The 50,597-nt window shown below is 48.2% G+C and carries 47 protein-coding genes and 1 tRNA gene; 23 read left to right on the top strand and 25 right to left on the bottom strand.

Features of this window, described 5'->3' with window-relative positions:
* The 3 genes from IM638_17145 to IM638_17135 form a co-directional block, all read right to left on the bottom strand.
* Positions 1 to 2,385 (bottom strand): hypothetical protein (locus tag IM638_17145; protein ID MCA6364764.1); only part of this gene is annotated, 2,385 nt, incomplete at its 3' end.
* 57 nt (positions 2,386 to 2,442) lie between these two features.
* Positions 2,443 to 3,873 carry a hypothetical protein gene (locus IM638_17140; GenBank protein ID MCA6364763.1) on the bottom strand — a complete coding sequence of 477 codons (1,431 nt, stop codon included), beginning with the start codon at positions 3,871 to 3,873 and terminating at the stop codon, positions 2,443 to 2,445.
* A 33-nt stretch (positions 3,874 to 3,906) separates the two neighbouring features.
* Positions 3,907 to 5,340, bottom strand: a complete 1,434-nt coding sequence (locus IM638_17135; GenBank protein ID MCA6364762.1) for an ATP-binding protein — start codon at positions 5,338 to 5,340, stop codon at positions 3,907 to 3,909.
* 437 nt (positions 5,341 to 5,777) lie between these two features.
* Here IM638_17135 and IM638_17130 point away from each other — a divergent pair, with 437 nt between their 5' ends.
* From IM638_17130 to IM638_17095, 8 genes are read left to right on the top strand one after another with little or no spacing between them, the layout of a single operon-like run.
* Positions 5,778 to 6,575 carry a hypothetical protein gene (locus tag IM638_17130; GenBank protein MCA6364761.1) on the top strand — a complete coding sequence of 266 codons (798 nt, stop codon included), beginning with the start codon at positions 5,778 to 5,780 and terminating at the stop codon, positions 6,573 to 6,575.
* Positions 6,576 to 6,586: 11 nt separating this feature from the next.
* Positions 6,587 to 7,507 (top strand): class I SAM-dependent methyltransferase, encoded by a 921-nt coding sequence (locus IM638_17125; protein ID MCA6364760.1) that lies wholly within the window; start codon positions 6,587 to 6,589, stop codon positions 7,505 to 7,507.
* A gap of 30 nt (positions 7,508 to 7,537) precedes the next feature.
* The gene (locus IM638_17120) at positions 7,538 to 8,452 is read left to right on the top strand and encodes a glycosyltransferase family 2 protein (GenBank protein ID MCA6364759.1); all 915 of its coding nucleotides are present in this window, start codon (positions 7,538 to 7,540) and stop codon (positions 8,450 to 8,452) included.
* Positions 8,452 to 9,579, top strand: a complete 1,128-nt coding sequence (locus tag IM638_17115) for a glycosyltransferase family 4 protein (protein MCA6364758.1) — start codon at positions 8,452 to 8,454, stop codon at positions 9,577 to 9,579. The genes IM638_17120 and IM638_17115 overlap by 1 nt, the downstream gene beginning before the upstream one ends.
* Before the next feature lie 7 nt (positions 9,580 to 9,586).
* Positions 9,587 to 10,471: a glycosyltransferase gene (locus tag IM638_17110; GenBank protein MCA6364757.1), complete on the top strand. Its 885-nt coding sequence runs from the start codon at positions 9,587 to 9,589 to the stop codon at positions 10,469 to 10,471.
* Positions 10,471 to 11,685, top strand: coding sequence for a glycosyltransferase (locus tag IM638_17105; GenBank protein ID MCA6364756.1), 1,215 nt, complete (start codon positions 10,471 to 10,473; stop codon positions 11,683 to 11,685). Before IM638_17110 ends, IM638_17105 begins: the two co-directional genes overlap by 1 nt.
* Before the next feature lie 11 nt (positions 11,686 to 11,696).
* Positions 11,697 to 12,737 (top strand): UDP-glucose 4-epimerase GalE, encoded by a 1,041-nt coding sequence (galE, locus tag IM638_17100; protein MCA6364755.1) that lies wholly within the window; start codon positions 11,697 to 11,699, stop codon positions 12,735 to 12,737.
* Between the two features lie 35 nt (positions 12,738 to 12,772).
* Positions 12,773 to 13,642: a class I SAM-dependent methyltransferase gene (locus IM638_17095; protein MCA6364754.1), complete on the top strand. Its 870-nt coding sequence runs from the start codon at positions 12,773 to 12,775 to the stop codon at positions 13,640 to 13,642.
* Here the strand turns inward: IM638_17095 and IM638_17090 are convergent.
* Both IM638_17090 and rlmH read right to left on the bottom strand, forming a co-directional pair.
* Positions 13,611 to 15,032 (bottom strand): hypothetical protein, encoded by a 1,422-nt coding sequence (locus IM638_17090; protein ID MCA6364753.1) that lies wholly within the window; start codon positions 15,030 to 15,032, stop codon positions 13,611 to 13,613. The two genes, IM638_17095 and IM638_17090, sit on opposite strands and share 32 nt — an antisense overlap.
* A complete protein-coding gene (rlmH, locus tag IM638_17085; protein ID MCA6364752.1) occupies positions 15,032 to 15,505 on the bottom strand; it encodes a 23S rRNA (pseudouridine(1915)-N(3))-methyltransferase RlmH in 474 nt (157 codons plus the stop codon). Before rlmH ends, IM638_17090 begins: the two co-directional genes overlap by 1 nt.
* 167 nt (positions 15,506 to 15,672) lie before the next feature.
* Here rlmH and IM638_17080 point away from each other — a divergent pair, with 167 nt between their 5' ends.
* The 3 genes from IM638_17080 to IM638_17070 are packed head-to-tail and all read left to right on the top strand — an operon-like array spanning position 15,673 to position 17,916.
* A complete protein-coding gene (locus IM638_17080) occupies positions 15,673 to 16,056 on the top strand; it encodes a DUF4783 domain-containing protein (GenBank protein ID MCA6364751.1) in 384 nt (127 codons plus the stop codon).
* Complete coding sequence (gene nadC, locus IM638_17075) at positions 16,049 to 16,930, top strand: carboxylating nicotinate-nucleotide diphosphorylase (GenBank protein ID MCA6364750.1); 882 nt, start codon at positions 16,049 to 16,051, stop codon at positions 16,928 to 16,930. Before IM638_17080 ends, nadC begins: the two co-directional genes overlap by 8 nt.
* On the top strand, positions 16,927 to 17,916 hold the full coding sequence (locus IM638_17070; GenBank protein ID MCA6364749.1) for a YihY/virulence factor BrkB family protein: 990 nt from the start codon (positions 16,927 to 16,929) through the stop codon (positions 17,914 to 17,916). Before nadC ends, IM638_17070 begins: the two co-directional genes overlap by 4 nt.
* Before the next feature lie 448 nt (positions 17,917 to 18,364).
* Here the strand turns inward: IM638_17070 and IM638_17065 are convergent, their stop codons facing one another.
* Genes IM638_17065 through IM638_17055 form a run of 3 tightly spaced genes read right to left on the bottom strand, consistent with a single transcriptional unit; the run spans position 18,365 to position 20,691 of the window.
* A complete protein-coding gene (locus tag IM638_17065; GenBank protein MCA6364748.1) occupies positions 18,365 to 18,766 on the bottom strand; it encodes a hypothetical protein in 402 nt (133 codons plus the stop codon).
* Between the two features lie 3 nt (positions 18,767 to 18,769).
* Positions 18,770 to 19,813, bottom strand: a complete 1,044-nt coding sequence (locus IM638_17060) for a cytochrome-c peroxidase (GenBank protein MCA6364747.1) — start codon at positions 19,811 to 19,813, stop codon at positions 18,770 to 18,772.
* 53 nt (positions 19,814 to 19,866) lie between these two features.
* On the bottom strand, positions 19,867 to 20,691 hold the full coding sequence (locus tag IM638_17055) for a hypothetical protein (GenBank protein ID MCA6364746.1): 825 nt from the start codon (positions 20,689 to 20,691) through the stop codon (positions 19,867 to 19,869).
* Positions 20,692 to 20,843: 152 nt separating this feature from the next.
* Between IM638_17055 and IM638_17050 the strand changes: the two genes are divergently transcribed.
* Positions 20,844 to 21,749, top strand: coding sequence for a hypothetical protein (locus tag IM638_17050; GenBank protein ID MCA6364745.1), 906 nt, complete (start codon positions 20,844 to 20,846; stop codon positions 21,747 to 21,749).
* Between the two features lie 47 nt (positions 21,750 to 21,796).
* Here the strand turns inward: IM638_17050 and IM638_17045 are convergent, their stop codons facing one another.
* Both IM638_17045 and IM638_17040 read right to left on the bottom strand, forming a co-directional pair.
* Positions 21,797 to 21,946 carry a GIY-YIG nuclease family protein gene (locus IM638_17045; GenBank protein ID MCA6364744.1) on the bottom strand — a complete coding sequence of 50 codons (150 nt, stop codon included), beginning with the start codon at positions 21,944 to 21,946 and terminating at the stop codon, positions 21,797 to 21,799.
* A gap of 241 nt (positions 21,947 to 22,187) precedes the next feature.
* Positions 22,188 to 22,274, bottom strand: a tRNA-Ser gene (locus IM638_17040).
* A 166-nt stretch (positions 22,275 to 22,440) separates the two neighbouring features.
* Here IM638_17040 and IM638_17035 point away from each other — a divergent pair.
* The 5 genes from IM638_17035 to IM638_17015 all read left to right on the top strand — a co-directional run bounded on the left by IM638_17035 (position 22,441) and on the right by IM638_17015 (position 30,319).
* The gene (locus tag IM638_17035; protein MCA6364743.1) at positions 22,441 to 24,336 is read left to right on the top strand and encodes a hypothetical protein; all 1,896 of its coding nucleotides are present in this window, start codon (positions 22,441 to 22,443) and stop codon (positions 24,334 to 24,336) included.
* Positions 24,337 to 24,345: 9 nt separating this feature from the next.
* Positions 24,346 to 25,851 (top strand): ABC transporter permease, encoded by a 1,506-nt coding sequence (locus IM638_17030; protein MCA6364742.1) that lies wholly within the window; start codon positions 24,346 to 24,348, stop codon positions 25,849 to 25,851.
* Entirely contained in the window at positions 25,851 to 27,203 is a 1,353-nt protein-coding gene (locus tag IM638_17025; protein ID MCA6364741.1) for an ABC transporter permease, read from the top strand. The genes IM638_17030 and IM638_17025 overlap by 1 nt, the downstream gene beginning before the upstream one ends.
* A gap of 168 nt (positions 27,204 to 27,371) precedes the next feature.
* A complete protein-coding gene (locus tag IM638_17020) occupies positions 27,372 to 28,979 on the top strand; it encodes a nodulation protein NfeD (GenBank protein ID MCA6364740.1) in 1,608 nt (535 codons plus the stop codon).
* Between the two features lie 17 nt (positions 28,980 to 28,996).
* Positions 28,997 to 30,319 carry a carboxypeptidase-like regulatory domain-containing protein gene (locus IM638_17015; GenBank protein ID MCA6364739.1) on the top strand — a complete coding sequence of 441 codons (1,323 nt, stop codon included), beginning with the start codon at positions 28,997 to 28,999 and terminating at the stop codon, positions 30,317 to 30,319.
* Here the strand turns inward: IM638_17015 and IM638_17010 are convergent.
* From IM638_17010 to IM638_17000, 3 genes are all read right to left on the bottom strand, one after another.
* Entirely contained in the window at positions 30,316 to 30,750 is a 435-nt protein-coding gene (locus tag IM638_17010; protein ID MCA6364738.1) for a hypothetical protein, read from the bottom strand. The two genes, IM638_17015 and IM638_17010, sit on opposite strands and share 4 nt — an antisense overlap.
* Positions 30,751 to 30,840: 90 nt before the next feature.
* Positions 30,841 to 31,500, bottom strand: a complete 660-nt coding sequence (locus IM638_17005; protein MCA6364737.1) for a methyltransferase domain-containing protein — start codon at positions 31,498 to 31,500, stop codon at positions 30,841 to 30,843.
* Positions 31,488 to 31,829 (bottom strand): hypothetical protein, encoded by a 342-nt coding sequence (locus IM638_17000; GenBank protein MCA6364736.1) that lies wholly within the window; start codon positions 31,827 to 31,829, stop codon positions 31,488 to 31,490. The genes IM638_17005 and IM638_17000 overlap by 13 nt, the downstream gene beginning before the upstream one ends.
* Positions 31,830 to 32,000: 171 nt before the next feature.
* Here IM638_17000 and IM638_16995 point away from each other — a divergent pair, with 171 nt between their 5' ends.
* On the top strand, positions 32,001 to 32,726 hold the full coding sequence (locus tag IM638_16995) for a hypothetical protein (protein MCA6364735.1): 726 nt from the start codon (positions 32,001 to 32,003) through the stop codon (positions 32,724 to 32,726).
* Here IM638_16995 and IM638_16990 read toward each other — a convergent pair.
* From IM638_16990 to IM638_16945, 10 genes are all read right to left on the bottom strand, one after another.
* Positions 32,713 to 34,707, bottom strand: coding sequence for a glycosyltransferase (locus IM638_16990; protein ID MCA6364734.1), 1,995 nt, complete (start codon positions 34,705 to 34,707; stop codon positions 32,713 to 32,715). The two genes, IM638_16995 and IM638_16990, sit on opposite strands and share 14 nt — an antisense overlap.
* Entirely contained in the window at positions 34,697 to 35,890 is a 1,194-nt protein-coding gene (locus tag IM638_16985; protein MCA6364733.1) for a glycosyltransferase family 4 protein, read from the bottom strand. The genes IM638_16990 and IM638_16985 overlap by 11 nt, the downstream gene beginning before the upstream one ends.
* On the bottom strand, positions 35,875 to 36,759 hold the full coding sequence (locus IM638_16980; protein ID MCA6364732.1) for an alpha-1,2-fucosyltransferase: 885 nt from the start codon (positions 36,757 to 36,759) through the stop codon (positions 35,875 to 35,877). Before IM638_16980 ends, IM638_16985 begins: the two co-directional genes overlap by 16 nt.
* A 22-nt stretch (positions 36,760 to 36,781) precedes the next feature.
* Complete coding sequence (locus IM638_16975; protein MCA6364731.1) at positions 36,782 to 37,453, bottom strand: class I SAM-dependent methyltransferase; 672 nt, start codon at positions 37,451 to 37,453, stop codon at positions 36,782 to 36,784.
* A gap of 53 nt (positions 37,454 to 37,506) precedes the next feature.
* Positions 37,507 to 38,250: a class I SAM-dependent methyltransferase gene (locus tag IM638_16970; GenBank protein MCA6364730.1), complete on the bottom strand. Its 744-nt coding sequence runs from the start codon at positions 38,248 to 38,250 to the stop codon at positions 37,507 to 37,509.
* Positions 38,247 to 39,443: an ABC transporter ATP-binding protein gene (locus IM638_16965; protein ID MCA6364729.1), complete on the bottom strand. Its 1,197-nt coding sequence runs from the start codon at positions 39,441 to 39,443 to the stop codon at positions 38,247 to 38,249. The genes IM638_16970 and IM638_16965 overlap by 4 nt, the downstream gene beginning before the upstream one ends.
* 3 nt (positions 39,444 to 39,446) lie before the next feature.
* On the bottom strand, positions 39,447 to 40,286 hold the full coding sequence (locus IM638_16960) for an ABC transporter permease (GenBank protein MCA6364728.1): 840 nt from the start codon (positions 40,284 to 40,286) through the stop codon (positions 39,447 to 39,449).
* 12 nt (positions 40,287 to 40,298) lie between these two features.
* Entirely contained in the window at positions 40,299 to 41,843 is a 1,545-nt protein-coding gene (gene rny, locus IM638_16955) for a ribonuclease Y (protein ID MCA6364727.1), read from the bottom strand.
* Between the two features lie 117 nt (positions 41,844 to 41,960).
* The gene (locus tag IM638_16950) at positions 41,961 to 42,263 is read right to left on the bottom strand and encodes a cell division protein ZapA (GenBank protein MCA6364726.1); all 303 of its coding nucleotides are present in this window, start codon (positions 42,261 to 42,263) and stop codon (positions 41,961 to 41,963) included.
* A 54-nt stretch (positions 42,264 to 42,317) separates the two neighbouring features.
* Positions 42,318 to 42,608 carry a hypothetical protein gene (locus IM638_16945; GenBank protein MCA6364725.1) on the bottom strand — a complete coding sequence of 97 codons (291 nt, stop codon included), beginning with the start codon at positions 42,606 to 42,608 and terminating at the stop codon, positions 42,318 to 42,320.
* A 234-nt stretch (positions 42,609 to 42,842) separates the two neighbouring features.
* Between IM638_16945 and IM638_16940 the strand changes: the two genes are divergently transcribed.
* Genes IM638_16940 through IM638_16930 form a run of 3 tightly spaced genes read left to right on the top strand, consistent with a single transcriptional unit; the run spans position 42,843 to position 44,086 of the window.
* Complete coding sequence (locus IM638_16940; GenBank protein ID MCA6364724.1) at positions 42,843 to 43,163, top strand: winged helix-turn-helix transcriptional regulator; 321 nt, start codon at positions 42,843 to 42,845, stop codon at positions 43,161 to 43,163.
* The gene (locus IM638_16935) at positions 43,160 to 43,666 is read left to right on the top strand and encodes an SRPBCC domain-containing protein (protein ID MCA6364723.1); all 507 of its coding nucleotides are present in this window, start codon (positions 43,160 to 43,162) and stop codon (positions 43,664 to 43,666) included. Before IM638_16940 ends, IM638_16935 begins: the two co-directional genes overlap by 4 nt.
* 6 nt (positions 43,667 to 43,672) lie before the next feature.
* Positions 43,673 to 44,086 (top strand): SRPBCC domain-containing protein, encoded by a 414-nt coding sequence (locus IM638_16930; GenBank protein MCA6364722.1) that lies wholly within the window; start codon positions 43,673 to 43,675, stop codon positions 44,084 to 44,086.
* 87 nt (positions 44,087 to 44,173) lie between these two features.
* Here the strand turns inward: IM638_16930 and IM638_16925 are convergent, their stop codons facing one another.
* Positions 44,174 to 44,659, bottom strand: a complete 486-nt coding sequence (locus IM638_16925) for a hypothetical protein (GenBank protein ID MCA6364721.1) — start codon at positions 44,657 to 44,659, stop codon at positions 44,174 to 44,176.
* A 405-nt stretch (positions 44,660 to 45,064) separates the two neighbouring features.
* Between IM638_16925 and IM638_16920 the strand changes: the two genes are divergently transcribed.
* Positions 45,065 to 46,660: a T9SS type A sorting domain-containing protein gene (locus IM638_16920; protein ID MCA6364720.1), complete on the top strand. Its 1,596-nt coding sequence runs from the start codon at positions 45,065 to 45,067 to the stop codon at positions 46,658 to 46,660.
* 92 nt (positions 46,661 to 46,752) lie between these two features.
* On the opposite strand, the gene IM638_16915 is transcribed toward IM638_16920, so the two are convergent.
* The gene (locus IM638_16915) at positions 46,753 to 48,489 is read right to left on the bottom strand and encodes a TonB family protein (GenBank protein ID MCA6364719.1); all 1,737 of its coding nucleotides are present in this window, start codon (positions 48,487 to 48,489) and stop codon (positions 46,753 to 46,755) included.
* A gap of 167 nt (positions 48,490 to 48,656) precedes the next feature.
* Here IM638_16915 and IM638_16910 point away from each other — a divergent pair, with 167 nt between their 5' ends.
* Positions 48,657 to 50,390, top strand: coding sequence for a M23 family metallopeptidase (locus IM638_16910; protein ID MCA6364718.1), 1,734 nt, complete (start codon positions 48,657 to 48,659; stop codon positions 50,388 to 50,390).
* Positions 50,391 to 50,597: the final 207 nt, after the last annotated feature.

Below are 50,597 nucleotides of genomic sequence, written 5' to 3'. Positions count from 1 at the left end.
GCAGATGCCAATGTCGCCGGTTTTGTCCACTTTTATAGTGTGGCCGTCGGGCGTGGTGGCTTTGGCTACAATATTACGTTCAATTTCGGGTGCATCAAGGTGAGAAGCCTGATTGGGCGGATCGGTTTGAATGTAGCTTTTGCGACGGCCCTGTTTGAAAGCGTTTTCTGCGATCACTTCTTCCTGACCCGTTTGCAGGTTGGTGCGTGTGTAGGTGGTATTGCCGTTACTGTCAGTGGTGCGGCTTACTTTGTAACTACCGGCTTCCTTACCACCGGCAGCTTGAAACTGTGCTTTGGAAATTGGAAGTTGTTCGCCACTGTCGGAATAACGTTTAATGTAATTACCTTGCCCGTCTGTGTGTACAGTATAGTTGCGTTGATTGACAGATGATTGTAAGTCAGGTTTTTTAATTCGGTTGATTTCTTCAAGCGAGCCATCAGGTTTTACGCGGTAGTGACGACCGTTTTCGTATTCACGGGTGGTAATTCCGTTAATCGTTTCGTTTCGGTAACGAATGCCATTGGTATCTACATGCGGGAACTTTTTGGCAAGGTCGTCAGTATCACCTTTAGCCGCAAGAATAATTAATGCACCGGAAAAGAGTGCCTGCATAAATATTCGTCTGCGCATTTCCGAGGCCTGACCCTCATCGATCACCCCTTCGGCCACTTGTTTGTCAATATCGGCAAACTGATCAATTATTTCCTGCGTGAGTGAAATGGCGTTTGCAGAAATGACTGCAAGATCAACCGCAGCTGCAAATTTTAATGTGTTATATGTTCCGGCAAGTTTTTCAAATTTCGCAAACCGCGAGCTCATTTTGGTGAATGTACCAATTCGGGCAAGCGCATTTATGCCCGGAAGCATTGCGGCTACTATATTTCCAGATTCGAGAAGAATATCTTTTTTAGTAAGCTGACCTACGGCATTGCGTTCGTAAAGCAAACAGGCGGATGAAGCCACACCTGCAAATGCCGCACCAGCAATAAACAATGAGGAACCGCCGGTAGGAATGGCAGCGAGCAGAGCAAGCCCCATTCCAATATATCCGAATACATCAGAAGCATGTAAATGACCTTCAATACGCTGCGAATAACGATAGGAGGCCGCCCAGGCGCTTGTGGCATAAGGATCGTAAAAATAGATCGTTCCGTCTGGCAGCTGTTCTTGATAATCGGCCAATGTGGCCATGCAATCAACTATGCTTGACCCTTCTACGGTCAGATTATCTTCTTGCTCATTGCTCAAAAGCAAATACAACGTAAAATCGTTTGCCGCATGCTGCTCAATAAACATTTCAAGCGGATAAACACTGGCATTGGGTTTACCCGAAGAAGGATTAAACAACTCCGCTTTATCTGCTGCTTCATTTGATTCAAAAACAGCCTTTACACTTTTCAGCGATTTTCCAGAAGATTTCAAAAGTTTGTTACGCCGTTCATGTTTGTTCTGCTTGTCTTCATACTCAGCCAATGCCGCTTTTCGTGCTTCATTTTTTGATAGTGTTGATTGAGCAAGTTGTTTTTTGAAATCTGATATAAGATATACACCAGCCTGAATTAATTCATCTGCTGTTTCAGCGTAGGAGTGTATTTGACCAGAAATTTCTATGGGCTGGTAGTAAGGTTGCTGCCTGTTAATTGTTGACTGAGCAAGAATTTTTGAAATGTCCTGACTATCCTTCTTTTTTCTCCAATCGATAACTGGTTTAAGTAATGGATCTACTGTGTTGGCTTTCTTTTCGCCGTTTATTCCCATTTGGGGCACTTCCACTTCAAAAAAAGTGTTACAGGCTTTTTGCCAATTCTGATATTCTTCAGATTGAGCTATTGAGGTTAATCCGGCCGAAGTGTCTTTTTCATCGGTCTGTGGAATGAGTTGTTTTATTAATTGATTTTGCTCTCCAAGCATCAGATAGTGATTGGTAAAATTGGAAAGCGATTGTTCAGCAAGGTCATACTGCGGACTATCAGCTATTTGCTGTTTCTGTTTTCTTAACTCATTGTATGTATAAGTAATAAGAATAGCGTTATTATTAGTTATACTATTGTTACCACTTTTTTGTGAAAAATATTCGTCAGGAATTTTCGCTAATAAACTTAGCGGAAAAGGCTGGTCGATTGATGTACGTGGGTACAGTAGAATTAGTTTATTAAGAACCTCCTGATCGATTGTAAAGGGGAGTTGATTGGTTTGAATATGGTAGCTTTCAGTTTCAAATTTCAGTTTACCAGCAAATGTATTTCTCAAACTTTGAATTCTGTCACTTCCAACAGAATAGTTATTGGAAGATTCAGGAAAGTACTCTTTATCTAAATTTGTATAATAATTTCCTCTTGAGGCGTCATTTAGAGCTTTGTTTTTAGCATAACGACGAGCCAACCGCTCCGCGTAAGCATCAAAACCATCTCTTTTCGTTTGGGCTGTCCACCATTCAAGCTAATAAACAGTTTCGGGACCAAGCATTCCATCGCAACTTGTTTCTGACTTGTCGTAGAAAAGTACTTCCTGAGCTGATTTAACAAGCAAAACAAATGCTTCGCCGGTATTTTTTTCTGCTAATGCGTTTTGATAAAGGGTTAAACTTCCAGAAGCATGATATAGTTTTTCTATCCATTCTTTGCGCAGGCTTTGATCCACATGTCTTTTATTATACACTACTTCCTTTGAACCATAGTAAATAGTTTTGAGGTTTGTTTTGCCGGTAGCTCTGTCTTTCCAGTAGTAAGACTGAAATTCTTTAAGCATGATTTGTTTTACAGCAATGTTGAAGGCTTCATTGGCAGTAGGCGATTCAATAATTGCCGTACCATCCGACATATAACTTACCGTACTTACATTTAATACTGGTGGAGTTTTTCCGGGGCGCCACCCATAGCTGATGATTGAGGTTTTGATCCATTGATCGAGCCTGTCTTGCTTGACATAATTAATTTTCGTGAATTCAATTCTTGCCTGTTCTAATGTGTAACCGTCCTGCAATTCGTGGAGAATTTGCGGCAACTTCATTTTTTTCCAGCGCAAAAGTTGCTCATTTGTCGTAATTGTAACAGCTTCTTCGGTATAAGCATATTCTTCATTAACTACGTCAGGCAACACTTCCACCTCTGCATCTCCCTCCATCTCCATTTCCCATTCATTCAGCAAAGGCGAAGCAGTTGGCTCTACATAATCAGGATTAACAGGCGACAGCCATAAATTATCTGCCGCAGCCATTCCCTTGCTGTTTTGCGCTGTCGAAATCGAATTTGCTTGTGTCTCTTGCTTAGGTACACCAATTTTCGAATGTGGAGGAAACCTCAGTATTTCTCCCGGATACAATTCTTTGCCATGTCGCGCCAGAATCTGTTTATTGAAGCGAAAAAAATCTGTTGAATAGAGTCCGCTTCGTTCTCCTACTTCAATCAGTATATCTCCGGGCTGAACAGTATAATACAATTCGCCCGGAATTGCAGGTTCTTCAACGATATCGGTACTTGAAGGCGGTGCTTTTATCGTTATCGGTTTATCTTGGTCTGTAAGTGAACTTGTGACCTCTCCCGATAGCTTTGTTGCGGTCTTGCTTACTGTTTCCTGCCATGTATCTTCCACCACACTATCAGCCCCAAACCCGCCTCCCGGCTGGGTTTTCACATACGCCCGCACCTCCCGTTTCTGCTCTTCGGTGCCCCACTGCATTATTTGCTGATACAACGGAAACTCAATCCGATAGCCGTTTTTCATTCTCAACTGTATTACAGGCCATTCAAGCACACTCAGCCACCAGCGCGTGGTTCGGGCCTGTTTCTCGTATCCGTCGTCTGCATCTTTGCGGCGCAAACCGGGGTTGTGTAAATCGTCTTCTTCGTGGGCAAAAAGGTAACGGCGCATGGGGTAAACAGTTATATGGTAAAGCAGAAATGACTATTTAATATGCTCGGTTGATTTCAGCGTGCGGCTTTCCTTCATGAGTTCAAGCGCCATAAACTGTACGATTTCGGCGTTCTTCAATACGGTTCGTCCGTCGGCTTCGGCGGCAAGGCAGGCGTGGTTGAGCACGTTGGCAATGTTGGCACCGGTTAAATCCTGCACGCGGAGTTTGCGGAAGTCGAGCTCATCAAACTGGTAGCCATCGGGCAGCAGCGTTTTCCAGAGTTGCTCGCGGAGTTCTTCGGTGGGGCGGGGGAAATGAATGGTGTACTGGAAACGACGGAGCATGGCGGCATCTATGTTTTCGCGCAGGTTGGTGGCGAGGATGCAGAGTCCGTCGTACTCTTCAATGCGTTGCAGGAGGTAACTTGTTTCGAGGTTGGCCCATTTATCGTGCGAGTCGCTTACCTGTGTGCGTTTGCTGAACAACGAATCGGCCTCATCGAAAAACAGAATCCAGTCTTTTCCCTGTGCGCGGTCAAACAGGCGTGCAAGATTCTTTTCGGTTTCGCCAATGTATTTGCTCACCATCATGGAGAGGTCGATGCGGAACACGAGTTTGCCGAATTGTTTGCCGATGAGTTTTGCCGTGAGCGATTTGCCGGTGCCGGGAGGGCCGGAGAAGAGAATGGGAAAACTTTTGCTCACTTTACCGCCTGCACGCTCGGTAAACCGGCGGCCGTGGCTTATCCACTGCATGGCCCACGCCACCTCATCGCGCGTGGCTTTTTGCACTACAAGGTGATGCCAGTCGAGATTGGTGCTCACCAGTTTGGCCGGGAAGTTATCGCCAAAATCAGGACGGGGAGGCTGGCCGTGCAAAAGGAAAGCGGCATACTCTTCGGCAAGGCGCGGAATGCGGTCGGCAGGAATAAGCGTAGCACTTTTCTCGGTGTATTCCTGCGGCTCAATGATTTGCTGCCTGAGCAAGGGCGAATCGTGAAGCAGGAGACGTTCGGTTTGTAATTTCTTCGCGCTGTTGTGTCCCGACCATAAATGAATAACCGTGCCGAATGTACCCACGAAATGACTGGTTTCCTGTTTCATGAAACCTGCCGTGCATAACATCACTTCACGATCTCCTGTTATCAGGGCATTGTGCAGCAGAATCAACACCCGCCTGTCAAGCCGTGGGGCGAGTGTAAAAATTAGCAGCAAACGCTCGGCCGCATTCAGATTGTAGTATTGAATAAGCGCGCTGTAAGGCCCGCGCGCATCCTTTACCTCAGGAGGAGCCGGTAAATCTATATCGTCACCGTTAAACTCATAGTTGCCATTGGTTACAGAAAAGCGGAGCCGGATAATATCATTCAGCCAGCGGAGTTCACTGTTCACCACGGCTGCATTATGAATTAAACCTTCTTCGTTTAAACGCCCTTCGGCCTCATATAAAAAAGGCGAATTAGAGAAATGCTCTTGTACGTACATTGTTCAGCTTGTTTAGTAACAGGGTTATTAATTACCATCAAATCTGTTTTCGTGCATCCGGCACACACAGCGTTTGCGAATTCAATAAAGTTCGTACTGTACAATGCGGTTGTCAATAGAAAAATGCGCAGAAATTCACAGACCTTTTGCCCATTTTAAAAACACCAAACAGCTGATTTTCAAAAATATAAGTGTTTTAAATACGCCCTTTTTTTACAGATCACCAATCTGTTTATATCATCGTAATTAATTTACACATTTTACGTAAAACATAAAATCCATTCCCCCGAAATTGAATTCACTATGAAATTGCGGTATCAATATTTGTTATCCATCTCAGATATCAATATCCCAACCGGCAATAAACCATATAAATATTTTAATAAATAGATTAACATCAACAACTTCCGCCAATTTCCTGATATTTGTAGCTGTAAATGGCTACCACGCTGCTCTCCTATTCTACTCCCAATTTCCGCCTCAGCCAGCGGTTGCTGTGCCTGTCGGCCAGATTTTGCGGGGTTAAGCACTGCATCAGCAAAACGCGGCGAGATTTGGAGCAGACAGAATTTTACCGGCAATACCGCCACATTCTCGATCAGCCACGCGGAGGCGGTTACTGGCTTTGGAAACCTTACTACATTCTGGAAACACTCCGGCAACTTAAGCAGGGTGATATGCTGATTTATGCCGACTCTGCCGTGCTGCTTTGGAAAAAGCCCGATGTGCTGATTGAGGAAGTGCGTAAAAATGGCGGCCTGGGCTTGTTTTACAACGCCAAAAAAGTAAGCGAATACACCAAGCGCGATATGCTGGTGGCCATGCAGTGCGATGAACAGCGCGTGTATGATGCGCCGCAGATTCATGCCAACTTTATGATTTTTGAGCGTAACCCGCTCACGCTGGCGTATATGGAAGAAGTATTGCATTTTGCCACCAATGGCGAACTCATTACCGATGCGCCCAATACGGCCGGCAAACCCAATTTGCCCGATTTTATCGATCACCGACATGATCAGTCGGTATTTTCGCTGGCGATGCACAAAAACAAGTACACCATTCTGGCCGATGCCACGCAGTTCAGGGTAAAAGCGGCACATTTTAATATTGAGCAGGGCGATATTTTCCCTGCACAGCTTGCCTACCGCTCGGTGGCTTTTGTGCACCGCTACAAAAACACACAGCTTTGGAGGCTCGCTGGCGATATTTTGCGTAAGTTCATGCGCCTCCGTTAATGACACACACCATGCCTGCATGTCCGATATGCCGCTCGGCTTCGACTCCCGTGTACAGCCTGAGCCGCGAAAAAATAGTTGACGGCCTGAACCGTTTTTTTAATACCCGCTTTGATCCGGCCATCATTACCGCAGATTATACTATGCTGCGCTGCACAAACTGCACGCTCCAATTTCCCGATCCGATGCTGCCGGGCAACGATGCGTTTTACCACGCCCTGGTAAAACAAACCGGCTATTACAGTGATTACCGGCCCGAATACGATGTGGTGGCCGACCTGATTGGTACGCCGGAGCAAGACAAACACATACTCGACATTGGCTGCGGCGAAGGCGATTTTCTGGTGCTGATGCGCAAACGCGGGCACACACAACTTGCAGGCATAGACACCACCGAAGCCAGTGTAGCCTGCGGCCGTGAAAAAGGCCTTTCAATCACAAACAGCCGCATTGAAAACTTTAACGGCGGCCCTTTTCAGGCCATTACCGCTTTTCATTGCCTGGAGCATGTGGATGATCCGCTGGCTTTTATTCGTTATGCCATGCAAAAACTGGCACCCGGAGGGAAATTATTCATTGCCACACCTTATTCCCCGCAGGTAAGTGAAATGTACTGGTATCATCCGCTCAACAACCCGCCCCACCACATGCTGCGACTCAACGCAAAAGCATACCACCAGCTGGCTGCCGAAACCGGCACAAAAGTGGAACTCATCAATTTCCAGACAGCCACTTTCACCAGCATGATACGCAGTGCATTTTCGTTTGCTGTGTATGGCGAAAACAAAAAAGGCAGCAGCCTGAGCATGATGGCCCGTATGTTCATCAGGCCGCTTACCGCCGTGAAAGTGATCAACCACATGCTGAAACGCGAAAAAATTAACGGCCGCACAGCCGGGTCGGATATTCTTGCTGTTTTTACAGCAGCGTAAACAGCCAGTAAGTATATTTACACACACTTTGTGAGCGTCACTATTGTCATACCCTCCCGCAACCGTGCTGCCAAACTCAGTACGAGCCTTGCCGCATTGGAAAAACAAACCGTGAGCGGATTTAAAGTGATTGTGGTTGATGATGGTTCAACAACCGAAGAACAACAGCAATACGACCTGATTGTCTCACGCTCTCCGCTTCACATACAACTCATTCATCAAACCAACAAAGGAATTGCAGGTGCTACAAATGCAGGCATTGCACTGGCTCAGTCCGGACTGATTATTCTGCTTGATGATGATATTGTGACGCGCCAAAACCATGTAGCCCTGCATATTGCCCACCACAGCAAATATCCGGGCAGCCTTGTATCAGGCACTGCCGAAACTGTTATTCACGAACATTCGGCGAAGCTGGATACCTACAAGGTATATATGGAGGAAAACTGGAGCCGCAATGCTTTCGGCAATCGTGAAGGCTTAATCAGGCTTGCGCCCGAAAACTTCACCATTACGGCCGCAAACATGTCGTTCAGTGCCGATACATTTCAAAAACTCGGTCCGTTTGATGAATCGCTTCGCGACTGTCAGGATTTTGAAATGGGACTTCGTGCATTACGCAAAGAAATTCCGGTATATTTCGACAAACAAATACGTGCCATACATAACGACGGCTTTACGCTGGAGTATTTTGCCCGCCGTCAGCGTTCATACCAGTTAAACACGCTTAAAGTGCTTGAAAAATATCCTGAATATCAGTCGTACTTTAACATACAAAAACCGCCTGCGGCTTCGCAATGGTTTAAACGTATGGTGTATGCACTGCTGCGTAAAAAACAAGTAGTGAAATTTGTGGAGCATTCGAAACTGTTTGGCGCATTGCCGCAGAAACTGCGTTACCGCGTTTACGGTTCCACACTGGCCGCATTAAGCTTTTCTGAATAATGCCCCTCAAAGTCTGCTATATCATTTCGCTCGTACATAAAGCCAACATTTTCGAATGGGTGGCCGAAGAACTTTCACCCGCACATTTTGAACAGGTATATATTCTCCTGCATCATCAGGATACTGAATTTGAGCAAAACCTGCGCAGCAAAGGACTGAAAGTGTATCGTGTGGGCTACCGCAGCAAAAAAAATATGCCGGCGGCCATTTTATCAATGGTAAAACTGCTTCGCCGCGAAAAACCGGATATTGTACACACCCACCTTTTTGAAGCCGGCGTGGCCGGACAGATTGCGGCAAAACTGGCTTTTGTAAAACGGCGCATACATACCCGGCATGATGCCACGGTGCATCACGACTATTATCCCAACGGAGTAAAGTACGATAAACTCACCAACCGTCTTGCTACTGATGTAATTGCCATTACCGACTCGGTGAAGAAAATTCTGTTGGAGCTTGAGCAGGTGCCTGAGAAAAAAATTACCGTGCTTCATCATGGTTTCAGGCTCAAACAGTTTGCAAAGGTTGATGATGCGGCAGTGAATGAACTTTCACAACACTATTTCCCCAACGGAAAACCGGAAAAGGTAGTGGGGGTAATTTCGCGCTACATGCACTGGAAAGGCATCGAATACACCATTAATGCCTTTGCACAACTGCTCGGCGATTTTCCTCAGGCACACCTTATACTTGCCAATGCCGACGGGCCTTACTGGAAAGAATTAAAAGCGCTGCTTAATAAACTTCCTTCAGGCAGTTACACCGAAATTAAGTTCGAAAGCCGAATCTTTGCCCTCTATCGTTTGTTCGATGTATTTGTACATGTGCCTATCGACGGACGCTCGGAAGCATTCGGGCAAATTTATGTGGAAGCAATGGCAGCGGGCGTGCCCTGTGTGGTAACACTTTCGGGCATCGCGCATGATTATATCAGCGATGAAGTAAATGCACTTGTAGTACCTTACAAAAGCAGTGATGCCATTGCAGAAAAAATAAAACGGCTTTTTGAAGATAAGTCGCTGTGCAATCGTTTAACCGCACAGGCATCCGTTGACGTGGATCCGGCTTTTACGATTGATACGCATGTAAAGGGGCTTGAAGCACTTTACCTGCGTGGTAAAAAATAATTGTACAATGCAGCAGGAGGAGGCCAATTCGAAAAGCACGCTGGTGTCGGTAATCATTCCGGCATACAATGCGGCAGCCTTTCTGGCCGAAACCATTGAATCCGTGCTGGGGCAAACGTACACCAATTTCGAGCTGATTGTGGTAAACGACGGCTCAACGGATGATACATTGCAGATTGCTGAACGCTATATGTACGATGCACGGGTACGCTGTATAAGTACAGCAAACGCCGGTGTTTCGGCTGCACGTAACGCCGGATTTGCAAAAAGTTACGGCAGCCTTGTGGCGTTTCTGGATGCCGATGATGTTTGGCTGCCGGATAATCTGTTGTGTAAGGTAAATCTGCTGGCGCAACATCCGCAAGCCGTGCTTGCACATGCGCCGGTTGAAAATATCGAAGCCGATTCAACGCGCACCGGAGTAGTGAATGCAGGAAAAGAGGGTAATGTACTGCACGAATTACTCAGCTGGTCACATACCGTGGTGCCCGGCCCCAGCAGCATACTGGTGCGCAGAAAGGCTGTTGAACAGATAAACGGCTTTGATGAAGCACTGAGTACGGCTGCCGATCAGGACCTGTTTTTCAGGCTTGCCGGAATTGGTTCGTTTGTAATGTGCCGCAACGTACTCAGCCTTTACCGTTTGCATCCGCACAACATGCACCGCAACATCGCGCGCATGGAAAGCGATCACCTGCAAGTCTATCGCAAAGCGGCAATACGCAATGCGTTTGGCAATGCCGCTTTTAAGCGACGCTGCTTTTCGAACCTGTATTTAATTCTTGCCGGAAGCTGGTGGAAAAACGGCGGCAATAAACCACGTGCGCTCTGGTTTGTATTGCGTTCGGCACTTACACACCCGTCGGCATTGTGGCGTAAATTTACACGGTAATGAAAGGTAATTTGCTCGTACTCACTTACTGGAGTTACCGTGATGCGCTGGTGCAAACCTACACGCTGCCTTACCTACGCGTGATGAAACAATACTGTTCGGGAAAAATTTACCTCGTTACCCTCGAACAGCCGCAACTCGCGCTCAGCCATGCCGAACGCGAAACCATTACGGCGCAGCTTGCCACCGAAGGCATTGTGCCTGTATTTCTCACCTACCAGCCTTTTGGCACTGCTGCTGCTGCCGGCTGGGCACTGAAACTAGCCAGACTTTGGTGGCTGATTATCACGCGAGGCATAAAAGGCATACACACCTGGTGTACTCCGGCGGGAATGATTGGGGTAATTCTGGCCCGCCTCACAGACCGCAAGCTGGTGGCCGACAGCTTTGAACCACATGCCGAACCGATGGTGGAAACCGGTGAATGGCTGCCCCACAGCCGCGCATTCCGAACCCTCTTTACGTGGGAAAAAAAACTGGCGCACCGGGCACGCGCCATCATTGCACTCACCCAAAGCATGAAAGCCTATGCCGTTGAAAAATACGGCATGCCCGAAAAACCTTACTACGTAAAGCCTGCCCTGATTGATTTCGACAAGCTGCCTTCGTTTACGAGCGAAGCACGTGAAGAATTCCGACGCAAAAACCAGTTGCAGGAAAAAGTAGTGTGCGTAATGGCTGGCAAAACAGGCGGACTTTATTACGAAGAAGAAGTATTTGCATTTTTTGCTTCGTGTGCCGGGCACTGGGGCAAAAAATTTCATGCCGTACTGCTTTCGCCCGTGCCCGAAAGCCGCCTGCGCGAACTGGCACAAAAAGCCGGTTTTGATACCGCACAAATGACTGTGCGCTTTGTGCCGCATCATGACGTATATACATGGATGAATGCAGCCGATTTTGCATACAATCCTTGCAAACCCGTACCCTCACGCAGACATGGCACATCCATAAAAAACAGTGAATACTGGGCGTGCGGACTTCCGATTGTACTGGCACAGGATATTTCGGACGACTCGGAACTGATTGCGGAGCAACAAATGGGGGCCGTACTCAGGGAAATGAATGATGCGCAATACCGGCAGGCAATTCAACTAATTTCACAACTTCTGGAACAACCCGAAGTGCTTCGGTTACGTATAAAAGACTTTGCATTGAATACGCGGAATATGACTTTAGCGCATACAATTTACCGCGATATTTATGCGAACCATTAATTTTGCAGTGCATGCTCAACACACCTGCTATTTTAGTTACCGGAGGCACCGGGTACATCGGTTCACATACTGTGGCCGCGCTGCTGAGTTCAACGAACTACCGGATTATTTCGGTGGACAACTATTCCAATTCCACACCCGATACCTATACACGTATTGAAGAAGCTACCGGCAAACGCCCTGAATTTGAAGAGGCTGACCTGTCTGATGAAGCGCAGGTAAATGCGCTCTTTGAAAAGTACCCGGGTATTTCAGGCATTATTCACTTTGCAGCCTACAAATCGGTGCCCGAGTCAGTGAGTAAGCCACTTGAATACTACCGAAACAACATGAACTCGCTGCTCAATGTACTTGAGGCTGGCAAGAAACATGGGGTAAAAGAATTTATCTTTTCCTCTTCATGTTCCATATACGGCAACATCAGTACCTTGCCGGTAAACGAAGAAACACAGGCTGCAGAAGCCGAATCACCTTATGCCTATACCAAAGTACTTGGCGAACGTATTTTGCGTGATTTTGCGGCTTCGGGAACATCAATGAAAATTGTAGCACTGCGCTACTTCAATCCGGTAGGTGCATGGCCGGGCGGTATTCTTGGCGAACTGCCCAACCAGCGGCCTAACAACCTTGTGCCCGTGATTACACAAACCGCCATCGGCAAACAAACGCAGATGAAGGTTTTTGGTAATGATTATCCCACGCGAGACGGTACCTGCATACGCGATTACATACATGTATGCGACATTGCCGAAGCACATGTGCTGGCTCTTAACTACCTGATTGAAAACTCACAGGCTCCTGCTTATGATGTATTTAATCTGGGCAGCGGCAACGGAGTAAGCGTACTCGAAGCCATTGACACATTCGAAAAAATAAGCAATTGTAAACTCAGCTATACAATTGCTCCTCGCCGGGCGGGCGATGTAACTGCAATTTATTCCGACAGTAGTAAAGCACTGAACGTGTTGCGCTGGAAACCGATGCGCAACATCGAAGAAATGATGTACAGTGCATGGCAATGGGAATGCCGGCTGGCCGGAAAAACGCTGTAATTTTTTCCAAGACCCTCCCTTTAATTTAAGCTGAATTGTCTGACCGTTTTACACTATGTCCACTTTGTCACAGCAAGCATATTGCTGAACTTGGCAAATCATATGCCCATGCTTCGCTGTATCGTTGTGCAGATTGCCGGTTTGTTTTTTCTGCATCCATTCCGTCGGCGGCCGAATTACAAGCTCACTACAGCAGTTACCGACGTAACAACCATTTCTCCGGAATTACGCGCAAACGCTACCTGGAACTGCTTGAAACGCTGGAGCCCTACCGCAAACACAACCGCATACTGGATGTAGGTTGTGGTGACGGCTACTTTCTTGAAACGGCTAAAGCCAGAGGATGGGAAGTATATGGCACCGAATTTACAACCGATGCTGTTGAAATTTGTCGCAATAAAGGCATCACCATGTTTCAGGGAACCATTCTGGATGTGCCGCAGGAACTGGAATTTGATGTGGTGACCACTTTTGAGGTAATCGAACACATGAATAACGGGGCCGAATTTGCTGCGCGCACACATGCCCTGTTGCGTCACGGCGGACTGTTTTACTTTACTACTCCGAATTTTAATTCAATCAGCCGGCGAAAGCTCAAAGGGAATTGGCGTGTTATTGATTATCCTGAACACCTCAGCTACTACACCCCTTCTACAATTACCCGCTTACTCCGGTCTAATGGCTTTACCAAAATCAGGCTCATTACCTCCGGAGTAAGCCTGCAGTCGCAAACTACTTACCGGCAGGCCATCGAATCAGGCAATCTGGCTCCGGATGAAACCCTGCGCGAAAAAATTGAAAACAGGTTCTATATGCGCTGGATAAAAAAGGTGGTAAACGGACTCCTTTCCTTAACCGGCACCGGCGATACACTTAAGGGCTTTTTTGTAAAACCGTATCACTGAGTTTTTCCTCACTGCGTAAACGCATCCTTTCATTTTTACTCACCGTGAGCACATGTTCAAGCGCAAACAGCACGCACGTAAATGTGGGCAGGAAAGGAATTTTAAACCGGACCAGCGCCCCGAAGTTTGAGGTTGAAAGTCCTACAATGGCCGCAAAAAACAAGGTGTAGGAAAGCATAAATACAAGCAACGGATGCCCGAAAAGGGTGCGGAAAAACCGTTTGGGGGCCACAATAAGATGCCGTAAAATGAGCAATGTAAACAAAAGATAAAGCGTACTCTCAAGCGCCGAAAACAACATCACCGCGTTGTTGGCCTCCCACAAAAAAGGCTGATACAGACCAGCCACAATGGCTCGCGGCGCTTTTGCGGCTACACCGGTAAGCGAAGCATCATACTCACCAATATCAAATGAATTGCCCTGATAATAGCTTTGCTTTAAATCGCGCTGTGTAACAGATGCGGTTTCGAGCACGCGATCAATGGCAAATTTCCCCATCGAATCGCCGGCAAGGCTGAGTACGCCCCCGCCCAACCCGAATGCGGCCATAAAAATAAGCGGAATGGCCGAATAGCGAAGTATTCGGATACGCATGCGAATAATACGGTTGTAAAAAATCCACACAATCCCCCCCGGAAGCAGCGCAATAAGAATATATGGCTTGATGGAGAGCAGCAGGTAACTACTGATGAGTAAAACAAGCAATGCCCTGATGCGTACTTTTTTCTCGATAAAGAAGAAATTAAACGATACAATAAACCAGCATGCCGCTGCCAGAGTAAATGTATCTTTTAAAATTCCCGACCCCCAGAACAAGGCCGAGGGAATGTAAAGCGCGGCAATAGCCATACGCTTTTCGGCGTTGGGAAAATAACGCACAAACATTTTAAACAACTGCCATATCCCTGTATATGTAATCCAGGCCAGCACCACACTTGATACCAGATAGCTTTTAAATGATACCATAAGAATGGGTACCAGCAATTTGGCAACCATACAGGTTTTGGCATCATAAAACATATAGGGCCAAGGAAAACCCGTTCTGTCGTCGAAAAGCATGTACGTGGTAATGGAGCCCTTACTGAACAGCATCTGAAAAAAATCGTCGGGACGGGCGTAAAGCAGGTTGGTCATTGCCCGTGAAGTTTCATAATATGAAACCGTGTCGCCGCCGTGGTAGTAATAAATGTAAACCATGCAAAACACCACCGAACTGCCCAGTTTGGCCGCCATTCCGCCCAGATAGTATTTGTAAATCGGTTCACGTCTGATTCTGAAATACTGAATGCCAAAACTGATTGCCAGTATGACCAGCAAATACAGCCCCAGCATCAGCCATTCAAATGGCAGTATGGTTTTGATGTAAGAGAGGGTTTCTATTTCAAACATCAGGAGTGGTGGTATTTTTCGCCGCGCAAAATGGTGAAACCGCGGTAAAGCTGTTCTGTAAAAAAAATGCGCACCATCTGATGCGAGAATGTCATTTGTGAAAGCGCAATTTTTTCGTTTGCTCTTTCATAAACGGCACCCGAAAAACCGAAAGGGCCGCCAATTACAAAAACAAGGTGTTTGGTGCCTGCCGTTTGCTGCTTACCAATCCATGCGGCAAACTTTTCGGAAGTAAACTCCTTCCCTTTCTCATCAAGAAGCACAAGATAATCGGACGGTTGAAGGCGTTTGAGGATGATTTTGCCTTCTTCCTCTTTCTGCTGCTCCCCGGTTATTTTCCCGGCCAGTTTCAGCGCAGGAATTTCCACCATTTCAAAGGTGCTGTAGTGCTTCAGCCTGCCCGCATAAATGCCGGTGGCCTCGCGTATCCACGCCTCATCTGTTTTACCAATTTGCAAAAGGGTGATTTTCATGCCGTAACCGGGGTAAAGTTAACCGATAATTCAGTTGGAGAGAATGGTAGCGCGAAACCCGGCAATGTTTATCTTTGGTTGCAATAAACCAGAGCCACGCCCGAATTTACGTTTTTACCGGTTTGGCCTGATCCTTGCAAGTTGTTCATCAAACAACAGTAAAACACATGAAAACCTGTCTGGCAATTTTAATGATGCTTCTTCCCGGCTTTGCAATGGCTGATGTGGTGGATGATATTGCGGCGGCCCTGCGAAGCGGAAATGCACACAGCGTATCGGTTTACTTTGCCGATAAGGTGGATCTGAAAGTGCTGGAACAGGAAAATGTGTACAGCAAGGCGCAGGCAGAACTTATTTTAAAAGATTTCTTTGCCAAACACCCGGTAAAAGGCTTTACGGTTGTACACAAAAGCGGCCTTAAAAACGATTCGCAGTTTGCCATCGGCACACTCGAAACCGGTGCCGGCAAATACCGTGTACACTACCTGATAAAGCTTGCAGGCGGTAAAATGACGGTCACTCAGCTCCGCATCGAACCTTCTGATGGCTAATACAACCGGCTACCGGCCCGAAACACCCGACTTTTCGCTTATCAAGGAATTTATCGCCGCCGCCCTGCACGAAGATGTGCGCGGCGGCGATCATACTTCGCTTTCTACCATTCCTGAAGCCGCCCAAAACAGCGCCCGCCTGCTCGTAAAAGACAACGGTATTCTGGCCGGAATGGATGTGGCCGAACTGATTTTTGAACAGGTTGACAGCCGCCTTACCATGCACCGCCTGCTGGCTGATGGCTTGGAAGTGAAAAAAGGCGATATCGCTTTTACTGTTGACGGTCCGGCACGCTCCATTCTCACCGCCGAGCGACTGGTACTCAACACCATGCAACGCATGAGCGGCTGCGCTACCACCACCTGGCAACTGGCCCGGCTTGTAAGCGATTTGCCCGTGCGCCTGCTCGATACGCGCAAAACCACGCCCAATTTCCGCTACTTCGAAAAATGGGCCGTGCGCATTGGCGGCGGCCACAACCATCGTTTCGGGCTGTTCGACATGATTATGATAAAGGATAATCATGTGGACTATGCCGGCGGAATTACCAAAGCCATCCGGGCCGCGCAGCAATATCTCGCTGAAAAACAGCTTCCGCTGGCCATTGAGGTAGAAGTGCGCAATTTCAACGAACTCCGCGAAGCGCTCGATGCCGGCGGTATTCAGCGCATCATGCTCGATAATTTCGGCGTTGACGATTTGCGCCGGGGCGTGGAAATAGTGAACAAAGCCGTGGAAACAGAAGCCTCGGGCGGCATTACGGCTGATACGCTCCGTGCTTATGCCGAAACCGGCGTTGACTTTATTTCCGTAGGCGCACTCACACACAGCTACCGCAGCCTCGATTTAAGCCTAAAAGCCGAACGCAAATGATTCGCCCCATTGTGCGCAAACTCCGACGTACGGCAATCGCCAAAAGCATTCACCGCTTTGCCGAGCGCGTGAGCCTGCCCGGTTTCGACGGACTTTCGCTCTATGAGGTGTCTATGTTTTTTTTCAGCGGAATTAACCGCGGCGGACTTAAAACGCGTGCGGCTTCCATGGCCTACCATTTCTTTCTGGCCATTTTTCCATCCATCATTTTCCTTTTTACACTCATCCCCTACATCCCGATAGAAAATTTTCAGGACAGGCTTTTCGAACTCATCCAGCAACTGCTTCCCGAAAATTCATTCAAAGCCATGCACGACACCATCGAAGGCATTATCCACCGGCAAAACTCCGGCCTGCTTTCGTTTGGTTTTGTAGCCGCCCTCTACTTCTCTACAGGTGGCATGACGGCCATGATGGGCGCTTTTAATCGAAGCATTCACATCCGCCAGCGCCGCCCGGCATGGAAACAGCAACTTATTGCACTGGCGCTTGTGCTTATTTTAACCGGACTCATTGTAGCGGTAGTAAGCCTTATTGTGGGCAGTGAAATCCTGCTCAAAAAATTTGTTGCACAAGACACACTCATCCGCAACCTCATTATTTTCGGACGCTGGTTTATGATCGGTCTGTTTTTCATCGGCGTAATCGGCACTTACTACCGCTACGGCCCTTCACAGCGCATGCACAAGCATCTGGTAAGTCCCGGAACCATTTTAGCCACCGTGCTTATCATTACCACCTCCGTACTTTTTGGCTGGTTTATCGACAATTTCGGCCGCTACAATGCGCTTTATGGTTCCATCGGCTCCATTATTGTGTTTCTGCTGTTTATCTTCTATAATTCAATGATGCTGCTTGTAGGGTTTGAGCTTGATGCAGGAATTTCCGAAGCGCGTTTCAAACGTAAATCGCTGCTGGAAGTGGAAGAAGCCAAACATTTGCGCGAACAGGAAGAGGAAGATGGCGAAGAAGTGATGAAGCATTAACACTGACTTTATCTTAACTCTTCTTCATAAAAGAAAATGTGTTGTATCGTATCCAGATATCCTCTGCAATCTTCATTCATACTTTTTTCCAGAAAGTACCGGTATCCATCGTGCGTTCGATACCAGACTCCCTGATTATATCCGTTAGTTAACCGGCAGTTTTCACACCAATATACCGAGTCAAAAGCCTGTGCATTATAATTTTGAGATGACTGAATAAGGGCTGTAAACTGACGACAGGCGTGCTGTGAAAACTTGATATTGCACTTTACCGAATAATCAGTTATTCCACCCTGATATTCATCAATAAGCACGATATAATCAGGAGGCAGATTTATCTTACAGTTCTTCTCAATCCGCTCAGGCCCGGGCATTCGTCCATAATCGCCACAGGATTCAAAAATGAACAGCAGGGTGATGAAATAAATGAAAAATTTCATCCGGCCTCCTACTCACTCACAGGCACAAGCACATTCACCAGCGAATCAAAACCGGGGCGTGTGTATAAATTCAATAATTGATAACCCCATACGGGCGTGGTTTGGGTAGAATCCCAGTTCGGATCAATGCCGGTCACATAGAGCACCATATCACGCTGTCCGTTGCCAATATTAGCAAGGGTAAGTTTTCCCTGTGCATCGGTTACGTAGCGTGTATCGTAAAGGCTTGTATCGCGTCCGGGAAAGATAAATGTGCCGTTTTTGCGAAACACTACTGCATTCGGAATCGGAATGTTGTGGTGTTTTACAGCTATCTGCAACGTTACATCGCCCGGGGGCAATATGTCGGTTTCTTTCGCGCAGGAGCCCCACATAAGCAATGGTAATATGTAGCAGATGAGGCGCCGCATGGTTTATTGACCTTCTTTGAACTTCGGATCGGCAATAAACGTGTTATCGGTAAGTGTAGCGAGGAAAGCGAGCAGATCTGCCTTTTCCTGTGCGGTGAGCGGAATACCGGAAGGCCCGATAAGCGGATCGAGCGTAGGGCTGTTTACTACGCCCGAAGTGTAATGATCGAGACATTCCTGCAGTGTACTGAAACGGCCATCGTGCATGTAAGGGAAAGTGAGCGAAACGTTTCGCAGCGAGGGCGTTTTAAAGGTGTACATATCAGCCGGCAGGCCGGTAATGTGCGCGCGGCCGCTGTCGTTAAGTACGGGATCAATGGCGAGGCCGTTGTTGTGGAAACCATTGTCCATAAAGAGCGGCTCGGTATGGCAGGACGCACATTTGCTGCGGAATGTGGCCAGACCGGCAGTTTCCTGTGGCGTAAATGTAGCCGTGCCTGCGCGGTAACGATCGTATTTCGAATCGGCCGAAATCATAAGCCCCATAAACTGCACAATGGCCTGCGACATACGCTGGGTGGTGATGCTGTCGCTGCCAAAGGCTTCGGCAAACATGCTGCGGTACACGGGGCGCGCCTGCAGCTTTTGAAGCACGTTGGCAATGGTTTCGTCCATTTCAACCGGGTTGGTAATTGGCGCAATGGGCTGCGACTCGATGTGGTTGATACCGCCATCGTGCATAAATGTGGTATGCCAAACCAGGTTGAAAAGCCCCGGTGAATTGCGCGTACCCAGCAGTCCGTCGATACCATGACTGAAATCATGCTCAAAATGCGCGAAAGCGGCAAATTGCTGGTGGCAGCTACCGCAGGAAATTGAGTTATCGCGGGAGAGCGCCGGATCGTAAAACAATTTCCGGCCAAGTTCAAAGCGTGCTTTGGAAACCGGGTTGTTTGAGAAATCGTAAGCCGGCTGCGGAAATCCGGGCGGAACCACAAAGCGGATGTTATCATCCACCTCGGCAGCCAGTTGCGGATCTTTTGAGCAACTGTGCACAAAAACGGCCAGCAGCGGAAGTGAAACTGCTACAAAATGAAGCGGACGAATGCGTTTGAGCAATTGCATAGCGATTATTCTATTGCCGGTAAAGGCAAACTGAATTACTGAATGCTAAGTACTGAAAACATGCTGGAGTAATTGTTGGCAATAGCCACCGAGTTTGCACCGGGATTCATAATGTTATTTACGGTAGCAAAGTTAATGGTAGAGCTGCCGGCAAACCACCGGAGCGCATCACTCTTCATGTTAATCTGTGCGCCGGAAGTGCCCGTAACCACAGCCTGAGCGGCTCCAAATGTGGGTGTAGCCCAGCGCAAACCGCTGTTGGCGCCGGAAAAGCCGCCGATATGAAACACAATGTTATCGCCGGCAGCAGGTGAATTTGGTGCTTTACCTTCGAGCTTAGCCATAATGTAACCCGAGCTCCAGGTCCAGAACATACCGTTGGCCGGATCAAGTGCCCCGGTTTGCGATCCCGACACATTGCGCGCACTGTCCACACCAATCAAAAACGTCATGCTTACATACGTGCCTGTAGGTACGTTGGCAAGATCAAAAGTGTGTGAGGAAGCTACAGCCGCATCTACAAAATGGTAGCTGTTAGGCTCGGCCCATACGTTTCCGTTGTTGTCGGTGAGCTTGATGTTGCTGATATAATATTTGTACATGCGGATGGAAAAGGAATCACCGGCTGCATTCTGATAGCGCAGCGGCGAATTGCCAAGAATCATTGAATCGGCACCCACCATGTGCTTCATGCTGATGCGCACGGTATTGGGGCCCACCGGACTATTATTGTTGTTGTTATTATTATTGCCACCACCGTTGTTCGTGGTATTATCCGGATCGGGAACAGTATCTTTTTTACAGGCTGTGAAACCCACTGCTATTGAAAAGGCAAGTGCTAAAATAAACGGTGCTTTCATCTTTTTGATTTTTAGTAAGTTGTTGAGCATAGTAAAGATAAGCAAATCCTTAGTTGAAGATTCACTAACGGAAATTAATTCTGATCACAATCAGTTTTTGATTTTCCGGACATCCCCCATCGGTTGAACCTAAATTAACCGATATTTAGCAGATGTCTCAATCTGTACTTCTGCTCGTAAATCCGTTTTCGGGGAATAAAAAAGGAGCTCAAACAGCTGTATATGTGTCTGAAAAGCTTGCAAAGCAAGGCTATTCATGCCAAACATACACGAGCAGAACCATCAGCGAACTAAACCAGCTTATAAAATCAAAAGATTTAACCACCTATGCCTTTGTTGGCATCATTGGCGGCGATGGCAGCATGCATGAATTTATTAATGCCGCTTTAAATTTCCACCCGATTCTGCCGGTTCCGGTTGCATTATTTCCCTGCGGCACCGGCAATGCGTTTAATTTCGACATTGGCTGTGCCACAGTGGATGAAACACTGCGCTGCATTTTCGATCAAAGCATTTCCAGCATTGATCTGGCCGAGGTAAATTATACGAACAGAAAGCTGTGGTCATTCAATATACTTGGCTGCGGACTTGTAGCCGAAATCAATGCACTGGCTGAGAAAATGCGCTTTCTGGGCGGAAGCCGATATACTGTAGCCTCCGTAATTAAACTTTTTGCCAATCCGGTACAGCACTATAAAATCACCACCGACGGCGTTATACGTGAAGGCCGTTACTCCTTTATTCTGGCCTGCAACACCCGCTACACCGGTAAAGGCATGATGATGGCCCCAAAAGCCGTGCTGAACGATGGAAAATTTGATGTCATTCTTGTAAAAGCGTGTCCGTTCTGGAAACTGCTCCTGCTTTTTCCGAAAATTTTCAAAGGACAGCATATTGATGCCGATGTGCTGGAGTATGTGCAAGCCTCGTCGCTGGATGTAAAATCAATATCCGGAAACGGCTTCACCAATATCGACGGTGAAATTAAAGGTGAATTACCTTTTACATTTACCGTGAATACCGCAATGGTAAAATGTTTTGTGCGTACAGAAAAATAATGAGTAAGTATTAAAATGTGCCGTAGTTTGGTTAGTTCCAACGTTGTTTAAGCGAATGAAACCAAACCCTTGCCCCACGGTAATTTGCGCGAAGTGTAAATTGAACGCCCCTCGTTATGAAACACTAAACGACGTTCATAATCTTCCGTAAAGCCTTTGTAATAACTATTGTCTTTCAGGCTGCGGATAATGTACACATAATATTAGTTTTGGCGTAGCGGTTTGGGGGGGGGAGGCTTCAAAGCATAAACTTTAAAGTAACTGTTAGGAAAAATTGCAAAAAATGGTCTTTCCTGAAGGGGTTGTTTATGATCGTAAAATGTGGCGTCCCGAACTCCAAAAATAAATTCTGTAATCGCTGAAATCGCCGGTCTATCGGGCAATTTTCTTCTAAATGAAAAAGGACTGAACCTTTTTTATCAGGCCAGTCCTTTTGTGCGGTGAGGGAGGGATTCGAACCCTCGGTACGGTTACCCGTACGCATGTTTAGCAAACATGTCCTTTCGGCCTCTCAGGCACCTCACCGTTTAGGAGGTGCAAAGATAAAAAAGTTTTTTTGATAACTGCTAACGGAAAATGATATTTTCGAATGCGTTTTTTATTGCAAAAATCAGTTGGTAAAGGTTGTGGAAGTTATATTTGCAATCGAACCTGCAATTAAACTTCTGCATTCATACAAAACCTTCAAAAAATGCTGCTCATTCAGTCGAAAAAAATATTCACTCCGCTTTCCTTCCTGGCATTTGCAGCCTGTGCGGGGCTTACAGCCTGTGGCGATTCGCCGGAAGGGAAGTTTAAGGACGACAGTAAAAAGGACGACAATACCGCGCTGGCCGGTGTAACCTATATTCACCACGACCCTACCATGTGGCAGAAGGACTGGTCCACACAAAATACGGTGGTGTATCACTGGCGCGGCGAGCCGGACAACCTTCATCCCACAAACGGAAAATCAGGTGCGCGCCGTACTATTATTGATTATACCCAGCGGTTTCTCATTGGCACCGATCTTGAGCGGCTCGACCTGCGGCCTGATCTGATAAAACAACTCCCCTCAGCCTCGGCCGATGAGTTGCAATATACGTATGAATTGCGCGAAGAGCCGATCTGGGACAATGGCGAAAAGCTTACCGCTGAAGATGTGCTGTTTACGCTCAAAGCCTCGCTTTGCCAGTACACCAACAACGGCTTTGCCAAACCTTACTTTGAATATATCCGCGATATGCAAATAGATCCGGCCAACAACCGGAAATTTACCATTACCATGTCGCAGAAATACATTCAGAACGTAGCTGTATTCTCTGATATGGCAATTATGCAGCGCAGTTTTCACGATAAGGGAAACCTGTTTGCAAAATATTCCATTGCCGACCTGATCAGCCCTGATTTCAGCAAAACACCACATGCTGACCTCGAAGCCTGGGCGAAGGAATTCAACGACAATAAATACGGCCGCGATATCAACTTCCTCAACGGTCTTGGCCCCTATAAGGTAACTGTGTGGCAAGACAAGCAGATGATTGAACTTACCCGCAAGCCCAATCACTGGACCTCAAAACTTACATCGCCCACGATGTATGAACGTGCTTATCCCGAAAAAATCATTTTCCAGATTATTGCCGATGAAACGGCTGTAGGTCTTGCCTTCCAGAAGCAGGAAATTGATGCCTCATACTGGGTAAGCACTACCGGACTTGTTGAACTCCGCAAAAAAGACGATTTCAACCGCAACTACGCCTCTGAATTTATGCCCAATTACAACTATCAGTACCTGGGTATGAACATGAAGCCCAAATCGGTAAACCGCAAGCCGTACTTTGTAGATAAAAAGGTTCGTCAGGCCATGGCCAAACTGATTCCGGTTGAGAAAATCAACAACACGTTTTTTGAAGGTAAGGCCAACCGCATGACCACCATGGTATCTCCGCTGAAGAAAGAAGTGGTGAATAAAGAGCTTAAGCCGGTTGACCAGAACATTGAGGAGGCTAAAAAACTGCTCGATGAAGCCGGATGGAAAGATACCGACGGCGACAACATCCGTGATAAAATGGTGGATGGTCAGAAAGTGAAATTCTCTTTTGAACTCATGTACATGACCGGCAGTCCCATTTTTAACGATGTGGTAAAAATGATTGGTGATGATGTGCGTAAAGCCGGAGTAGAACTTAACCCACGTCCGCAGGAGTTTGCCCGTTTCTACGAACTCATGGAGCAACACGATTTTGATATGGCGCTTGCTGCCTGGAACGGGTCGTTTTACCGCGACGATTACAAGCAGATCTGGCACAGCGAATCATGGAACAACAAAGGCTCAAACTTTGTTGGTTTCGGTACACCGGAGTCAGACAAACTCATTGACCAGATCCGCTCCACCACCAACGACTCGGCGCGTATTGTGCTTGAGAAACGTCTTCAGGAAATAGTGTACGATGAGCAGCCTTATGTATTCCTGTTCTCGAACGTGGCCAAAGTGGTAATTCACCGCCGCTTCGACAACAACGATATGTATTACGAAAAGCCGGGCATCTGGCTGAGTAACCTCAAGCTGAATAACGGAAGCGGCACTGCTGCCACTACCGGCCAGTAATTCAAGCAGATGCTGAAGTACATTTTTCGACGCATTCTTGTCTTTATTCCCACGCTTTTCATCATATCGCTGCTTGCGTTTGTGATAAGCGTGAATGCACCCGGTGATCCGGTGAATGCGTTGTTCTCCGGCAGTGAAGGCGGAGGCAACAACAACAACGGACAGAACGAACGTGTAGAACGCGAGAAAGCCGCGCTCAGGCATCGCCTCGGTCTGGATCTGCCCTTGTTTTATGTCACTGTCAGCAGCCTTGCCTCGCCCGATACACTTTATAAAGTGTTCGACCGCGCGGAGTATGCCTCGCTCGACCGGCTGATAAACCGCTACGGCAACTGGAACGAGATTTCGGTCTGGTCGAAAAGTGTAAAGGCCCTGCGTAAAGCAGTGCGCGCCGTGCCATTGCCCGATACCTCCACAGTGAGCCTGACCGAGGCAGAAAATGCACTCACGCAACGCAATACCTGCGAAGAAATAATTGCCTCACTTCAGTTTTCCGACGATCCGGTGCAAATCAGTTCGCGGCTTGATGAGTTGAAAAAACTTACCGCCGGCGGCTTCTGGACCACCGCATTCCGAAACAGTCTTGGCGAATCGGCCACCGCTTTTGAACGTATGCGCGGCAACACCACCGTTTGGAAAACCTATGTGCCTACGCTCAATTTCTATGGCAACAACCAGTATCACCGCTGGATTTTTGGCGACGGGCACTGGCTCACCGGCAAAGGTGCTGTGGATACCGAAGGCATCATTCGCGGCGATTTTGGTATTTCCTATGGCACCAAACAATCTGTTACACGCACCATCAAACGTGCGGTGCCGTGGTCGGTGCTTATGACGCTGCTTTCGGTTATTCTTGCCTACCTCATCAGTATTCCGGTGGGCGTGTATGCTGCAGCGCATAAAGATTCACTGTTCGACCGGTTTTCATCGGTGTTGCTGTTTATGCTGTACTCCATGCCCTCCTTCTTTATGGGCACGTTGCTACTGCTGCTGTTTGCCAATCCCGAAATGTTTGATTTGTTTCCGGCCAACGGCGTAAAACCAGTAGAAGGCTATCCTGAAGGCGCCGGCTTTTTCGAAAAATTCCGCATCTCACTGCCCTATCTCATCCTCCCGCTTATTACTTATACCTATAGTTCACTGGCCTTCCTGAGCCGGCAAATGCGGGTATCAACGTTAGAAATTGTGCATCAGGATTTCATCCGTACCGCACGCGCCAAAGGACTTTCCGAACGCGCTGTAATCTGGAAACATGGTGTGCGCAATGCGCTGCTGCCTATTGTAACGGTATTTTCAAACATCTTCCCCGCTGCCATTGGCGGCTCAGTGGTACTTGAGGTGTTGTTTGGCATACCCGGCATGGGCCGCGAAATTTTTGACGCCATACGCACACAGGATTATCCAATGATTGTAAGCGTGTTTACACTTTCGGGCTTTATGACATTGGTAGGCTATCTGGTGGCTGATATTTTATACGCCGTGGTTGATCCGCGCATCACTTATTCATCAAAATAATGCTGCGCAGAAAGAAACCCGATACCTCCCCAACCGAGCAGGAATTCAATTTCCGCACACACGCGTGGCAGCAGTTTCGCAAAAACAAACCTGCGTTGTGGTCGCTGCGGGTTATGATTCTGCTGGTTGTGATTGCCCTGCTGGCCCCCGTGCTGGCCAACGAAAAACCGCTTTATATGAAATATGGCGGTGAAACGTTCTGGCCGGCCTTCACAAGCGCCAAAAACTATACGGTTACCGACCCGAAAACCGGCCAGACCAGTTCACTCGAACTGGAGCTGGCCGACTGGAAACGTATGGACATGGAGTCGGTGGTTTGGGCGCCCATTGTGTGGTCGCCGGGCCGTACAGACGAGGCCAACATGCGTTACGTAGGGCCGGGCGATCCGCAGCGTTTTATTGATGCCAAAGGCGATACGCTGTTTATGCCGGGCCGTTTCAAGCATTTTCTCGGCACCAACTCGCTGGGGGAAGATGTGGCCGCCGGACTGATTCACGGTGCACGGGTGTCGCTTACCATCGGACTTCTTTCGATGAGTATTGCGGCGCTGCTGGGGCTTTTGCTGGGTTCGCTGGCCGGCTACTTCGGCAACGAACGTTTGCGCACCACACGCGCACGCCTGTGGCTTACGGTGTTTGGCGTATTTCCGGCCTGGTTCTATGCGTTCAGTGTACGCAGTTTTGCCCTGCGCGATGCGCTCAACGAATCAGGCAGCAGCTTTCTGGTGCAGCTGGTGCTGAGCTTAGTGCTGTTTGCTGGTGTAATTATGGCCTTTAATTACCTGGGGAAATGGCTGGGACGTGGCGCATTCTTTGGCAAAATTGTGAATGTACCGGTTGATGCGTATATCTCACGCTTCATTGAAATACTTAACTCCACACCTACGCTCATACTCATTCTCTCGGTTTCGGCACTTGCCAAAGAACCTTCTATTATTTATGTGCTTGTCATTATTGGCCTCACTTCGTGGACAGGCATTGCACGTTTTACACGCGCCGAATTTTTGAAAATCCGCAACATGGATTATATCAAAGCCGCCGAAGCAATGGGATTTAAGGAAGGCCGTATCATGCTGCGTCATGCACTTATTAACGGTATGGCACCCTCGCTGGTGTCTATAGCGTTTGGCATTGCCTCGGCCATTATTGCCGAAAGCAGTTTATCTTTCCTCGGCATCGGCATTCCGCCCGATATTGTAACCTGGGGTAAAATGCTTTCACAAGGGCAGGCACATTATCAGTCGTGGTGGCTGGTGGTGTTTCCGGGCATTGCCATCTTTATTACAGTTACTGTGTATAATCTGATCGGCGATGGCTTGCGCGATGCGTTTGATCCGAAACTGAAGCGGTAGATATTTTTTTCTGCCTGCAGCGGTATATCGGGTTAAACAATTGAATCAAGCTCCACTTTTTCTTTACTGCGCTCAAAATTTCCCGATTATCAATCCAAACCCGCCGCTTATCCATCCGAACCAAATATCAGTGATAATTGTTTAACTTCGTGTTAAGTAACTGATTGCATGAAAACGATATTCCGTTTTTCGCTCATTTTGCTCCTTCTGGTGATCGGCACAGAAGTGCTTTCGGCCAATACAAAGCGCAAAGGGAAAGACGTTTCGGGCAATGCAGAAAAAATTGTAGCCAAAGCAGTGCCCGACAATGGTGCTGGTTCGGGAGGCGGCTCGGATATGACACCGGGTATTGGGGATGGAATTGGCGACGGAGTTGGTGGTGTGACGCCTTCGGTAGAAATTGCTCTGCCTTTCGGGATTCCTTTTCAGTATATCGACATGTCGCCATCGGGCGGCGGGGCCGATGGTGGCGGTGGTACGCCTGCCGAGCCGGCCAAAGTGGTTTACACATTTGAACTTAACGACGAAATCGGTGCTCCTTCGTGGCGGCAAACACAGGCTGCGTTCAGGCAGGCACGCGAAATGAATGCCGCCTGCGTGCTTATTCGTATGAACACCTTTGGCGGGGCAATGGATGCCGCCGACAATATCCGCCAGCATATTCTCGATTACGACCGGCCTGTAATGGTGTGGGTTGACCGCAACGCCGCTTCGGCCGGGGCGCTCATTTCCATTGCCTGCGACAGTATTTACATGAGCCGTGGCGCAAGCATGGGCGCAGCTACGGTGGTGGATGCCAACGGGAAACCCGCGCCGGAGAAATATCAGTCGTACATGCGCTCCTTACTGCGCACCACCGCCGAAGCCAATGGCCGCGATCCGCGTATAGCCGAAGCGATGAACGATGCCCGTATCCGCATTGCAGGTGTGAATGATTCGGGGCGTGTACTCAGCTTTACCACCACCGAAGCTATTGCAAACAACTATTGCGAAGCCGAGAGCAATACACTTTCTTCAATTCTTCAGCGCGCCGGTTATTCCAGCTACAAAGTAGTTAGCTACACGCCTACCGTGCTCGATAAGATTATCGACTTTTTGCTGCTGCCTCTTGTAAGCGGTTTGCTTATCATACTCATTATAGGCGGCATCTGGTTTGAGCTGCAAACGCCCGGCGTAGGTTTTCCGCTGGTGGTGGCTGTTTCGGCTGCGGTGCTGTACTTTGCGCCGCTCTACCTCGAAGGACTGGCGCAACATTGGGAAATTCTGGTGTTCATTGCCGGGGTCATTTTGCTGATAATTGAACTTATAGCCATACCCGGATTTGGCGTTACCGGCATTTCGGGTATTGTGCTTATGGTAGCCGGCCTCTCGCTGGCACTTACCGGCACCATGCCCGACGGTTCATCCTTTCCGCTTCCTGACTGGGCAGCTTTTGCAAAAATTTCGCTCATTGTACTCATGCTGGTGCTTACCACGCTTTTCGGTTCTGTATGGCTGGGCGAGCGGTTGTTTGGGACAAAGTTGTTCAGCCGCATCGTATTGCGCAATGAGCAGCAGTCTGACGAAGGCTACGAAAGCACCGGCATGAAAGCGCAGGCAGCCACACTCACCGGCAAAACCGGCGTGGCCGAAACACTGCTTCGTCCGGCAGGCAAAGTAATGATTGACGGCGAAATGTATGATGCGACTGCCGAAACCGGCTACATCGAATCGGGCGATGCCGTGCAGGTAGTGAATATTGGTGTGGCACAGCTGGTAGTGCGCCGAGTAGCCTGATTTTTCTCTTGAGTTTTATGCAATTTAAGGCCCGCCGCGTCTTGTATCACATGCGACGGTGGATGCTGCTTTTACTGCTTTTGCTATCTGTTTTGCAGTTGCCCGCCCAAACTTTTGCGGGAGGAATTGTAATTGACAAAAACAGCGGCGAACCAGTGCCCTGGGCAGGTGTAATTATCAAAGGCACCACACAGGGAGCACTCACGAATGCTCAGGGCCGTTTTAAAATCAGATGCAGTCAGTTCCCGGTTACACTTGTGGTCACCTCACTCGGCTATACCACCGCTGAGTTTCAACTTCAGGAACCCGACACGCTGCACACATTTCGGCTGGCACCCAATACAAAGCTGCTGGGCGAGGTGGTGATTGAAGCCAATGCGATAAAATGTATCCAGCAGGATTCGGCACTCATGGCCGCTGATGTGGAGTTTTACGATAACTACCTGCTGCTGCTTGCACACGGAACAGGTAGCTTCCCGTCAAAACTAATCCTCAGTGAAACAAACGGAAAAGTAATCAGCACCCTTGCGCTTACCCAACAGGCCCAGGAACTTTACCGCGATTGTTTGGGAAATGTCCACTTGCTGGGCAAAGACAGTGCCTGGCAGATTTTTTACGATTACGAAAAACTACGGCTTATCTATCCCAATACCCGCCACGAAGTGGAACGCACCCTTTATCCGTGCAAGTTATTTCACAATGGGAAACTTTATCTTCAATATTACAGTTTTCATCAGTTACGTTGCAGCTACTACCTTTCAGAAAACGGAAGCACACAGGCATTTTATTATACATCCGATACTGCTACAATAAGTTATTTCTGTGAAAAATATGATATACGCTACTTTCTGATGAAACGCCGGAAAGGCGAAGCCTACCTCTACCCGGTACGTGAAATAAAAAACAATATTGATTTACTCCGCAGTGAAATTATTCCCGATGCACAGGACCTTACTTATCTGCGTCCGCTCAATGCGCCAATGCTGGTAAGCGACAGTGCGGTATGGATTTTCAGACCGGCAGATAATTTGGCCGTACAGTTTGCCGCAAACGGGGAGGCAAAAGACAGTGCCCTGCTTTCGCTTACACAAATACCCGGCTGGAGCGGGAAAATCTGGCGCGATGAAGTGAGCGGACGAATTTATACTTCAGCAGTGAGCAAGGGAATTACCACGTTGCTGCTGCTAAATTCCGTGAACTTCACTATTGAGCAACGTACCGAGATTCCGCAAATGCCTTTCATTACCAAAATGATCATCCGCGACGGCTTTGCCTACTTTTTATATATTGACCGAAAAGCAGAACAGAACCGGTTGCTTTACCGGATGCGGCTGGATTAGTAGGGCGTGGCAGAAATTATTTCAGCAGTAATTGTACTGTAGTTTGAAGGTGCACTAATCTTTTTAAAAAAAGTTATTCGTCTGCCAGCATTTACAAATTCATAAATCGTAATTTTTTCTGATCTAATTCTTGTGCGAGTTTTGGTGTAAAACGTTATTTTCACAATTACATCCTTAAAATTAGCAACGGTAGCTGTATTAGTAATTTCGCCATCCAGTTTCACCTTATCCCCCCAGAAATTAGAATTATATTTTACATCCACACTAACAAACCGTAACGGGTTGGCTTTTTCTTCTTCTTCCACAGTCCTCACTTTTTGCTCATAAGTGGGCTGTTCATTTACAAAAGGAAAATTATTGGATGGATTAGAAGGTCGGTTATTGCATGCAATAAGCAACAGGCTGGTTAGGCCGTAAATTAATATTCGCATAGGAGTTGATTTTCTCCCCGAAGATATTCCTTGCTCAATAAATTTGAATATTTCTATGGAAAAATCCCCTGATCTGAGGAGGAAGAACGCTTATTTCGTACAAATCCACACCAGATTATCGGCTTCACCCATATTCATTACCAGTGCTTCGGTATGTGAGAAAACAGCTGCGAGGTTATTCTGAATTGCTGCATGTCCGTGCGGGGTATGACGGATAAAATTGTACAGCAATTTACCGCCGTTGCGGAGGTGTGTGTGCAGGTTTGTAATAAAAGTCAACGTCTGACACTGAGGTGGTACATGCGCCTCAACAAAAAGATCCACACAAATAAGATCGTATTTTGCGGTGTTTTCCAGAAGAAAATTTTCGGCGCGGGCACACAGGAGGGATTGATTGGGAATGGTGCCGGCTTCAAATTCTTCGCGGGCAAGTTGAAGCACGGTTTCATCCGCATCCACACCTGTAATTTGTGGAGAAAGGCCCAGTTCGCGGGTAAGAATATGGGCAATACTACCGGCACCATAGCCAAGAATGAGGACTGACTGAGGGTTAAATTCCGGAATACCGGCACTTGTAATTGCATTCCTGAAAACCTGATGTAAAGGCCCGAAGGAGTAATTTACGGTTTGTGCATTTAATACTTTACAGCCGTTTTCCCAAGCTACTTCGAGCCGGGCAGTAAGTTTACCCGTTTCAGCACGCAGCGAAACCGGCGAGAGATAACTCGAAAACCGGTTTAGAATATCCATAACATAATTTCACCATCCGAACCCTGCTGATGAAACAAATGCACAAGTGCAAAAAACACCGCACCAATGCCGCCTACAATATTCAGCAGTAACAAAATGTGGTATAAACAACCGGCATTGGTGCCGCGCGTAACCGTTTTATTGTAAATACGAAGCGCCAGAAAGCCCATTGTCAAAGACGCCAGTGCCAGCAACAAATGCAACACCACATGCTGCGTGCCGCTGAGTCCTTTCACAAAAAGGAAAATTCCAAAATAGGAAAAGCGGAAGAGCAGCGATAAAAAAAAGTAAAACAGGGAGTTGGAGCGGAGCTTCTGTGTGTTTGACATTGCGTAATTTAGAGAATACAAAAATACGTCACAATTACACTCCGCAGCATGAAAAAACACTGGTTATTACTTTCTCCGCTGCTCTTACTGCTCTGTGGCAATCCGGCCAGCGAGCGCGGCAAAGTTCCGGCTCCTCATCCAAATGCCCTTTCAGCCAGCCCTGCCGACTCCGTGCAGCTTAACCGCAAGCTCATTCACGTGCATGTGGCGCTCTGTGATAATGACAGTCAGGGCATTGTGCCGGTGCCAAAAAAAATTGGCAACGGCAACGATCCGGCCAACAACCTGTACTGGGGCTGCGGCTATGGTGTGCGCACATTTTTCACTAAAAGTGAAGACTGGGAACTGCTTCAGGTGTGGAAAAATCCGCGTACACACATTCTTGAGCGTGCAGCATGGAAACACCGCCGCTCAGGCACGCTGCTTGTGGCCGATGCGTGGCGCGGGGCGCGAATTAAAGACTGCACAGCCGCTTTTGTGCAAAATGCCGCAGGCCGTTATCACGATACGCTCACGATTTCGTTTAAAGACGGCCGCACACAATTTGCCGACCTGAACAATGCGCAGCTGGTGGCCTATGTAGGACACAACGGCCTGATGGAGTTTGAAACAGACACCGTGCAGGGGGCACCCGGCAACAAGGGCCGCGAAACTATTTTACTTTGCTGCGCCGCCCGCTCGTATTTCAGGCCGCACCTGAAAGCCGCGCAAGCCTATCCTCTGCTCTGGACTACAAACCTCATGGGGCCGGAAGCCTATACACTCAAGGCGGCCATTGATGGCTGGATTGCCCGCGAAAGCGGCGAACAGATCCGCGTACGCGCAGCATCGGCATACAACCAGTACATTAAATGCGGCATGAAAGGTGCGATGAATTTGTTTGCTACGGGTTGGTAGCTTTTGCGGCAAACAATGCGCAATAAGCCGCAGCAAATTTCTCTTCCCCGAATTCATTTTCGGCAAAGGCTTTGGCGGTGTGCTTTTTCGCGGTAGCCGCTTGGAGGTCGGATGCAATTTGCAATAATGCCTGCACGGCTTCGCGGGATACAATTTCTTCGTCGGCCGAGGTGAGCACGGTGCAGCAGCTTGCAGGCAGCCGGTTGGGAATATCGCCCACAGGAGTAGCAACCACCAGCATGCCGTGCATCATGGCTTCCATGATGACCATGGGGAAGCCTTCGCGCGAGGAAGTGAGCACAAGCACATCGTGTGTGGCGTAAAGTGCAGCCATTGCGCCGGCGCCACTTACTTCGCCTTTGAAATCAACAAAGCCAAATTCGGTTGATGGCGCTGTGGCTCCGGCTACCGTAAAGGCAAACTGCTGCGCTTGCGTGCGATGCAGCGTGGCCGCAATTTTCAAAAACAGCGGCAGTCGCTTTTCGGGGCTGTTGCGCCCGGCAAACAGTACACGCAGCGGCATTTCAGCGTGACGTATTTCAGCGTCGGTTTTTGGAGCTGCATTAGATATGAACCGTAGCTTTTGCCGCTCTGCACGCGGCATATTGTGGTGAAAGCAAAATGTATCAAACTCCTGCCGTGCGGCTTCCGACACAAACACGCGCGCTTCCATGCGCGGCATGAAACGCAGGTAACTTTGGTGCGCCGCATTGCCGCCGGGCTGGTACTTGAAGGCGTGAATAAGGTCGATGCAGCGCGTGTGCGGCGGAAGCAGCGGCAGCATGTCGTAAAAAAATGCTGCATTGCTGCCAAAAAACACTGGCTTTTCAGCTTTTGAAAACCAATGGCAAAGGGCCCTGCGCGCACGGGCCCGGGTAAACGGATGATTGAGCAGCCCCGGAATATTCAGCACCTGCGCATGTGGTTCGAACAGGTGAAGCAATTTTTCATTCTCCGAAAAGCCTGAAAAAATAACCACCGGCTTTTCATCTGTAAACACCCGCACAATATCAGCATGCACCTGTTCGGCGCCCCCTACATGGGTGTAGGGAAAAACGAAAATTTTATTACCGGTGTAACGGCTCAGTATGAAATCCATTCGCCGCCGTTCAAAAGCCAGTTGCAGCGGCGACTCCGAGAATATGCGTTTTGTGTTGCGCAGCCACAACGGAAGTTTGTTTTTTAACATATGCCGGGCTGCATTGCGCAGCATACTGTACAGCACATCAAACAAAAGTTTTCCGAACCTGCCACGGCTTATCTCGCCTTTCACAAATTTGCGCTTTATACGCAGCAAACGCTTCTCAACCGGCTCCGACGCTTTGAGCTGAATAGTAATACTGGCCGGATGTATGCGGTAATGCAGCAATACTTCGGGCAGTTTGGCAATGCGTTTACCCGCTGCCAGCATGCGCAGCCAGAGGTCGTAATCTTCGGCACCTTTCTGCGCATCGCTGTATAAAAATTTTCGCAGCACATCGGTACGAATCATTACCGAAGGATGCGCTATGCAGTTGGTGCCGGGCATTAAGCGGCGTATGTCAGTTTCTGTTGCTGCGCTACGGTCAACGCTCCACTGGCCGGTTACTTCGCCATCAGTGTTTATGAAATCGACAAATGCGGCCACCACATCCACGCCGTTATTACTGTCGAGAAAAGCAACCTGCTTTTCAAGCCGTTGCGGCAGCGCAATATCATCGGCATCCATTCGCGCTATGTATCGCCCGCGCGCCAGCACAGCACCTTTGTTGAGTGTGGCTATGAGTCCGATGTTTTTTTCATTGTGCACAAGGCGTATGCGGCTGTCGGCAAATGTTGCGGCAATGCTCACGCTGTTGTCTGTTGAGCCGTCGTTAATAATCAGCAGCTCGAAATCGGAAAACGTTTGCGCGAGGATGCTTTCAATGGTCTGCGCCAGAAAGTCGGCTGCATTGTACACAGGCAGCAACACGGTAACAGCCGGTGCGTGATTATTTTGCATTGCTTCCGGCAGTGAGTTGCTGATATAAACTGAGATACTGGTTGGCAATGTGCGCCCAGGTAAAACGTGCTTTCCACGCGGCATGGCCGGTTTTGCCGGTTTGCTTTAACAGCGGGCGGTTTGCCACCAGTTTTTCGAGCAGGGCAATACTTTCGTTCAGCTGCACATCCACCCAGCCGTTTGCCCGGCGTTGTGAGGGAAGCAGCCAGCCACCATTGCTCCACGAAATAATTTCTTCGGTATTTCCTGCAGCCGAAGCCAGAAAAGGAATACCAGCGGCCATGCTTTCAAACAACACAATGGGCGAACACTCCACATTGCTCGGAAACAAAAACAAATCAGCCTCGCGGAATGCGTCAACGGTTTCTGCGCGACTGAGTTCAGCAATGATTACGCGTTTGCGTTTGAGCATTCGCAGCAAATTGAGTTTCAGAAAACGCGGGTGGCGAAGCAACTGCTGTTTCAGATACCGGTTTTTATCGCCTGCAAGCAGCAATACGGCGTTGCCAAGCTTTGCACGCATAAAAATTTCGAGTGCTTCGCGCTGGCCTTTGATACCCGTGTAGGAGCCTACATGCAGCAGCAGCAGTGCATCAGGAGCCACGCCGAGTTTACGGCGAATTTGCTGTGTTGGCGGTGCTTCAAATTCTTCTTCGGCTGCACCGTTGGGAATCAAACAAATTCCGCGCGCCTTGTTTTCGCGTGCAAAATTGATATCGGCATAATTATCCGATAAAAACACGTTAGCGTCAAACGCGCTGATGCGTGTTTTCATTTTTTCGAAATAGGCTGCGTATGCCGGATTATGGAAATGCGAAAAGCCGGTGGGGACAAATACTTTCTTTCCGGGAATTGAGTCAAGTGCATCGGCCACTGCATCAAGGGCCCATTGTTGTGCCGCAAAAAACACAATCACATCAAAATTTCCGCTGCGCAGTTGCGCCTGATAATCGGCAGTATTTCCATGAATACCTTCTGCTTCATTTCCTGAAATTTTGAAGCAGTTAATGTGTACGCCGTTTATCACATTGGTTTCGCGCTGCGGGTGGTGCGACGTGAACACGGTAACGCGGTGGCCCTGTGCTGCCATGCGTTCGGAAAGCTGCCGCACCACTTCGGGCATACCGCCTATGGCCGGTGCGTAACTCTCTACGCAGTGTGCTATGTTCAGTACTTTATCCATGTGTGCGGCACAATATCATTTTCGGCCTGCGAACCGGCAAACCATCTTTTGGGGGCAACAACAATTTTCTCCTCCGAAGGATTGAGCCATGCCCCCCACCAGCTGAAACTGCTGTTGGCAATAATATGATGCCTGCAGTTGCTCATCAAACGCATGTCTTCAAACGCAGTTTTACCCGCATTCCAGTCAATATAAGTCGATTTTCCGGGCAACTTCAGATTCGCCTTCACCCAACCGGGTTCATCAGAGAAAATAAAAAACTCCACGTCTTTATTTGTCTTCTCGATGATGTGCTGCGCGCCGGCCGTGTAATACTCCAGCCCCATCATGCCATGAAATTCGCTGGCTGATTTAAGGGTCACATAATCGCCGCGACGAACATGCACGCTCACCGAATTTACCGTGCGTATCTGTTCGAGCATGGCTGCATTGCGCGCATCAGGCGAGTTGATTATTTCAAAATCACGGCGAATCTGACCGGCATAATTTGCGAAATATTTTTCCGACTGAAAATAACCGTGCAGATAAGTATTTCTGGGATATTTGAAAAGTTCGGGATGAAATTTTGAATCGGGTTCGTTGAAATGACGGAAGCCGAAAGGCCAGAATTTATTTTCAGAAATTTTTCGGAAATAGGATGATGTTTCGAGTTTACGCAAGAAGTTAACTCTGCCGCTTCGCTCAAAATTATATTGAATGTTAAACACACCAAGCTCATATTCGCGCTGTGTCCAGCGGCCTTTGGCATCCTCCATCAGAAACGAAGCATCCAGATAAACCCATGTGCCCTTTTCGAGCGCCAGCGCACGTGCGGCGGCGTACTGAAACATCTGGTTGCCCAGCCCGCCCATGAGTTTAACGATGATCATAGTTTAATATCTGAGCCGTAAACTAGTTATATACCAGAGTCATTCCGGGCAAACCAAGTTGCGTGGAAATGGTTTTGTATGCGCCTCCACGATTTGCAAGCACCGCTTTTATGGCTTCGTTCGGACCTATATTGTAGGCCGATCCGGGCGATTGATAAAAAGTATCGTGAAGCAGTACCACTGCATTGGGCACCTGATCGAGAATAGCGGTAAGTTCTTTAAATACACTATCATAACTATGATCGCCATCTACCAGAAAAAGGAGTTTTCCTTTGGGTTTCTGCTGCGAAATAATTTCAAGCGCACGGGTTACCCCGTCAGCCTGATGAAGGGTTACGCCCTTCATTCCGCGCACTAATTTTCCGCGGTCATTTTTGGGATGTTCATTATGAAACACATCATCAGGAAGATCAATGGAATGTATGTGCGATGGAATATCAAACGCATTTACAATTTCAAGAAAAATACGGGCCGATTTGCCGATGTTGGTTCCCCATTCAAAAATAAGTTCCGGGCGAAAGCGGCATACCGTGGCCGTCATGAGCGACAATTCGTCGAGCGGAAACGGATGAACGCCCACCGCAGGCACCAATTTTTGTAAAATAAATTCTGAAGTGATCCAATTATTCACTTCAAATTCACCCTGCAGGTTTTTTGCAGGATTATCGAATTTTTTCTTGCTGAATAATCCCATCGTTTACAAAAAGTTTTTTTGGTGCCGTAATTTACAACTGGCTGATGATATTCTTAATGATCTTTTTTTCGGGTCGCCACAATTCCGCAATACGGCGAAAGTGACGCAGTTCCGGGCCGTTTCTTTTTCAGCATGGGCAGAAACAGGCTCAGCATTTTCCGTCCGATTTTTCCCCAAAAACCCGGCGGTGCCGAATCCGACCAGAAATCAAACTGCCCGAAATAGCCGCAATAAGAAACTTCAAAGCCCGCCGCTTCAGCCAGTTCTTTCCAACGTTGCTGGTTCATAGCCGGGATGTAATGGCGTTTGTAGTTTTCGCGATCGAGGAAGCGGTGAAGTATGTTTTGAAGAAAGCCGCTGAAATTAGGCGTTTCAATTACAAGCAATCCGCCCGGAGCAACCAGCTGAATGTGTTTCTGAAATACCTCTTCCCAATTGGTAAAGTGTTCGATAAATCCGAACGAGCATACCAAATCGTATTGTTGTGAAGGTGTGTACTTCAGAAAATCGCCGTGGCTGAAATTGCCTGTCAGGAAGCCCTGCGATTTAAGCCAGTGGCCAATTTCAACCACACGGGGCGTTAAATCGATACCGTGCAATTCGTATCTGAGTGTACCCAGCACGGCAAGGTAGCGTCCGGGAAAACATCCTATTTCAATACATGTTTTGCCATTTCCGGCAGGCACATGCAATTCAATCCACTTTCTGAGTTCATCGCCCGGCGGCACCATGCTAAAGGCCAGTTCACTGTATGAACTGTCCCAGTAGGCCTGATCGACAACAGTTGTGTTTTTCAAAACGAGGCAGAATAGGCGGTGGCTTCGGGCACCAGAATTACATCGGGCACCTGATTGTGAGTAATAAATTTATTGCCGGGCGTAAGCAACAGTGCATTTTCAATAACGGTATGATAAGGCTGGCTGGCCGATTTACGGATGCCGATATCCAGACGGATATCCCGGTCAATCAAACCCGCATTCTGCACCAGAAACACAATACCGTTGTGTGAAGGATCATCAGAACTGAAGCCCGCAATTGTATTGCTTTGCAGGGCAAACAGCTTTTCTCCTTCCAGGGTGTAGCACACGGCATCCACATGCCAGCCGGGTGCATAGCGTTCTTTATCCCACGCAATTTCAATTTTCATGCGTGTGCCCCTGCTCCATTCGCCCGACGGGTCTTCGGGTTTGGCGGTAATTGTAAATCCTTCAAGTTCGATCTGATTGCCGAGACCGAAATAAAGCGGGAGAATTTTTTCAGTATCCCCATCGGCTTTCACCTGTCCTTTTTCGAGGTAGATGGAGCGGGTACAGAAATTGCGGATAGCCCCCATGTTGTGGCTTACGAACAAAATGGTGCGCCCGTGCCGGGTGCTGATGTCCTGCATTTTACCGAGGCATTTTTTCTGAAACGCGGCATCGCCCACAGCCAAAACTTCGTCCACAATCAGAATTTCGGGCTCAAGGTGTGCGGCCACGGCAAAAGCAAGTCGCACGTACATACCGCTTGAATAGCGCTTTACGGGCGTGTCAAGAAATTTCTCCACTTCGGCAAAATCCACAATCTCGTCAAATCGCGATTTGATTTCGGCTTTGGTCATGCCGAGGATGCTGCCGTTGAGGTAAATGTTTTCGCGGCCGCTGAGTTCGGGATGAAAGCCGGTGCCTACTTCGAGCAGACTAGCTAAGCGTCCTTCGAGTGTGACGCGGCCGCTGGTAGGTGTTACAATGCGGCTGAGCACTTTGAGCAGTGTGGATTTACCGGCACCGTTGCGGCCGATAATGCCCACACGTTCGCCGGCATTGATGGTAAAATTTACATCGTCGAGCGCCATAAAGGTGGTGCGCTCGGCCGCAGCACTGCCCATCCCAACCATGCGTTTGGCTTTATCAGCAATTACATCGCGCAGGGCGGTGTAGCTGCGGGCCTGCTGCTGGCGCAATACATATTGCTTGCTGAGGTGCTCGACCTGAATGGCGGTATAACTCATGGCTCAGATTACATCAGCAAAATTGCGTTCTACTTTGCGGAAATACCACACACCGCTCAAAAGCAGCAATGCAGTAACGCCCAGCGATAAATACACCGAAGGCCAGTACACCGGAAACGCATCGCCAAACAAACTCCAGCGGAAGCCATCAATTACGGCCACCATCGGATTGAGCGAATACAGCCATTTGGCGAACTCCGGCAACTTTTCACTGGCATAAATTTCGCTGCTGCTGAATGCAATGGGCGATACAAACAGGCCAAGCTGCACAATGAACGGCACCACATAACGAAAATCGCGGTACTTCACATTGAGCGCGGAGAGCAGCAGTCCGCCCCCGGTAGCACTGAGTATGGCCAGCAGCAAAAAAGCGGGCAATGCAAACACATGCCAGCCCGGAAGCTGACCGAAGTATATCATAAGCCCGATGAGGATGACAAAGGCAATGAGAAAATCAACCAGACACACGATGATGCTGCTGAGCGGCACAATGAGGCGCGGGAAATAGACTTTGGTCACCAGGTTTGAATTGGCAATGAGCGAATTGCTTGCTTCACTCAACGCCGACGAAAAGAGCGTCCACGGCAGTGTGGCCGCCGTAACCAGCAGCACGCGCGGCACCAGGCCGGTGTCGGTATCAAAAATGGCGCCGAATGCGGTGAATACGCCAATGGTAAGCAGCGGACGAATAACGGCCCATGCAATGCCGATAACGGTTTGCTTGTAGCGTACCAGCAGATCGCGCCAGGCGAGAAAACGGAAAAGCCCCCGGTAGTTCCAGAGGTCTTTCCAATAGCCTGCGGGATTGCCGCCAGCTTCAATGATGGTGCGCTGCCTGTTCATGCTACGTGTGCCTTACTTGGCATAGCCAACGGCGCGGGTTTCGCGAATTACGGTTACTTTCACCTGGCCGGGATAAGTCATCTCGTTCTGAATTTTCATCGAGATGTCGGTAGCCAGTTTTTCGGCGTCTTTGTCGCTTACTTTTTCGCTGGCTACAATCACGCGTAGTTCGCGGCCAGCCTGAATGGCGTAGGTTTTATCCACACCCTGATACGACTGCGCCAGTGCTTCGAGGTCTTTGAGGCGCTTGATGTATTGCTCAACAATTTCGCGGCGTGCGCCGGGGCGTGCACCTGAAATGGCGTCGCACACCTGCACGATGGGAGCAATGAGCGTGTTCATTTCAATTTCATCGTGGTGTGCACCAATGGCGTTGCAGATGTCGGGCTTTTCCTTGAATTTCTCGGCCAGTTTCATACCGAGGATGGCGTGCGGCAATTCGGGCTCATCGTCGGGTACTTTGCCAATATCGTGCAGCAGACCGGCGCGTTTGGCGGCTTTGGCGTTGAGGCCGAGTTCGCTGGCCATGATGGCGCAGAGGTTGGCTACTTCGCGTGAGTGCTGGAGAAGATTCTGGCCGTAAGAGGAACGGTATTTCATACGGCCCACCATGCGGATGAGTTCGGGATGCAGGCCGTGAATGCCGAGGTCGATGGTGGTGCGCTTGCCGGTTTCGATGATTTCATCTTCCACCTGCTTGCGTACTTTTTCCACTACTTCTTCGATACGTGCAGGGTGAATGCGGCCATCAGTAACAAGCTGGTGAAGCGAGAGGCGTGCTATTTCGCGGCGCACCGGATCGAAGCCGGAAAGGATGATGGCTTCGGGTGTATCGTCAACAATGATTTCAATGCCGGTAGCGGCTTCAAGGGCGCGGATGTTACGGCCTTCGCGGCCAATGATACGGCCTTTCATTTCGTCGTTTTCGATATGGAACACCGAAACCGAGTTTTCTACCGCATGCTCGGTAGCCACACGCTGAATGGTTTGAATCACAATGCGCTTGGCTTCCTTGTTGGCCGTCATTTTGGCCTCGTCCATAATGTCTTTTATGAACGACATGGCATCGGTGCGGGCTTCGGCCTTGAGCGATTCTACAAGCTGCGATTTGGCTTGTTCGGCAGAGAGGCCGGCAATGGTTTCGAGCTGTTCAACCTGTTTCTTGTGCAGTTTGTTGGCGTCTTCTTCGCGCTGTTTGGCGAGTTCCATCTGGTGCTCGGCGTTTTTGCGCTGCTTTTCGAGTTCGGCTTCCTTGCGTTTGTTTTCCTCGATTTTCTGATTGAGCTGCTGTTCTTTTTGTTTGGCACGGTTCTCGGCCTGCTGCACCTGATTGTTGCGTTCATTCACGGCCTTTTCGTGTTCCTGCTTAAGCTGGAGGAATTTCTCTTTGGCCTGAAGCATTTTTTCTTTCTTCAGTGCTTCGCCTTCGGTTTCGGCCTGTTTGAGTTTATCCTGCGCCTTGCGTTCAAGCGCATTTCGCAGCATGGTCATTGCAATCAGCACACCGATACCTATGCCGGCTACTGCTGCAATTACTGCTATTATGGTTGGATTCATACGGATTAATTGTACGGTTAAAGGTTCACATTCACTACATTTCAAATAACAAACCCGCACACCGGCGGCTCAAAAGCGCAGGCGGGCGGGAACTCGAAAAGTGCATGTGGCAGGGCTTCAGGCGCCAGCTGCCAGCCGGAGATGGTTGTCGAGCAACGTTTCCACCGATTCGAGCTGACGAATCAGCGCCTCGGGATTTTCAATTGTTTTGGAACGTGCGTCGAGGTATTGTGTGGCAAACTGTAATGCGGCCATGGCCAGCAGGTCTTGCTTATCTTTCACGAGGTATGTGGCCTCCAGCTCCTGCACACGCGCATTAATAAGCTTTGCAGCTTCATGCACGGCAGTTTCTTCGGCACTGTCCACTGTAAGCGGATAAGTGCGTCCGGCAATCGTGAGTTTAAGCGAAAGTTCGCCCATTGTGTTTGTTTGTGCCGGTTACCCGGCGGATCTCCTGGTTAACTCATCCGCCCCTCAGCGGCTGAGCTGTGCGATACACTTGTCAATTTCCCGCACCAGCTCATTGATTTTGAGCTTGAGCGACAGGTTATTGTCACTTTCACCGGAAACACTTCGGGCAATACGGAGAATCCGGTTCTTTTCCTCCAACTGCTTATTCTGTGCCTCCAGTTCATCCACCCTGCGCCGCAGCTCACTTACCGTGAGTTTTAACTGCGCGTTATCCTTACGCAAAGTGTCATGCAAATGTATGCTTTTTTCGGTTTTTGCCTTCAGACTGTCAGCAATAGAAGCAATACTGCGCATGCGTGTAGCTTTTTGTTTGGCTTTTAGGTGGTTAACAAAGATAAAATGTTTTCACCCACAAACTCTTTTACTTGTGCCTACATGCAAATTTATCTTGCCATCACTAGCGTGAAGCGCCCGTACATTTCCACAATTCCCCAAACCGGATAGAATTACAATAAGAAAAATTTTGCGAAACCGATCGGTTGCTTATATTTACAACCAGTTAGTTTCACATTAGCTAAATTACATAGTATGCGACGCGATATTTTTCAGGCCATTGCCGATCCTACCCGAAGGGCCATACTTATGCTCATCGCCACTCAATCAATGACACCCAACACAATTGCCGAAAATTTCGACACCAGCCGTCAGGCCATTTCCAAACACCTGCGCATACTCACCGAATGCGAACTGGTAAAACAGCAGCAACAGGGACGTGAAATTTATTACACACTTGAACTGGAAAAGATGAAAGAGATAGATGTCTGGCTCGAACAGTTCCGAAAAATATGGGAAACCCGCTTCAACCAGCTCGATCAACTATTAAACACACTTCACACCACACAACAATGAGCTCACTCCTTTTCAACTTTACAGCCGACAAGGAAAAAAACACATTAACCATTACGCGTGAGTTTGCGGCAAACCGGCAGTTGGTGTGGGATTGCTACACAAAGGCAGAATTACTTTCGCAGTGGTTTGCGCCCAGGCCGTTTACTGTAAAATCAAAGTCGATGAATTTCAGTGAAGGCGGCCACTGGCACTATGCCATGGTAAGCCCCGAAGGCGACGAATACTGGGGCTACAGCCGGTATCTGAAAATTAATCCGATTGATTATTACGAAAGCACCGACGCTTTCTGCAACGAAGCAGGCGAAGTAAACGAAGCTCTTCCGCAGGCTCGCTGGGAAGTAACGTTTACTGATAAAGGCGAAATTACCGAAGTACACACTGTAATCTACTACGCCACACTGCACGATCTTGAGTCCATAATCAACATGGGTATGAAAGATGGACTCACCGCCGCACTCATACAACTCGATGAACTTATTCTTACTCTAACAAGCTCTAAATAAATAACAATGACAGAAAAAATCCTGGTTTCGGCAACCGTAAATGCCAATGTAAACAAGGCGTGGGATAGCTATACGAACCCGGCACATATTGTAAACTGGAACTTTGCAGACCCGTCGTGGCAATGTCCGTGGGCGACGAATGATTTGCAGCCGGGAGGAAAATATGTTGCCCGCATGGAAGCAAAAGACGGAAGTTTCGGGTTTGAATTTGAAGCGGTGTATGATGAAGTATTACCCGAAACCCGGCTGGCTTATACCATGACAGACGGACGTAAAGCCATTGTGGAATTTACCGCCAACGGCTCACAAACCGATGTAAAAGTGTGGTTTGATCCGGAACAGATGAACCCGGTAGAATTACAGCAGGGCGGCTGGCAGGCCATTCTCAACAGCTTTAAACACTACACCGAAGGCCTTTAAAAATAACCGATACCGGGTAAATAAGCGTATGTATTGCGGCTTAACTACCCGGTATCGGCTGCTTACTGGTGCTGTGGAAAAAATAAACTACATGAGTCTGAAATCACGAATTGCTTTTTCGTGATTGTCTTTTATTTCCACCACTTCTTCATAAGCAAGTCTGATTCGTGATCGTTTGTTTCGACTCCGGTGCAGCATTACACCGCAAAAAAAAGAAGGAACAACTGAAAGAAAGCAGAAAATAATTTTCATCATGATTATTGCGGCAATAAGTTCTTCGTTTTCTGAACTCATTTCTATTTTCATTGTTCCTTCAAACTCATAGCTGTAAGCAAGCGGATCATTGGGAATAAGAAAAAGAAGCACCAACGCGCACAATCCCGATAAATAGAAAAAGATTTCAAGCAACACAGACAAAGTAAATCTGAACCCGTGCGCGATAATGTTTGAGTCCAGCATTGATTTTAGCTTTTGCATGCGTTGCCCCTGATTGTAAAAGTATGAACGCAATGCATTGTAATACTGCTGTGTAGCCTGTTGCTGGCTGGACGGTTGCGGATTAGTTTGCGACATTGTGTACGAGTTATTATGGTTGGCAATAAATTAGGTAAAACCTGATTCAAAAAACGCATTGTACTAAATCACCGCCAAGAAATCCTCAGATCTGAGGATACGATAACGAATTGAAAAAAATCTGAGTGAATAGTTATTGACTTGAACGTTTATCAGAAAATATCCATTCCCGTAATAAAAATAGTCACGCTTATCTTTTTGAAAGAAACAACCGGCTCCTGTAAACTATCTGCCAGTTTCTACCTGATACGCAAAAAGCAGGCGGGTTTACGAAATCATGCTTTACAACGAGGTACTCAGGTATATACATTCGTGATGTCGATGATCAGGGCCCTGAGATTTGGCAATACAGGCAACATAAGCAAAACTGTTGCGCGCACATTTATTCACCAAATCTGAATACCCATGAAAAAATTTCTTCTCTTGGCATTGCTTCCGGCCACGCTCGGCGCACAAAACACATGCGATGTGAAAGCCACCTCGTGGCGCGATTGTAAAACCGGAATTTATCAGCTGCTGGCATCGCCGGCTACTTACACGGATTATGAATGGCTGCCGGCGGCCAATGTCAGCAACCCTGCCATTCCCAACCCAACCACAACCATTCCGGGCACTTACACAGTAAATGTGTATAATACATCAGGACCTAATTTGCTTGCCAATCCTGATTTCAGTTTGGGGAATACCGGTTTTTCAAGCGGACATACTTTCAGTTCAATTTATTCGCCGTGCAATTACTTTGTAAACAATACATTCTTCACCCTGCCCAGCCCGGCTATATTCCCCGATCATTCGCCTTCGGCAGATAACATGTTTATGTCTATCGACGGTTGCAATCCGGTAACCACCATTTGGCAGCAAACCGTAGCCATAAACTCCAATACCGTATATCTGTTTGATTTCTGGGCTTCGCGTGCGGATCAGGTACAACCCAATTTTCAGATTGAGTTTATTGGTGATATTACAGGCAGCTCAATTCTGAATACAGTTGCCGGCATTCCCTATAGCGGAACCTGGACCTGGGATAAATACCGCAGTGGCTGCTGGAATTCAGGGCCTAACAGAATGGTGACCATCAAGATAAACAACCTGCAGACCAATCCGTACGGCAATGATTTTGGTCTTGACGACATGTCGTTTCAAACAGCCTGCTGCAACAGCGCAACGGTTACCACCAGCAACATGGGGCAAGAACTTGTGGTGAACGGCGATTTCGCGGGTGGCAATACCGGATTTACCAGTGGTCACACCTATTCCTCCATTTATACACCGGGCAATTATTTTGTAAACAATACATTCTTCACCCTGCCAAGCCCTGCCATATTCCCCGATCATACCGCAGCAACCAACGATAATATGTTTATGTCTGTTGATGGTCGCAACCCGGCCAGCGTGGTGTGGCAGCAAACATTACCGGTTGCGCCCAATCAGGTGTATAAGTTTGAGTTCTGGGCTTCGAAAGCGGATGTGACACAGCCCAAGTTTCAGATTGTGTACATTGGTAACAGCACGGGTACTACTACTTTCGCCACACAAAACGGTACACCATATGCGGGTGTGTGGCAGTGGGAACAGTTTGGTATTGGTTGCTGGAATTCACAAACCAACACCAGCGTAACCATTCGTGTAATCAATGTGGAAACGGCCGGCATGGGCAACGACTTTGGCATGGATGATTTCTCGTTCCGCCAGTGCTGCAGCCCTAAAGCCTGCTGCAACTCAATTCCTCCCACCCGTTTGGCCGGCACATCGGAAGATGCTCCCGCTGTGCAGCTGTTCCCCAACCCGGCATCAGACGCGGTAACCATTCAGCTGAGTGAGGAAATTGTAGCTACTGAAGTAAAGGTATTTGATGCTACCGGCCGTCAGGTAATTGCGCAGGATGTAAACGGAAACAGCATACGCCTCGAAACCGGCAACCTGCCCGATGGTATTTATTTTGTGCGGGTAATGTATGCCGGTGGTGTGCTTAAAGCCATGCCGCTTACTATTCAGCATTAATTCGTAACGTACACAAGCTGAAATACAAAACGCGGCTGCTTCTTTGTGAGGCAGCCGCGTTTATGCATAATTCCGGTAATTCTGAATGCTCATCAGTTGAGCCTGAACCGTACCGGAATATTCATTGACACCCGCACCGTCTTGCCGTTCATTTTACCGGGTTTCCAGTTGGGCATTCCTTTCACAACCCGCACGGCTTCCTCATTTAAACCCATGCCCTCTTTAATTCCTTTAATCACATTTACATTGGTTAATGAGCCGTCTTTCTCCACCGTGAAATTTATATACACCGTTCCCTGCACACCTGCTTCCTTAGCCAGTTCAGGGTAGCGTATCATTCTGTTCAGGTAATTCCGCAGTGAATCTGTGCCACCCGGAAATTCGGGCATTTGTTCGGCAAACATAAGTACCTGATCGCCCTGTTCCTTAGCCGGCATGGGTTCTTCCATTACCACCATGGCATCACCGTCTGTATCTCTTTGATCATCTCTGATAACTTCTTCAAAAACCGGCGGATAATTATCCGGCCGCCGGAGCGGCGCATTATATCTTGATGGGTCATCGTACACATCGCCGGGCATGCTGCTTTCGAGCAGGGCAATGTATTCTTTGTCTGTTGGCTTTAGCTGTTTTCCGGTTTCGTTCCATATTTTGGGCTGGCTTACGGTGACACCATTGCGGCAATCCATTTCAATAAGCAGTTTTCCGTTAGCATGCCATTTACGATAGATACCGGTAACAGCACCACGCGCATAAGGCGTTTCCGATTTCTTTTTTCCGTTGGGATAATACGAGGTCCACACACCCTGCTTTTTTGTATTCAGGTAATTGCCGTTGAGCATAAGCTGTCCGGCTTCGTTAAATTCCTGATACGTTTCGGTGAGCGTGATTCCGGAAATGGCCGTTTTACGAATAGCCATTTTTCCGTTCGGGTGATAGCTGTGCGAGGAGTCTTCGCGGCCGCGTGTGTACCAGGTGTGGCGCAGGAGCTGTCCCTGCCGGTTTTGCTCGGTAAACATGCCGTTTTTGGCGCCGTTTAAATAATTGCCGCTACGGAGCAGGATGCCGTTTTCGAGGTAGCGGCACTCACCGTTGAGGTTGCCGCTGCTGTAATTTTCTTCGAGGCCGAGGTTGCCGTTATCATCCCAGCGGCGTAATGTGCCATTGAGGCGGCCGTTGAGGTATGTGGCTTCTTCGGTGCGGCGGCCTTTGCTGTAGCGGTACATGGGGCCGTTGAGCAAGTCGTTGCTGTAGGTTTGCAGCAGCGTGGGCAGTGTATCGGTAGCAAACTCGTCATAATCGCGCCACTGGCCTTCGCGTTTACCGTTGCGGTAGTATTCCACCTTGCGTGGCCGGCCGCTGTAGTACCAGGTTTTACGGCTTTGCAGCATGCCGTTTTCATAAACCGCTTCCTCGCGCAGGTTGCTGTTTTCGTACCAGTATTGCTGTGTGCCGTTAAATTGTCCGTTTACATAGCTCAGCCGGCTGCGCTGTTTGCCATCGGTGTACCACTCGTTCCAGCTGCCGTTGCGCTGGCCGTTGAGGTAAGTGCCTTCGGTTGCTTTTTGCTTACCGTCGAACAGCTCAATGTACGAGCCGTTGAGCACATCGTTTTTGTAGGTAACTGCTTTTACAAACACACCTTTTTCGTTCCAGAATTTCCACGTGCCCTGCTTCTGGTAGTTTTTTACTTTGCCCTGCGATGCTTTAACACCGTTGGCATGGGTGGTTTTTACTTTGCCGTTTTTTTTGTCGCCGTTGTCGGCAAATGCGATGCTGGTTGAAAGCAGGAATGTGAAAATGAAAAGGGTTAAACGGTAGAAATTCATTTGAAGAATTAATTAAATAATCCGGGGGTGTTTTTGACCATTCGAATTTACATAGAAGCAGCGATAAGTGGCACGTTCCTGAAGTCTGTTTTTACATGATGCAAATTTTCATAAGTTTTCATAAAACCGGCCAAATGGCATTATTCATGCAAATATCTTTGGTGAAAATGAAAAATACAGCCTCTTTCCTGCTCCTGTTGTTTTTCCTGCCGTTGCTGTGTGCTGCCGAACCCGGCAATTACCCGAAAAATTACTTTCAAACACCCATAGACGCCCCCCTGCTGCTGGCCGGTAATTTCGGGGAACTGCGGCCCAATCATTTTCATGCCGGTTTAGACATTACCACTTCCGGCAAAGAAGGTGTAGCTGTTTTTGCCGCCGCCGAAGGCTACGTGTCGCGCATACGCGTGAGTCCGGTGGGCTATGGAAAAGCCATTTACATTACGCATCCCAACGGCTACACCACGGTTTACGGCCACCTGCGCAATTTCAATAAAGACATTGGCATGTATGCCGAGCAATATCAGTATCAAAACGAATTGTTTGAAATTGACATTGCCGTGGAACCGGGCAAACTGCCCGTAAAAAAAGGCGAAATCATAGCCCGCTCCGGCAACAGCGGAAGCAGCGGCGGCCCGCACCTGCATTTCGAAATACGCGATACAGAAACCGAAGATGCCATAAACCCGCTGCTGTTTGGCTTTGCAGTAGCCGATAAAGTGGCTCCCGTAATGGTGCGCGCTGCAATTGTTCCGCTTGATGCCGATGCACGCGTAAACGGCAAAAACGAACTGAAATACATCCGCCTCAAACTGCTTAAAGGCGTATATGTGCCCGAAACCGCCGCCGACACACTGCCCAAGGTTTCAGGCCGCATCGGGTTTGCGCTTGAAACCTACGACAAGGAAAGCACTCCGCACGGCAAAAACGGCACCTACAGCGTAAGCCTGAGCATAAACAACAAACGCGTTTACGCACACCGCCTTGAGCGTATTCCGTTCGAACATTCGCGCTACATCAACTGCTTTACCCATTACGAAACACACATCAAAAACAACGCCTGGCTGCAATGCAGCTACCTGCAGCCAAACAACCTGCTGCCCGTTTACGACACCGTGGTGGCCAACGGCGAACTGCTGCCGCAGGCTGGCAAACGCTACACTCTTAAATACATCACAGCCGATGTGTTTGGCAATAAAACCACTGCCGTTTTTGCCGTGCTTGGCGAGAAACAAACACACAGCCCGGTAATCCAAACCAAACCGTTTGCCGAAATTATCCCCTGGGATACTTCCGCCACATTCGAGTCAACCGGCGAGTGGAAAGTTGAGTTTCCCGCGCGGTCTGTGTACGATCATACGCCTTTTACGGCAGTTTACGACAAAGCGTCTTCCGGCCTTACAATCGGCAGCCGGAGCATTGCCCTGCACAAACCCTGCACGCTGAGCATTGCGCTGAAAGCAGCCGGCAAACCAGCTAATAAAGCGGTTATCTGCGAACGCATTGTAAAAGGGAAAAGCATACGCTACAATGCTGTATCAACCCTCGCGCAAAACGGTTATGCCACAGCTACGATAAAAAACTTTGGCCGTTACGAAATTCGCTTTGACACACTTGCGCCTGAAATCCGCGCCACCAATTTCGACCTGAAAGGCAAAACACAAAAAAACCTCGGCGCACTTTCCGCTCTCCAATTTACCATAAGCGACAACCTCTCCGGCATAAAAACCTATCGCGCCACAATAAACGGAAAATGGATACTTGCCGAGTACGATGCCAAAAACAAAAAACTGATTATTGACCAAAGCCGCTACAAAGGACAGGGAAACGCCGTATTACGCATTGAGGTAACAGACAAATGTGGCAATATGCGTGTGTTTGAAAAAACAGCAACCTTTTAAACATAAAAAACGGAGCAGCATGGCTCCGTTTTTTTATTCACTTTGAAGCTGTCCAGATTTTGTTTTTGAGATTTGTTATGAGTTCATTTTTTCTCAGACAAGGCGGGGTTTGCAGCAGATACTTGGAGAGTATCAGCAAAAACTCCAACGAAGGATGAGATAAAATGAGACATAACAAAGCCGAAGGATAAAATTTGGACAGCTTCT

It is taken from the genome of Bacteroidota bacterium, from assembly GCA_020402865.1.
Taxonomy (GTDB): domain Bacteria; phylum Bacteroidota; class Bacteroidia; order Palsa-965; family Palsa-965.
This window is presented reverse-complemented; position numbering and strand designations above follow the sequence as displayed.

Bases quoted from the DNA above. Each gene is read 5' to 3' on its own strand.
- nadC (MCA6364750.1), top strand. From the start codon at position 16,049: ATGGCTAATACAACCGGCTACCGGCCCGAAACACCCGACTTTTCGCTT.
- IM638_17025 (MCA6364741.1), top strand. From the start codon at position 25,851: ATGCTGCGCAGAAAGAAACCCGATACCTCCCCAACCGAGCAGGAATTC.
- IM638_17135 (MCA6364762.1), bottom strand. From the start codon at position 5,340: ATGTACGTACAAGAGCATTTCTCTAATTCGCCTTTTTTATATGAGGCC.
- IM638_17010 (MCA6364738.1), bottom strand. From the start codon at position 30,750: ATGCGAATATTAATTTACGGCCTAACCAGCCTGTTGCTTATTGCATGC.
- IM638_17115 (MCA6364758.1), top strand. From the start codon at position 8,452: ATGCCCCTCAAAGTCTGCTATATCATTTCGCTCGTACATAAAGCCAAC.
- IM638_17070 (MCA6364749.1), top strand. From the start codon at position 16,927: ATGATTCGCCCCATTGTGCGCAAACTCCGACGTACGGCAATCGCCAAA.
- IM638_16910 (MCA6364718.1), top strand. From the start codon at position 48,657: ATGAAAAATACAGCCTCTTTCCTGCTCCTGTTGTTTTTCCTGCCGTTG.
- IM638_17130 (MCA6364761.1), top strand. From the start codon at position 5,778: ATGGCTACCACGCTGCTCTCCTATTCTACTCCCAATTTCCGCCTCAGC.
- IM638_17080 (MCA6364751.1), top strand. From the start codon at position 15,673: ATGAAAACCTGTCTGGCAATTTTAATGATGCTTCTTCCCGGCTTTGCA.
- IM638_16920 (MCA6364720.1), top strand. From the start codon at position 45,065: ATGAAAAAATTTCTTCTCTTGGCATTGCTTCCGGCCACGCTCGGCGCA.
- IM638_17125 (MCA6364760.1), top strand. From the start codon at position 6,587: ATGCCTGCATGTCCGATATGCCGCTCGGCTTCGACTCCCGTGTACAGC.
- IM638_17140 (MCA6364763.1), bottom strand. From the start codon at position 3,873: ATGCGCCGTTACCTTTTTGCCCACGAAGAAGACGATTTACACAACCCC.
- rlmH (MCA6364752.1), bottom strand. From the start codon at position 15,505: ATGAAAATCACCCTTTTGCAAATTGGTAAAACAGATGAGGCGTGGATA.
- IM638_17020 (MCA6364740.1), top strand. From the start codon at position 27,372: ATGAAAACGATATTCCGTTTTTCGCTCATTTTGCTCCTTCTGGTGATC.
- IM638_16935 (MCA6364723.1), top strand. From the start codon at position 43,160: ATGAGCTCACTCCTTTTCAACTTTACAGCCGACAAGGAAAAAAACACA.
- IM638_17015 (MCA6364739.1), top strand. From the start codon at position 28,997: ATGCAATTTAAGGCCCGCCGCGTCTTGTATCACATGCGACGGTGGATG.
- IM638_16930 (MCA6364722.1), top strand. From the start codon at position 43,673: ATGACAGAAAAAATCCTGGTTTCGGCAACCGTAAATGCCAATGTAAAC.
- IM638_16965 (MCA6364729.1), bottom strand. From the start codon at position 39,443: ATGAGTTATACCGCCATTCAGGTCGAGCACCTCAGCAAGCAATATGTA.
- IM638_16980 (MCA6364732.1), bottom strand. From the start codon at position 36,759: ATGATCATCGTTAAACTCATGGGCGGGCTGGGCAACCAGATGTTTCAG.
- IM638_17000 (MCA6364736.1), bottom strand. From the start codon at position 31,829: ATGTCAAACACACAGAAGCTCCGCTCCAACTCCCTGTTTTACTTTTTT.
- IM638_16950 (MCA6364726.1), bottom strand. From the start codon at position 42,263: ATGGGCGAACTTTCGCTTAAACTCACGATTGCCGGACGCACTTATCCG.
- IM638_17005 (MCA6364737.1), bottom strand. From the start codon at position 31,500: ATGGATATTCTAAACCGGTTTTCGAGTTATCTCTCGCCGGTTTCGCTG.
- IM638_16925 (MCA6364721.1), bottom strand. From the start codon at position 44,659: ATGTCGCAAACTAATCCGCAACCGTCCAGCCAGCAACAGGCTACACAG.
- galE (MCA6364755.1), top strand. From the start codon at position 11,697: ATGCTCAACACACCTGCTATTTTAGTTACCGGAGGCACCGGGTACATC.
- IM638_16990 (MCA6364734.1), bottom strand. From the start codon at position 34,707: ATGCAAAATAATCACGCACCGGCTGTTACCGTGTTGCTGCCTGTGTAC.
- IM638_16985 (MCA6364733.1), bottom strand. From the start codon at position 35,890: ATGGATAAAGTACTGAACATAGCACACTGCGTAGAGAGTTACGCACCG.
- IM638_16945 (MCA6364725.1), bottom strand. From the start codon at position 42,608: ATGCGCAGTATTGCTTCTATTGCTGACAGTCTGAAGGCAAAAACCGAA.
- IM638_17065 (MCA6364748.1), bottom strand. From the start codon at position 18,766: ATGCGGCGCCTCATCTGCTACATATTACCATTGCTTATGTGGGGCTCC.
- IM638_17105 (MCA6364756.1), top strand. From the start codon at position 10,471: ATGAAAGGTAATTTGCTCGTACTCACTTACTGGAGTTACCGTGATGCG.
- rny (MCA6364727.1), bottom strand. From the start codon at position 41,843: ATGAATCCAACCATAATAGCAGTAATTGCAGCAGTAGCCGGCATAGGT.
- IM638_17030 (MCA6364742.1), top strand. From the start codon at position 24,346: ATGCTGAAGTACATTTTTCGACGCATTCTTGTCTTTATTCCCACGCTT.
- IM638_16960 (MCA6364728.1), bottom strand. From the start codon at position 40,286: ATGAACAGGCAGCGCACCATCATTGAAGCTGGCGGCAATCCCGCAGGC.
- IM638_16940 (MCA6364724.1), top strand. From the start codon at position 42,843: ATGCGACGCGATATTTTTCAGGCCATTGCCGATCCTACCCGAAGGGCC.
- IM638_17055 (MCA6364746.1), bottom strand. From the start codon at position 20,691: ATGAAAGCACCGTTTATTTTAGCACTTGCCTTTTCAATAGCAGTGGGT.
- IM638_16975 (MCA6364731.1), bottom strand. From the start codon at position 37,453: ATGGGATTATTCAGCAAGAAAAAATTCGATAATCCTGCAAAAAACCTG.
- IM638_17050 (MCA6364745.1), top strand. From the start codon at position 20,844: ATGTCTCAATCTGTACTTCTGCTCGTAAATCCGTTTTCGGGGAATAAA.
- IM638_17035 (MCA6364743.1), top strand. From the start codon at position 22,441: ATGCTGCTCATTCAGTCGAAAAAAATATTCACTCCGCTTTCCTTCCTG.
- IM638_17090 (MCA6364753.1), bottom strand. From the start codon at position 15,032: ATGTTTGAAATAGAAACCCTCTCTTACATCAAAACCATACTGCCATTT.
- IM638_16915 (MCA6364719.1), bottom strand. From the start codon at position 48,489: ATGAATTTCTACCGTTTAACCCTTTTCATTTTCACATTCCTGCTTTCA.
- IM638_17110 (MCA6364757.1), top strand. From the start codon at position 9,587: ATGCAGCAGGAGGAGGCCAATTCGAAAAGCACGCTGGTGTCGGTAATC.